The 57,671-nt window shown below is 71.8% G+C and carries 26 protein-coding genes and 2 pseudogenes (1 of these 28 running past the window's edge); 6 read left to right on the forward strand and 22 right to left on the reverse strand.

The annotated features are described in order from the left end of the window. A partial coding sequence (locus tag ACFY3U_RS22375; protein ID WP_387204881.1) for a hypothetical protein occupies positions 1-539 on the reverse strand: 539 nt, incomplete at its 3' end. Positions 540-802: 263 nt separating this feature from the next. On the opposite strand from ACFY3U_RS22375, the pseudogene ACFY3U_RS22380 reads away from it, so the two are divergent. Further along, a pseudogene (locus ACFY3U_RS22380) lies at positions 803-1,051 on the forward strand (helix-turn-helix transcriptional regulator); the annotation flags it as partial. A gap of 96 nt (positions 1,052-1,147) precedes the next feature. Here ACFY3U_RS22380 and ACFY3U_RS22385 read toward each other — a convergent pair. The 6 genes from ACFY3U_RS22385 to ACFY3U_RS22410 all read right to left on the reverse strand — a co-directional run bounded on the left by ACFY3U_RS22385 (position 1,148) and on the right by ACFY3U_RS22410 (position 23,397). Continuing rightward, the gene (locus tag ACFY3U_RS22385; RefSeq protein WP_387204884.1) at positions 1,148-2,506 is read right to left on the reverse strand and encodes an EsaB/YukD family protein; all 1,359 of its coding nucleotides are present in this window, start codon (positions 2,504-2,506) and stop codon (positions 1,148-1,150) included. 7 nt (positions 2,507-2,513) lie between these two features. Beyond that, on the reverse strand, positions 2,514-6,530 hold the full coding sequence (eccCa, locus tag ACFY3U_RS22390) for a type VII secretion protein EccCa (protein ID WP_387204887.1): 4,017 nt from the start codon (positions 6,528-6,530) through the stop codon (positions 2,514-2,516). Positions 6,531-6,538: 8 nt separating this feature from the next. Next, positions 6,539-9,295, reverse strand: a complete 2,757-nt coding sequence (locus ACFY3U_RS22395; RefSeq protein ID WP_387204890.1) for a right-handed parallel beta-helix repeat-containing protein — start codon at positions 9,293-9,295, stop codon at positions 6,539-6,541. Beyond that, the gene (locus ACFY3U_RS22400) at positions 9,285-10,097 is read right to left on the reverse strand and encodes a hypothetical protein (RefSeq protein ID WP_387204893.1); all 813 of its coding nucleotides are present in this window, start codon (positions 10,095-10,097) and stop codon (positions 9,285-9,287) included. Before ACFY3U_RS22400 ends, ACFY3U_RS22395 begins: the two co-directional genes overlap by 11 nt. A gap of 232 nt (positions 10,098-10,329) precedes the next feature. Beyond that, on the reverse strand, positions 10,330-22,902 hold the full coding sequence (locus ACFY3U_RS22405) for a hypothetical protein (RefSeq protein ID WP_387204896.1): 12,573 nt from the start codon (positions 22,900-22,902) through the stop codon (positions 10,330-10,332). A 3-nt stretch (positions 22,903-22,905) separates the two neighbouring features. Then, a complete protein-coding gene (locus tag ACFY3U_RS22410) occupies positions 22,906-23,397 on the reverse strand; it encodes a hypothetical protein (protein ID WP_387204899.1) in 492 nt (163 codons plus the stop codon). Positions 23,398-23,522: 125 nt separating this feature from the next. Here ACFY3U_RS22410 and ACFY3U_RS22415 point away from each other — a divergent pair, with 125 nt between their 5' ends. Next, entirely contained in the window at positions 23,523-24,263 is a 741-nt protein-coding gene (locus tag ACFY3U_RS22415; protein WP_387204902.1) for a hypothetical protein, read from the forward strand. A gap of 195 nt (positions 24,264-24,458) precedes the next feature. Here the strand turns inward: ACFY3U_RS22415 and ACFY3U_RS22420 are convergent, their stop codons facing one another. The 6 genes and pseudogenes from ACFY3U_RS22420 to ACFY3U_RS22445 form a co-directional block, all read right to left on the reverse strand. Beyond that, positions 24,459-26,315 carry a S8 family serine peptidase gene (locus ACFY3U_RS22420; RefSeq protein WP_387204905.1) on the reverse strand — a complete coding sequence of 619 codons (1,857 nt, stop codon included), beginning with the start codon at positions 26,313-26,315 and terminating at the stop codon, positions 24,459-24,461. A gap of 75 nt (positions 26,316-26,390) precedes the next feature. Then, positions 26,391-27,143 carry a zf-HC2 domain-containing protein gene (locus ACFY3U_RS22425; protein WP_387204908.1) on the reverse strand — a complete coding sequence of 251 codons (753 nt, stop codon included), beginning with the start codon at positions 27,141-27,143 and terminating at the stop codon, positions 26,391-26,393. A gap of 14 nt (positions 27,144-27,157) precedes the next feature. Then, positions 27,158-28,858 carry an RICIN domain-containing protein gene (locus ACFY3U_RS22430; protein ID WP_387204911.1) on the reverse strand — a complete coding sequence of 567 codons (1,701 nt, stop codon included), beginning with the start codon at positions 28,856-28,858 and terminating at the stop codon, positions 27,158-27,160. Positions 28,859-28,927: 69 nt separating this feature from the next. After that, positions 28,928-29,674 carry a sigma-70 family RNA polymerase sigma factor gene (locus ACFY3U_RS22435; protein ID WP_387204914.1) on the reverse strand — a complete coding sequence of 249 codons (747 nt, stop codon included), beginning with the start codon at positions 29,672-29,674 and terminating at the stop codon, positions 28,928-28,930. A gap of 141 nt (positions 29,675-29,815) precedes the next feature. Next, positions 29,816-30,838 (reverse strand): CPBP family intramembrane glutamic endopeptidase, encoded by a 1,023-nt coding sequence (locus tag ACFY3U_RS22440; RefSeq protein ID WP_387204917.1) that lies wholly within the window; start codon positions 30,836-30,838, stop codon positions 29,816-29,818. Between the two features lie 47 nt (positions 30,839-30,885). Then, positions 30,886-31,152 (reverse strand): annotated as a pseudogene (locus tag ACFY3U_RS22445) (serine hydrolase); the annotation flags it as partial. Positions 31,153-31,679: 527 nt separating this feature from the next. Between ACFY3U_RS22445 and ACFY3U_RS22450 the strand changes: the two are divergent. Beyond that, the gene (locus tag ACFY3U_RS22450) at positions 31,680-31,838 is read left to right on the forward strand and encodes an ATP-binding protein (RefSeq protein WP_387204920.1); all 159 of its coding nucleotides are present in this window, start codon (positions 31,680-31,682) and stop codon (positions 31,836-31,838) included. A gap of 225 nt (positions 31,839-32,063) precedes the next feature. On the opposite strand, the gene ACFY3U_RS22455 is transcribed toward ACFY3U_RS22450, so the two are convergent. Next, positions 32,064-32,447 (reverse strand): hypothetical protein, encoded by a 384-nt coding sequence (locus ACFY3U_RS22455; protein ID WP_387204923.1) that lies wholly within the window; start codon positions 32,445-32,447, stop codon positions 32,064-32,066. Between the two features lie 112 nt (positions 32,448-32,559). On the opposite strand from ACFY3U_RS22455, the gene ACFY3U_RS22460 reads away from it, so the two are divergent. After that, positions 32,560-34,335 (forward strand): CocE/NonD family hydrolase, encoded by a 1,776-nt coding sequence (locus ACFY3U_RS22460; RefSeq protein ID WP_387204926.1) that lies wholly within the window; start codon positions 32,560-32,562, stop codon positions 34,333-34,335. A 652-nt stretch (positions 34,336-34,987) separates the two neighbouring features. On the opposite strand, the gene ACFY3U_RS22465 is transcribed toward ACFY3U_RS22460, so the two are convergent. Both ACFY3U_RS22465 and ACFY3U_RS22470 read right to left on the reverse strand, forming a co-directional pair. Next, on the reverse strand, positions 34,988-35,395 hold the full coding sequence (locus tag ACFY3U_RS22465; RefSeq protein WP_387204929.1) for a RidA family protein: 408 nt from the start codon (positions 35,393-35,395) through the stop codon (positions 34,988-34,990). A gap of 102 nt (positions 35,396-35,497) precedes the next feature. Then, on the reverse strand, positions 35,498-36,094 hold the full coding sequence (locus ACFY3U_RS22470; RefSeq protein ID WP_387204932.1) for a TetR/AcrR family transcriptional regulator: 597 nt from the start codon (positions 36,092-36,094) through the stop codon (positions 35,498-35,500). A gap of 146 nt (positions 36,095-36,240) precedes the next feature. Between ACFY3U_RS22470 and ACFY3U_RS22475 the strand changes: the two genes are divergently transcribed. Then, on the forward strand, positions 36,241-36,999 hold the full coding sequence (locus ACFY3U_RS22475; protein ID WP_387204935.1) for an SDR family NAD(P)-dependent oxidoreductase: 759 nt from the start codon (positions 36,241-36,243) through the stop codon (positions 36,997-36,999). 110 nt (positions 37,000-37,109) lie between these two features. Then, a complete protein-coding gene (locus tag ACFY3U_RS22480) occupies positions 37,110-37,862 on the forward strand; it encodes an SDR family oxidoreductase (protein ID WP_387204938.1) in 753 nt (250 codons plus the stop codon). A gap of 347 nt (positions 37,863-38,209) precedes the next feature. Here the strand turns inward: ACFY3U_RS22480 and ACFY3U_RS22485 are convergent, their stop codons facing one another. The 6 genes from ACFY3U_RS22485 to ACFY3U_RS22510 form a co-directional block, all read right to left on the reverse strand. Continuing rightward, on the reverse strand, positions 38,210-38,959 hold the full coding sequence (locus ACFY3U_RS22485) for a GRP family sugar transporter (protein WP_387204940.1): 750 nt from the start codon (positions 38,957-38,959) through the stop codon (positions 38,210-38,212). Between the two features lie 153 nt (positions 38,960-39,112). Further along, positions 39,113-40,825, reverse strand: a complete 1,713-nt coding sequence (locus tag ACFY3U_RS22490; protein WP_387204943.1) for a beta-N-acetylhexosaminidase — start codon at positions 40,823-40,825, stop codon at positions 39,113-39,115. A 1-nt stretch (position 40,826) separates the two neighbouring features. Continuing rightward, positions 40,827-40,973, reverse strand: a complete 147-nt coding sequence (locus ACFY3U_RS22495) for a hypothetical protein (protein WP_387204946.1) — start codon at positions 40,971-40,973, stop codon at positions 40,827-40,829. 451 nt (positions 40,974-41,424) lie between these two features. Further along, positions 41,425-44,499, reverse strand: a complete 3,075-nt coding sequence (locus ACFY3U_RS22500) for an amino acid adenylation domain-containing protein (protein ID WP_387204949.1) — start codon at positions 44,497-44,499, stop codon at positions 41,425-41,427. Further along, positions 44,496-49,556: an SDR family NAD(P)-dependent oxidoreductase gene (locus tag ACFY3U_RS22505; RefSeq protein ID WP_387204952.1), complete on the reverse strand. Its 5,061-nt coding sequence runs from the start codon at positions 49,554-49,556 to the stop codon at positions 44,496-44,498. Before ACFY3U_RS22505 ends, ACFY3U_RS22500 begins: the two co-directional genes overlap by 4 nt. Beyond that, positions 49,549-57,671: the 3' portion of an amino acid adenylation domain-containing protein gene (locus ACFY3U_RS22510; protein ID WP_387204955.1), read on the reverse strand. The gene runs 142 nt beyond the window's last position; 8,123 of the gene's 8,265 nt are visible here — the last part of the coding sequence; the start codon falls outside the window, past its right edge — the gene reads right to left on this strand; its stop codon occupies positions 49,549-49,551. Before ACFY3U_RS22510 ends, ACFY3U_RS22505 begins: the two co-directional genes overlap by 8 nt.

The following is a 57,671-nucleotide window of genomic DNA, read 5'->3' on the forward strand; positions in this document are numbered from 1 at the left end:
TAGGTCCACGTGCTCTCACCGTTGCCGCCGTAAGAGATCGACACCGACTGACCATCAACAACACCGTGAACCGGCCGGTTGTCACCGTCAAACCGATCGAACACCGTCCCATCCGAGGTCGTCTGCCGCACCAGATCCCCATCGGCGTTCCGCACCAACGTCGAACCGTCGCTGTAGGTCCACGTGCTCTCACCGTTGCCGCCGTAAGAGATCGACACCGACTGACCATCAACAACACCGTGAACCGGCCGGTTGTCACCGTCAAACCGGTCGAATGTCGTCCCGTCGGAGGTGGTCTGCCGCACCATGTCCCCGTCGGCGCTCCGCACCAGCGTCGAACCGTCACCAAAGGCCCAGGTGCTCTCACCACCGGCGCCGTAAGAGATCGACACCGACTGACCATCAACAACACCGTGAACCGGCCGGTTGTCACCGTCGAACCGGTCGAACACCGTACCGTCGGTGAGCCGCTGGCGCACGACGCGACCCTCGCCGTTGTACTCGACAACGGTGCCGTCGGCGAGTTCCTGTATGGGCACGGCACGCTCCTCCAACTGGTCTTCGGGACAGCGCCCCGAGCGTACGAGCGGGCCGGGAGATCGGGACAAGACATCCGTTCGGGGACGTCCCACGAAATTCTTGCGGAGACCACGGTCGGCAGGCTGATCAGCCGGACGGTCCGGCACGGTCCGGTGCTGGTCAGTACGGAGTGGCCCGGGGCCGTTGGCCTGATGGGTCGATCCTCGCGAGTGGGCGCGGCTGCTTCAGTCGGCAGGCGGAGCAGGAGGCCGTCCGCGAGGCGATGCGGGTGACCGTGCAGGGCGGTTTCTACCTGTGCCGACGCCTCGCGGAGCGGTTGCCGGAGGGTTTGCCGGAGCCGCCGGCACAGGAGCCGGGTGGATTGGCGCCGCGCGAGGCGAGGACGCTGCGGTGGATCGCCCCGGCCTACATGCACTCGCAGATCGCGAGCCGGATGGGGCTGTCGCAGGCGACCGTCAACACCTACGCCGAGCGGATCCGCGCCAAGCTGAACGCCGGCAACGGGGAGGAGTTGACCCGCCGAGCCATCGAGCTGGGCCATCTCCTGCCCCGCCGACCGCTGAACGGGCCCGGGGGACGCCGCCAGCGGCCTCCCCCGGGCACCCGCTCAGAACAGCGTCCGGCCCATCATCATGAGGTGTCCGAAGGCGCCGAAGACACCGATCGTCAGCGGCGCGATCGCCATCGCGGCACCGGCCCCGACGACCTCGGAGCGGCTACGGCGGATCGGCGGTTTCGGCCCCGAGCCGGTGTGCTTCCGGCGCGGCGGGATCAGCACGCTCATGCCGACACCGACCAGCACCACCGCGAGCGCGATGCCCACGAGCAGCGACGAGGCGCCGGCACCGCCCATCGACTTCGTCCCTGCGGCCAGCAGGCCGACGACACCGGCGGCGGTCGCGACGGACAGCATCCACAGCTCGGCGGTGAAGGCGGCGCCCCTGCTGCGCGTGAAGAGGGCCAGGCAGCAGATGCCCGCCAGCACGACGGCGAACGTACGCCCGGAGAGCGCCAGCACCGGCAGGGCGATGCAGAGCGCCACGACCGGCCCGCCCATGACGACCGCGGTGACCTGGGCGGAGCGGTCGACGAGCCCGGTGGTGGCCTCGGCGAACGCCTGCCGGCCGCGGGGAAGCTTCTGACCCCACGCGGTGACGGTGGCGGCGAGCCTGCGCGACATGGCCAGCATGCCGATCGCGACGGCGGCGACGACGGCGCTGGCCTCGACGGCGTCCGCCTCCAGGCCGGCGGTGAGCGCCACCACGCCGGCGCCGGCGGCGAGGGACAGCTCGACGGCGATGAGGAGCGCGTCGCCGAACATGGCGATGGCCATCAGCATCGCGGTGTTGGCGCCGACGGCGGCGCCGGACCACGCGGAGAAGCGGAGGCCCTCGGCGACGAGGGCGCCGGCGGCGGCCATCGCCGGCACAGCGGTCAGCGCCATCAGCTGGATGAGCACCGGTGGGGTGGTCGACTCCTTCTGGCGTACTCCCCACGCCGCCCCGAGCAACGCGAGGCCGCCGACGGTGAGGCCGATCGCCGCCCCGGTGTCGGCGTGGTGGCGGAAGCCGACCAGCACCGCCGCCGCCAGCAGGAGCAGCAGGCCGACGCCGGTGACGACCGGGCCGGGGTGCACCGAGCGCAGCCGCAGCTCCTCGGTCTCCTCGGCGACGATCTCGTCGATCTCCTTGACGATGGGCGCGTCGACCGGGCCGTCGGCCAGATCGTAGAGGTAGAGGACGTCGCCGTCGACGACGCCGGCCTGGAGCAGGCTGGTGTCGAGGGCGAACGGGCCGGTGTCCGGCCGGGACAGCGTCCATACGGGCGGGAGCTGGTCGTTGCCGTCCTGGCCGCACACCATGGCCAGCCGTTGGGTGAACTCGCCGAGCGGGCTCAGCGACGGGAGGGCGACGTCGGTGCTGCGGTAGGTGCCCACCACAGTGACGCGGGTCTGTTCGTTGGCCATGACGGGTCTACCCCTGAGTGGTCTCGGTGAGGGCGATCTGGATGAGGCGGTTGGGCTGGCCACGGCGGACGAGCACACCCCGACCCGGGGGCCGCTGCGCCGCGCGTTCGTCGCCGAGCACGACCCCTTCCTTGGGGTCGCCCGAGAGGATGAGGCCGCCACAGCCCATGTCCCGGATGCGGCTGGTGAGCGTGTCGGACATGCCGGTGCGCACCATGCCGGCGACCCGACGGGCGAGGACCATGTGCAGGCCGACCTCGCGGGCCTGCGGGACGAACGGCAGCAGCGGCGCGAGGACGCTCTGCGGGCCGACGACCAGGTCGTAGTCGTCGACGACCAGGTAGATCTCGGTGCCCTCCCACCAGTCGCGTGCCTTCAATTGGGCGGGGGTGATGCCGGGCGGAGGTAGCCGCTCCTTGAGTTTCTCCACGACCTGCTGCACGTACGCCTGGGCCGTGCCCGCGTCGCCGGCGTACGCCCCGAGATGTTCCTCCGGCACGGCGCCCATGAGCGCGTGCCGGTAGTCGACGAGCACGACGCGCACGTCGTACGGCGAGGTCCGCTCGACGAGCCCGGTGAGCCAGGTGCGCAGCAGGGAGCTCTTGCCCGAACTGGCGTCGCCGTAGACGAGGAAGTGCGGGTCGCTGCCGGTGAGGTCGAGCCCGACCGTGGAGAGGTCGTGCTCGGCGAGGCCGATCGGCACCGCCTGGTCGGGCAGCTGCGGCAGTTCGCTCACCAGCACCCGCTGCGGCAGCAGACGCACCGGCGGAGCGGCCGGCCCGGTCCAGTGCTCGGCCACCTTGGCGAGCACCTCTTCCTGGGCCTCGCGCAGGCCGTCGGCGGAGTCGTTGCCGTCGAGTCGCGGCAGGACGAGTTGGAAGAAGACGCCGGGCGCGCTGACGCCCCGGCCGGCCGTGTTGGACGGGATCCGCGCGGCGAGCCGGCGGTTGACGTCGGACTCGGTGGGATCGTTGAGCCGCAGCTCGATGCGGGTGCCGATGCTGTCCCGCAGGGCTGGCCGGATGTCGTTCCACCGCCCGGAGGTCAGGACGAGGTGTACACCGGCGCCGAGCCCGCGGGAGGCGATCTCGGTGACGTATGCCTCCGCGTTCTCGAACTCGGCCCGCAGCGCCCCCCAGTTGTCGATCATCAGGAAGACGTCGGCGGCCCGTACCCCGGTGGGGAGCAGCCCCGCCTGGCGGCGCTCGCGCAGCTCGGCGATGGACTCGACGCCCAGTTCGCGCATCTGCCGCTCGCGCCGCACGATCAGCGTGCGGATCTCGGCGAACATGCGATTGACCAGTTCGGGGTCGTTACGCCCGGCCACGCCGCCGACGTGCGGCGCGGAAGCGTACGGGTGCAGCGTGCCGCCGCCGAAGTCGATGCAGTAGAACTGCATCTCGTCGGGGGTGTGGGTGAGCATCCCGGACATCATCACGGTGCGGAGGAAGGTGCTGCGGCCGGTGCGCGGGGCGCCGACCGCGGCAAGGTGTCCGTGCAGACCGGCGAAGTCCATCACCAGGGTCTCCTGGTCCTGCTTGAGCGGCAGGTCGATGAGACCGATCGGGAGGGCGAGTCGACCGGAGAGCGGCCACAGCCGGGCGGCGTAACCGCGGCCGGTCTTGGGCGCCGGTCGGCCGACGAGGTGGTCGAGGGCCAGTGCGGCGGGCAGCGGTGGCAGCCACACCTGGTGCGCGGGACTGGCGATCGAGCGCAGTCGATCGGCGACGATCTGCAGTTCGGTGGGGCCGGGGCGGGCGGCCAGCTCGGCGAGCTCGTCGCTCTCGCGATCGACGACGACGGCGTCGGAGCGCAGGTCGAACGCCGCGATGGTGGTGTCGCCCGCGCCCATTCCGGCCAGGCGCTCCTCGGGGCTGACGTAGGGGGCGGAGACGTGGGCCACCCGGAACCGCTGGTAGATCGACTCGTCCACCTTGAGGTAGGCGGAGCCGGGAATGGACGGCAGCTTGTAGGCGTCCGTCGTGCCGATCACCGTCCGGCTCTCGGCCGCGGAGAACGTGCGCAGGCAGATCCGGTACGACAGGTGCGAGTCGAGACCCCGTAGCCTGCCCTCCTCGAGCCGCTGGGTGGCCATGAGCAGATGCATGCCCAGGGACCGGCCCACCCGGCCGATCTGGACGAACAGCTCGGCGAACTCGGGGCGCCCGGAGAGCAGTTCGCTGAACTCGTCGACGACGATGAGCAGCGTGGGCAGCGGTTCGAGGGGTTCACCGTCGGCGCCGACGGCGCCGGCCGCGCGGCGGATCTGATACTCGCGTACCGTGTCGATGTTTCCCGCGTCCCGCAGGATGCGCTGGCGGCGCTGCTGCTCTCCCATGAGCGCGGCCAGGACGCGGTCGATCATCGCCGCGTCGTCGACGAGGTTGGTGATCAGTCCCGAGACGTGCGGGAGGTCTCGGAGCGGCGCGAACGCGGCACCGCCCTTGAAGTCGATCAGGACAAACGAGAGCAGCTCCGGCGAGTGCGTCAGCGCCAGGCCGGTGACGAGCGTCCGTAGCAGCTCCGACTTGCCGGAGCCGGTCGCACCCACGATGAGCCCGTGCGGTCCGGAGCCGCCCTGGCCGGACTCCTTGATGTCCAGCATGACGGTCTGGCCGTCGCCGTCGGTGCCGATCGGGGCGCGCAGCATACGCGGGTCCCCCGCTCTGACCCAGCGGCTGGTCACGTCGGCGCGGCCGGGGTCGCTGCCCAGGACCATCTCACTGAGGGAGCGGGTACGCGTCAGCACCTGCTCCCGCTCGTCGGTGAGCCGGAGCGGGGCGAGGTTGCGGGCGATGAGTTCGGCGAGCTGCGGCGTCACCTCGTCGGGGCGGCACCGGTGTGCGGGGGTGACCACCGCCGCGAGGTTGCCCTCGCTGACGACGTGCCCCTCCTGGTCGAAGCGGATGCGCAGGTCGACGCGGCTCGGCTCGTCCTGCTCGCGCTGGCTGAGGAAGACCAGCGTGATGCCGAGCTGGTGACCGGCGGCCTGCAGCAGCGCCTTCATCAGCTCGGAGCGGCCCCAGTCGGAGAAAGGCGCGAACCCGGTGAAGAGCACGACCAGGCGGCGCAGCTTGGCGTCGTCGGAGCGCTCGCCGCTGAGCATGTTGCGCCGGCTGATCAGCTGCTCGTTGCGTTTGGCCAGCTCACCGGCGAGGAACGCGCCGAGCACCTCGGGATCCTCGGCGACCAGCGACATGGTGCCGCTCTCGCCTCGCGCGTCGGGCTCGAACGTGTGCGGGAGCCACTTGGTCCACTCCCACTGCTCGGCCCCGGAGGTCTCCACCGCGATGGTGACGTCGTCCGGGGCGTGCAGCACGCCGATCTGGGCGAGCATGGCCCGGGCGAGGGTGTCCGTCTGTGCGGGGCTGCCCACGACGCTGAGGACGCCGGCGCGACCCACGTCGATGATCATTGGCTGCGCCTCGACGTGGCCCATCCGGTCGATGAGCCGGTGTGCGGCCTGCAGCGAGTCCCAGTCGTAGTCGCCCAGCGGGTCCATGTTGGGGTCCAGCCCCAGCGGGGTGGCGAGCCGGACCGCACCGTGACCGATGCGTACGCGCAGAAAATCCTCGTCGCTCTGCCGCCGCTCCCACACCCGGTGCCGGTTGGTGCTGATCGACCACAGCCGGTGCGGGTCGGGGTCGGCGAGCATCGTGACCGTGCGCTGCGCGGTCGCGACCTCGCGCGCCTCGTCGCGGGCGAACGCGAGGTGGCGGCGGTAGCGGGTGCGTGCCTTCCGGGCCTGCCTGCCACTGGTGCTGCGCTGTGACATCCGCATGCCGACGACGGCACCGGTGGAGGTCAGGAAGAACAACACACCGATGATGATCAGAGCGGGCTTGCCGAACGTCACCATGTAGGCGGCCATGCCGACGCTGGACAGCAGCGGAAGCAGCAGGGTCCAGGCGTTGTTCGCCGGGTTCTCCTTGGGCGGCTCCGGCGGGTTCGGCAGCGTGACCTGCTGCGAGGGGAGCTGGGGCAACAGCATCCGGGCGGGGCGGTGGAACGCCAGGCGGCTCATCGGGCTCCTCAGCCTCGAACGTCGAAGGCGATGTCGGTCAGGTCGGCGGCTTCCAGGGTGCTCAGCTGCTCGTCGCTCGGATCGTCCAGCTCGGCGACCCGCCCGGCGTGGTTCTCCGTCATCTCCTGGAACACCTTGCGGGCGAAACGGCCGTTGCCGAAGCCCTCGCCGCGGTTGACGGTGACGAAGTAGCGGGCCAGGCTCTCGCGGGCCGCGTCGGACAGCCGGTAGTCGTGGTCGCTCGCCTGCTTGTCGACGATTCGCACCAACTCGGTCTCGTCGTAGTCGTCGAAGGTGAGGGTGCGGGAGAAGCGCGACGACAGACCGGGATTGGCGCCGATGAAGCGGTTCATCTGGTCGGGATAGCCGGCGACGATCACCACGACCTCCTCCCGGTGGTCCTCCATCAACTTCACGAGCGTCGCGATGGCCTCGTTGCCGAAGTCGTTGCCCTGCCCCTCGGGCACGAGGGCGTAAGCCTCGTCGATGAACAGCACGCCGCCGAGCGCGCGCTGGAAGGCGGCCTGCGTCTTCGGTGCGGTGTGTCCGACGTACTCGCCGACCAGCATGCCGCGGTCGACCTCGACGAGGTGGCCGCTGGAGAGCATGCCGAGGGCCACCAGCAGTTGGCCGTAGAGGCGGGCGACTGTCGTCTTGCCCGTGCCGGGGTTACCGGCGAAGACCAGGTGGCGTGACATGGGCGGTGGTGCCAGCCCGGCTTCGCGGCGGCGCTTCACGAGGTGCATCAGCTTGACCATCGTGCCCACGTCCCGCTTGACGCCGGTCAGACCGATCAGCTCGTCCAGCTGGTCGAGCAGCGGCTGCAGCGCATCCTCCGGCGTCTCGGTCGGCGGTTCCCCGCCGGTCCCGCCCTTCGTCGCCGCAGTGCGGGCGACCGCCGGCACCGCCTCCGCTGTCGCCGGCCACACCGGGGTCCCCACCCGCTCGCTGTGACAGGCCTCGAAGACCGGCGCGGCGTCGTCCGCCAGGCTGACGTCCTCGTCGGCGTCCCGAACGGCGCAGCGGCGCAGCACGGGGTCGGCCGCCGCGCCGACGTGGATCGCCGGGTAGCCGGTACGCGAGATGGTGACGTCCTCGGCCTCACCGTGCGCGCTCGCGGCGAAGTAGAGGCCGTTCTTCCGGACGTCGGTGATCGACACCCGGCGCAGCACGGGACGGGCGCCCGTCCACACCGCGAGCCCGCTGCCCCCGATCGTGTCGATCTCGCAGTCGTCGAGCACCGGCTCGGCGTCGGCGTCCAGGAAGACGCCTGCCGCCCCACAGCGGGCCACCGTCGACCTGAGCAGGGTCGGCGCCGAGCCGGCCGAGATCTCCACGCCGGTGTGGGCGATGTCGCGGACGGTGCAGTCGGCGAGCAGAGCCCGGTGCGGGGTGTCCACGCGCAGGCCGGTGCCGCAGTTGGTGATCGTCACCGCGCGCAGGACGGCGTCGGCCGCGTCGTCGACCTGCACGCCGACGAGTTCGGCGTGGTCGATGCCCGTGTCGCTCGCGTAGAGCATCGCGCGACCGGAGGCGCGGATGCCGAGCTCGGCGGTCCCGGCCACGGCGACGCCCAGCAGGGTCACCGCCGCCGTGCCGGTGAGATGCACCGCGGTGAAGCCGCAGTCGCGCACCTGCGCGTCGCGCAGCTGCAGGTGGCTGTCGCCGACCGCGAAGACACCGTTGGCCTTCGAACCGGTCAGCGACCCCCCACGCCAGCGCACCTGAGCGCGGTCGCGCAGCGCCACGCCGGTCTGGGCGCTGTTGGTGACGCGCGCCGAGCGGACCACCAGCCGGCTGTCCTGCACGGCCAGCACGCCCGCGCTGCCCGCCTGGTCGAGGGCGCTGTCGTCGAGCAGCGTCGCCGACTCACCGCCGGTCATGATGCCCGCGGCCCCGGTGCGGCTGATCTCGCACCGGCGCACCACGACGCCCCCGGTCGGGCCCGGTTCGGCGGGCACCAGGTCATCGGGGCGGCCGGGGCGCAGCGCGGGCCACCAGTCGGCGCCGAGGCCGCCGCTGCCGAGGACGCGTACGCCGTCGCCGCCGACGTCGTGGATGTGGCTGTCGAGCAGGCGCAGCGCGGCGCTCTCGCGTACCTCCACACCCGCGTCCCCGGTCGCGCCGATGTCGCAGCGTTCGAGCACGGCCGTGGCGGTGTCGCCGACGCGTACGCCGACTCCCCGCACGTCGTGCAGCACGGCGCCGGAGAGCGCCAGGTGCGACGAGCCACCCGCCGCCACCGCGACCCCGGAGATCTTCGTGACGCGCAGGTCGTCGGCCGTCAGTCGGGCACCGTCGGCCACGCTGAGCGCGCACGGTCCGGTCTCCTCGACGGCGCAGCCGGTGAGCGTGACGTCGGCCCGGCCGCCGACCTGGACGAACCCGGCGCTGACCCGGCTGGACACCAGCTCGAGGTGGCCGGCCGAGACCACGACGGCGGCGGCTCCGGTCCCGCTGCCGCGCACCGTGATGCCGCGCAGCGTGACCGAACCGCCGCGGACCTGCACGGCGGGGCCCTCCGGCGCGACCAGTTCGACCACGCCGGATTCGTCCTCGGCGACGATCGTCGCCTCGTGGTCCAGGACCAGGCACTCCCGGTAGGTGCCGGGAGAGACCGCGACGACCGTGCCGGGCCGGGCGGCGCGGACCGCCGCGCCTATCGTCTTGTGCCGGCTCCACACCCGGGTGGAGACCCGCTCGACCCGGCCGGTCGGTGGGGTCCGGGCGGCTGCGGGAGCGGCGGCGAACGACTCAGCTGGCACAGTTCACCCGCACCTGACCGAACACGACCCGGGCTCCGCCCGAACCGGCGGCGTTCGAGGCGTCCAGCGTCACGGCGAGCTGGTTCTGGTGCACGGGGTAGCTGCCCGCCTCGAACCACCGGCCGGCATTCGCCTGCTGGTTGACCGTGAAGCTCGCGAACGGGGCGCCGGACGGCCCCGCGGTCACCGCGTACGTGGCCTTGTCGACAAGCTTCGAACCGGTCTTCGGCAGATAGACGCTGACGGCGCAGGAGTTGATGGCCTTGCCCGTGGTGAACCACCAGGTCGCCGACTGGCCGGTGACCGGGCGGCCGTCCTTCCTGCCGGGCTGCGGCAGCGTCACGGAGGTGCCGTGGCAGCCGTCCTGCGACCAGCCGCCCGCACCGATCGTCTGCCACTGCCCGGTACGCCCACGGGCCTCGAACCCACGGTCTCCGGCGGCCTCGCAGTCCCAGCCGGTCACCGCCTCGAAGGTGCCCGTCGGCCGGACGCTCGGCGCCACCGCGGTGCCCTTCGCCGCGGCCTTCTGCGCCGACGTCATCGGCCGGACGAGGTTCCAGAACACGCCCACGACGACCGCGCCGACCGCCACCAACGCGGTCACGGTGATCAGGGTGGGCAGGCGTACGGTCGTCCGTTCACTCGCCGGGCGTTGAGCGGCGTGCTCGACGAACGCGCGGACGAACTCGCGCCGCTGGCTCACCTCGGCCGACGCCCGGTGCTCGGGGGCCGGTGGGGCCGCCACCGTGGGCCGGCGCACCGGCTGCTCGGCGACGGCGTCGGTGCTCACCGGTTCGGTCATGCGACCGGCTGCCCGAGCGGCCCGGACGCGGCGCCGAGACCCGACCCGGGTGGCCTCGCATCGCCCAGGGCCTGGAGGTCCCCACGCAGCGCCCGGTAAAGCTGAGCGTCGTCGGTCGTGTGGTGCATGCTCTCGTTCCCCTCGCGCGCCGGCCCGGTGAACCGGACATGGCGCATCATCGCGCGGGCTGCGGGGACGCGGCCAACCCCCGCGAACGGGGGACACGCGTCGGTCAGCAGGCGAAGACCAGGTGGGCGAACGCGGCCAGCACACCCAGGTCTGCGTTCTCGCGTTCGGCCAGCCGCAGCAGGGTCAGCATCAGCGGGCTTTTCGTACCCACCAGCAGGCCCTTCGCCGCTTTCAGGACGTCTGCGGGCGACACCCGCCCGCCGCTAAGCACCGTCTGGGCGTACCTGAGGACCTCGGCGAGGGCCACGTCGGAGCGGGCCGGGCTGGCCAGGACGCCGTGCAGCTGCGGCAGAGCGCCCCGGACGGCGTCACCAGCCGCCTCGAACAGGCCGAGCAGCGACAGGTCGCGTGCCGCCGCGATCGGCTCGGACCGGAACGCCGCGACGGCATCCCCGTGGCCAGCGAATTCGAGGGTTGCCACGGCGTCCCGGGCCGGGTCGCGCTCCGCCTCACCTCGCCGCACGCTGGACAGGCCGCCCGCCGTCACGTCCGACTCCGTGGCGCTCGCCGTCCCGGCAGGACCGTCCCGCCACCGCTCGGGCAGCGGACTGAGCCAGTGCACCGCCGATTGCCCCGGCTCGACCGGCAGCCGGCCGATCAGGTCGAGACCGGCCCGCGCGACCGCCGCGGGGACCGCGACCCCAGGCTCGCCGACCACGATCAGGGCGCCCGCGCTCTCGGCACCCGACCTGACCCGTCGGGCGATCTCCGGATCGGGTGACCCGGCCGGCCGCGCCCACAGGCCCCACGGCAGATCCTCCAGGCTCCAGCCCTCGGGCAGCTCGAACTGGCCGGGTGAGTCGCCTCGCCGCAGCCCGTACGGCGTCTCCGGCTCCCGGCCCGGCGGGGTCACGAGCCAGTGGTCCGCCCAGCGTCGCAGGGTCGGCGTGCCGTCCGCGGCGACCAGCGCCGCCCGTCGAGCCTGCCGCTCGTCACCGGGCCGCTCGGGGTACGCCACGGTGACGCCGTAGCGGTCACCGAGCGTGCTCAGATCCGACGCCGACGCCAATGGGGCGTGCACGACAATGGCGGCGCGCTGCGCTGGATCGGGCACCCGGTCGGTGACCTCGGTGAGGAAGCGGGCGAGATCCACGCCGGGCGACACGATGACGCGCTGCTTCCCGGCGATCGGCAGGAAGCTCTGCGCGATCGTCGTCATCACGTCCGTCAATGGGGTGCCCGGCTCATTCAGCAGGAGACCCGAGGCGACCGGCGCGAATCCACTCGGCAGCGCCGCCCCCGCGTCGAGCAGCGCGGCACGCAGGGCAGCGGGGCCGAGCACGTCCAGGTTCGGCGCCTCGATCGTCGTCCGCTGCGAGAGAAGGCGCAGGCCGGTGTCGACCGCCTTCGCCTCCGCCGCCGTCGCGGCACCGCGGAACAGACGGTCGTAACGGGTCAGCCAGCCGTGCGCGAAGGCGATCGACAGGTCCTTGACCACCGTCGGCGGCAGCGCGTCGCGGGTGGCCAGCAGATCCTCGAAGGCTCGCTCGGCGCGACGGAGTTCGGCGCCGACCTGCTCGTGGTGCAGCAGCCGCGCGGGCACCGACCCGGGCAGCCCGGCCACCCGCTCCGCCAGCTCGGCGACGGCTGCCGCGATGGCGATCTGCGTGTCGTTCCCCCGCTGGGCGCGGGCCCGTGCCGCCGCGTCCGCCTCGTGCAGCACCGCCTCGACCTCGCCGGCGATGCGGGCCCGGACGTCGGCGGGTACGTCCCGCCCGTCGCGGTGCAGGCCGGCGCTGACCCCGACCCGAACGGCATTGAGGACCGGCAGCGCCGCCTGTTCGTACGCGGTCGGCGGCGCCGCCAGGCGTCCGGTCACCCGGTCACCGGTCGCGGCGGCCTCGGCGCGGGCGGCGTACTCGCGAAGCCGGGCGTCATCGAAGTGTCGGGCGATGTCGCGGGCGAGCTCGGCGGCAAGGCTGTCCCAGTGCGCGGCCCGGCGCGCCGAGAACGGGTCCAGCTGCTCGCGCACTTCCTTGCGCAGCCGCGCGGTGGCGTCGGTGAAGAACGACTCCCGAGCGAGCGCGTAGGCCGAATCGGGTGGTACCGGCCGGCCGTTGTCCTCGGCCGCCGCCCGGTGGTTCGCCACGAATGCGGCGATCGCCTGGTCGTGCCGGTGCGCCTGCAGGTACACGAACGCTTCCTGGCGGATGGTGGTACGCAGGTGCGCGTACTGGTGCCGCCACTCCGCCTCGGCCCGGAGGAACGTCGGATCGAAGCCGCGTGCGCCCGCATCGATCGCGGGGGCGAACACCTCCCCGAACCATCGCCGACCGATGGTGACGTAGTCCGCCCGGAATCCGTCGAGGATGCCGGGGGCCAGGCCGTCGAGCGTCGCCGTGCCCGTGCGCTCGGTCTCGGCCCTGGCCTCGGCGAGCGCCGCGTCGAAGTCGCGAACCAGGTCGGGTCGGTGCCGCTGCGCCAGCAACGCGGTATCGAGGCGTTCGGCGTACCGCACCCGCAGGGAGTTCGCGTCCCGGTGCCACTGCTTCGCCCGCTCGGCGTCGCTCAGCGCCGCGATCTTGTCGACCGGCCTGCGCAGCGCGTCCAGCTTTTCCTGGAAGGCCTGCCGCTGTAGCTCCTCCAGGCCGGGGAAACGCATGTTGTACAGGGCGCGCTCCTCGGCGGCGAACTGCTGGCCGAGGACCCGCAGGGACACCTCCGAGTGGGTCTGGTCCGGCGCGGCTGCCAGACCCGGCTTGACCAACGAATAGAAGCTCCACGCCGCATTTTGCGCCTGCTGCCAGGCCTTGCCCGCCGCGAACAGGTCGGCTCGGACGTTGCCGAACTGCCGCTGCGCGTACGCCTGCCACACCGCTTCGCGGCCACCGTCCTCGGCGAAGCGCGCGTCGTCGCCTTGATAGTGGATGGCGTCGTGGTGGCGCAGCACCTCCGCGGTGAACGTGCGGCGCATACGGTCCAGCACGGACGCAGGCAGCGTCAAGCCGTGGTCAAAGTCGACCACCTGGACCGCCCGGGTGACAACATCGTCGGCCAGCTCGGCCGCCTCGATCTCCTGGCCGAGCCGGACCGGGTCGCCGACCCACCGCTCGCCCAGCAGGTCGCGGATCGCCGGCGGGACCGCCCTCACGTCCCGCACCGTGTCCAGCGTGGCCAGGAACTCCGCATCGACAACTGCCGGCACGTCGGCGACGTCGGACGGTTGGTCCGTGACGGCCCCTGCGATGATTCCCGGTAGGGCGGCGGCCGCCGCGGCGACGATACCCTGCCAGGCCGCCGCCGGCTGGTTGTGCCAGCCGTCGGCGATGCGCTCGGCGTATCTGGCCAGGACGTCGCCCGGATCGAGGGAGACCCCGGGATTCGCCGTGCGGAACTCGGCGACCGCGGCCCGCAGACGGCTGTCCGCGTCGAGCCCCGCAGCGTGCAGGTCCCGTTCCGCCGCGGTGGCCGCGAGGACGCGGTCGTCGAGGTTCTCGAGGGCAAGCTGCTGGGGCGTCGACGCCGTGGCACCGCGCGCGGGCGGACGGCCGGCCGGGGCGGCGGGAGTGACGGTGGGCGGGGCGTCGATCGGGTCGCGGGACAACGGCGCCGCCATGGGCAGCCCGTCGCCCGACCCCTCCGGCCGGACGCTCTCCACCCCACGAGCCGGGGCGGGCGCAGCGCCCGCCGACGGACCGTTCAACGCAGCAAACCGCTCCCTGAGGACCTCGGCCTGCTCCTTCGGGTCGACCAGCGTACGGTCGTTGCCGGCCAGCTCGCGGAGCGTTGGCGCCGCGGGCGGATCGCCGGCCGGGGCGGCGCGAGTGACGGTGGGCGGGGCGTCGATCGGGTCGCGGGACAACGGCGCCGCCATGAGCAGCCCGTCGCCCGGCCCCTCCGGCTGGAGGCTCTCGGGCCGGTTCTGCTTCTCGGGCAAAGGCGTCACGTCTTCCGCCTTGCTTCGCGCGGAGAGGTCGTTCATGACGGTGCCGAAGGTGCGCCTGTTGGCCTTGGCCGCTACGGCCGCCTGCTCGTCAGCGTGCCGTCGTGCGGTGACGGCGGATTGTTTTTCGCTGATCTCAGCCTTTACCTTTTCCATGCCTCCCTTGTCGTCCTTGCGGTACGCCTCCGCGTACCTGCGGCGGGCACTGGCGACGAAGTCGTCGGCGAGGCCTGCGTCGTCCGGAACAATGAGGGCCGCGAACTTATCGGAGAACTTCACCGTCTCCAGCTCGTCACGGAAGGCGGACCGGGCAATGTCGCGCAGCTCTTCATCGTCGCCGGCCATGTCCTTCGTACGTGCCTCGTTCGGCTCCAGGCCGTGGCGCTCGGACATTTCCTCGACGAGCGTCTTGCGCGCACCGACGAGAGTCGCGTTGGGCAGGGTACCGCGCCAGCGGTCCTCGATGTCCCTTAGCAGCTGCGCGGTGGCAGCGTCGTCGAGGCCCGCGTCCTTGGCCAGCTTCCTGCCAAAGGCCCGCAACGAGCTATTGCTCGGTACCTCGGGATGCCTCACGGGCGCCTCTGGCGTGGGCAGCCCCTCCACCGCCTTATCGAGCTTATCGAGGTCCTGTTCTATCGCCTTGCGTTCCAGGTCACTCAACTCGTCGGCGCGGCGCATGCGCTCCGACTTATCGAGCTTATCGAGGTCCCGTTGCATCGCCTGGCGTTCCAGGTCCGTGAACTCGTCGGCGCGGCCCATGCGCTCCGAGACGGTCGGCTCCGCCTTCGGACCCGGCGACCGCTTGAGCGGGCGACCCGCGTGCAGCTCGGGCAGCACCTCTTCGCGGAACGCCTTGCGGCCGTCGGCCTGAGCCAGCTCCTCCGGGGTCTGGGCGGGGGCCTGTTCCGGCTGACCGGGCTTGGCCCTCACCGTCACGGCGTCCAGCTTCCGCATCGCTTCGAGCCGTTTGGCCAACTCGTATTCGTCGTTCTTTAGCCTCCACTCGGCGCGCTCCGCCGCCTTGGCACGCGCAACGCCCAATGGCTGCAGGATCTCCGTGATCCGGGCGTCGTCCCACTGCCGGTAGGCGAGCTTCAGCCGCTCTTGTACCGCGTCGTCGAAGGTCAGTCCGAGGGCCTCGAAGTCGTCCTTATGATTGCTAATTCGCGAGCCGATGATGTCGTTCACCTCGCCCAACTGTTCCAGCTCGTCGCGGTAGGCCCGCATAGCGTCGCGGCCGCTGCGCCCACCGCCAAGGGCAGGGGCGACGAGGGCCGCCGCGCGGTCCGGGTCCATGCCGGCCTGTTTGGCGGTGTTCTCCAGCAGCGTCCGCTTCGCCTCGTGCAGCGAGAGCGTCCCGTGGTACGACTCTCGGACCTCGGCGCGTATCTGAAGCATCTCCTCGAAACGGAGCCCGCCCTGGACGCTGAGGTCGGATCCCCAGCGCAGCATCTTGTCGAGCGGTTCCTCGTTCCGCGGCGGCGCCGCGGGTGAGTGCGAGGATAGTTGGTCCTCCGGGACAAGTCGGAGACCCGCAAGTTCCTTCTTAAAGGCCGCGACCTCACTCTGGTAGAGCTCCCATTCCTTCTCGGAGGCCACGATATCGTCGTGCCGCTGCCGCGCCGGCGGCTCGACCCGGGTCCGCTTCGCCGCGCTCCCGTCGTTCTCGACGTAGCCACGCCGCTTGATATCGGCGAGCGGCCCGTCCCGGAAGATCTCCTCGAACTCCGCCTTCGCGGCCCGCTCGAACTTCGCCTTCGCGGCCCGCTCAGCGGCTTCGGATGCCGCGACCACCTCCGGGTCTGGGATCCCCTCCCGGACGCGCTCGGGCCGACGCGCCAGCGCCTCATCTGTGGCCGCCCCGCGGGCGGCCTCACGATCGGCTACGGCACGGTCGAGCTCGCCCTCGATCCTCTCCGCAGTCGCGTCGTCATCGGTGCGCTTTGCCTGAATCAGCCTCTCGCGGATGCTCTTCGTAGACCGGACGCCAGCGGCCTCGGCGGCCTCGATGCGGCCGTCCACCTGCAATTCGATCAAGCGATTACGGAGCGCGCGGTTCTCGATCTCGACACCGAACTCCCAGCGGGCGGCCCACGATCTCGCGTCGTTCGATGAGGCGGCTCGCCCCGCCAGGCGGCCGGCCAAGTCCTTGTCCATTCCCGCGCGCACACCGATATCCGTCATCACATCCCGCGTGACGGCCGCCTTCCCGCCCAGCCGCGCAACGTCACGGGTGTACAGGTCCAGCAGCTCGTCGATCTCCCGCTGGGGCAGCCCGGCTGCGGCGCCGAATCTATTGATCAGCTTCTCGGCCTGAATGACGGCCGCCGGCCTAGGAGGCTCAACCGGCGCCTGGGGCAACTCCAGCTCCAGCTCGCTCGGTGGCGGTGCTGACGGCTCCTTCAACGCTTCGAACCGCCGCTCAAGCGTCTCGACCGACACATCCTTCGCCGCCGACGCCTCGACACGCGCGGCGTAGTCCCGCAGTTTGTCGTCCGTGAAGTAGCCGGGGATCCTGCGCTCGATCTTCTCCGCAAACCTCTCCAAGTGCTCTATGAACTCCGGCGAGGACGTGGTCGACCAGCTTTTCACTACCGAGCGCGCCTCGGCGGCGACGTCGGTCCGGAACATCTTGCGGGCGAGCTTATATACCGAGTCCGGTAGGTTTTCCCTGCCGTTCTCCCGCATTGCCGCCCGATGACTCTCCCCCGCGGCGATCAGCGCATCGTCGTGCTTGTGCGTCTGGGTATTGACGACAAGATCCTGCCTGCGCTGCCCGTCGCGCACCTCCTTAGCGAGGAACGAATCAAGCTCGGCCAGGTTCGCGTCGAGCGCCGTCTGCCACGCCTGCCGGTCGAACGACCGCTGGCCCCCATCGGACATGTGTGCCTGCCCGGTCAGGCCGTCGAAGTCTCCGAGCACCCTCGTTCGGAAGGCGTCGCCGGCGGTGGCGCCGAGCAGGCTGTCGAATTTTCCGCGTTCGAGCGCGTTCCGTACTGCCATGTCAACTTGCCGGACCACCTGGGCGCGTTCGGCGGCGAAATGCGCGTCGGCACCCAACGGCACCGGCCGGATCTCGACCCTCCGCGGCAGGTCGGCCCGGACCGCCGCGCCGACCTGCTGCCCCAGTTCCCGTTCGACAGGCGACCTGACCACCGCCGAATGGAGGCCGGCGGCGATGTGGTGCGCCACGTGCAGCTGGTCCGCCACATTCATCGACGATGGCAGGCCGGTCGGGCGAGACAGATCCAAACGTTCCGTCAGTTGCCTCTGCAGGTCTTGTTTCAACACCCTGTTGAGGGTCTGCAGGGCGTCAACGTCATCTATCGTCCGGCCCAGGAGCTGCTGGCTGGTGATCCGGTCGATTCTCGTCTCGAACTTCTGGCCCAGCATGTGAACGGTCGCCCAGGATTCGAGCGAGTCGACCATGCCGGCGTACCGAGCCGACCACTCGGGGTTGTCCAACAGGTCGATCTTCTTGCCCGGCACATAGTCACGACGGACAAACTCCGCCTCGACCGCGTGTTTGAAGGCCGTACCCGCGGCCTGCGCGGACTCCCGCCAGCCGGGTACGTCCGATGCCAGTCTTCCGAGGAACGCGTCGATATCGCGGTCGGCCTGCATCCGCAGTTGTTCGACGTGATGGCTGCGTAGGGTAGCCGACCAGACCTCGGAATCCAGGGTGTCGATATTCCTCGCGTGCTCATCGGCCCAGGCGCGCCGATCGAAGTCCCACTCCAGTCGATGCAGGGTGTCGAACTTCTGCATGAGATCAGACCGCAGGCCGGCGGCCGCCACGGCGGCTTTTTCGCCGAAGGGGGTGTACTTCACTGATTGCAGCACCCGCTGCGTCTCGGTCTGCAGGTCCGCCTCGACCGCTGCGCGTTCCTCGGCGAAACCGGCACCCGGGCGCACCGGCGCCGGTTCCATCTCGACAACGGCCCGCCTCATGTCCTGCCACGTCTGCGTGACCAGGTTCCGGTTCGACTCACCGAGCTTCATCGCGGCCAGCTTGGCCGGGATCACCTGGTCGAGGTGCTTACCGACGTCGGCCATGAGCAGGACCTGGTCGTCCAGATCAATCGACGGTGGCAGCGTCTTGTTGTTGGCTGGCCCGACACCGCGATGGCCCGCCCCAGGATCATTCGCCAAGCGGTCGGGCACGAGCCGACTGTGCAGCGCATGGGTCACCTCTCGCTTCACCATGTCACCGACCTGCCGGAGCTCCGCGACCTCCATTCCGGCCACGCGCGATTCCGCAAGCCGGGCGACGGCGTTGTCGACGACGGAGGGGGCGCGGGTCGCGAGCATCTGGACCGTGATTCGGGATTCGAGCGACCTCTTCAGGGCCGAGTATTCCTGCCGCCATTGGTTCGCGAGAGTCTCGCCGAAGATCTTCCCGGACGCCACGTCATCGACAAGTTGACCCTCGAACGAATCCTTGATCCTGCTCCGGGCCGCCTCCGCAATGGGGCGCGAGGTGTCGTCCAGTTCGAGTTTGCCCAACGCCGCGCTGATAGCACCATCAAGCTGCTCGGTGAGCGCATGACGGAAGTCTGTTGCCTGCCACTTCTTCCAGGCTGTGTTGAAGATGTTCTCGTCGAACCGCTCCCACTCCAACCAAGTGCGGCCATCGGACATCGGACTGAACAGGTGCGGGTCGTGGATCGCCAGGTACTCGACGCGAAAATCGGCGGCGATGTCATCGACCTGCGTCCGCTCCAAGCTCGTCCCCGCCCGGCGCGCGTCGGCCCCTTCGAGCCTGTTGAATTCGTGCCCCGCCCTGCCCAGGTGCTTGTCGAGATCGAGCTCCCACTCGGCCCTTGCGTCTCGCTGAGACCGGAATTCCTCCACCACCCTGACCCACGCGGCTTCTTTGTGGGCCGGAGTCCGGCCGGCGAAGCGATTGCTGTCAAAGATAACCCCGTGCGCTCGTTCGAGGTCCGCGAGGATTTTGTCGTTGCCGCGCGCCACGCTACCGCCGCTAAGGCTGCTTGCGAGGTCTTCTTCATCGGACAGGGGGCCGTGGCGGTCAAGGCGCAGGCCGTTGTACGCATCTTGCACCCGTGCCGACCGACCTATCTGGGTCAGCTCTCTGGTGAGCGCATCGTCCAGCTTGTCGAGTGTGGTCACCTTCGACGATTTCGGACCCGTAGCCGGTTTTAATATCTTGTCTATCGACAGATCCAGCCAGCCCGATTTCTGCGCGAGGTCATCGAATTTCCTGATCAGGTCGTCCAGGAGAACATCGTCAAACTGCTCCCCCACCCGCGCGCCGCCCCATCGTTCGCGGAACCGTTCGATCACACGGTACGCCACCGCGAGCCGAGCCGGCTCGTTCGCCCAGCCGATGCCGGAGCCTTTGTCCAGGCGAGACAGGGCGTGGTGGGCGGTACTGATATCGCTTTCGGACCGCGTCATACTTACCATGACCTGATCAAGGTGCCTTGGCAGGTTAGCGACCAGCTCATTGGCGCGGAGGTGCATGGCAAGCTTCGCGGAACCGCCGGCATGCGTCTTGGCGAAGCGGTCGTCGATCGTTTTCCTCAGCGTGCCTTCGAGGTTCTCCAGTAGTGATGTGCGCAGCGCCTCATTGTCCCCGCGGTGGACATCCCGCTCGACCTTCGCCGGGCCGAAGAGTTCTTTCCGATCTGGTCTCGTGAGCAGGGGGTGCGCGTCGATCTTCTTTGTCGCCTTCACCTTCACGCTGTCCAGGAGGACATCCACGTGAGCATGCGCATCAAGGCGCCAGGCCAACCGGGACTTCAGGCGGTCGTACTCTTTCTGGAAGCGGCGGGCATCGGCAGGGTTGTCCCAAACTTTGGCGCCCTGCGACTTGAAGAGCTGTCTCGCGTCAGCGATGAACGCATCCCGGGTGTCCATATAGCGCTCGTAGCCCGGAATCCAGAGTTTCTCCACAGCCAGGGCATCGAAGTCGGCAGCGGCGCGCCGCTCGAACTCGAGTCTACCGGCGTACCATCCCCGCAGTCTCCGGATCTTGGCATCGACGTCTTTCACGTGGCCGCGTCGGAGACGCGCCCCTGTATCCGCGGCGGCCAGCATCTCGTCTTCGGGCCGCCGCACCGGCGGCTCGACCGGGGTCGGCCCGGTGGGCGTTCTGGCCTCGGGCCGGGCGAACGCCGCCTGCGAGGCCCGCCCGGCGTCGGCGTCGGAGGCCGCGACCGCTTCATGGTCTCCGCTCCTCTGCCGCCCGGGTCCGCCGGCCGACTCCACCGGACGGCCCGACCCGACAGAATCCCCCGCCCCATGCACCCCGGCAGACGCAGCACCCGGCGACCGTTCCAACCCCTCGGTCTGCTGCACAACCCTGACCTGCTTACCGCCGACCGGCGCCTTCGCCGCCGACCCCGCGGGCGACGCACCATCGGCCCGCCCCACGGGCCCGGCAAGGGGATCCACCGAGTTGGCCGGGCCCGTGGCGCCGGGCCCCTCCACCCGACGAGCCGCACCGGCACCCGCCGACGGGCCCCCCGACGCCTCAGGCCGCGGCCCACCGTCCAACGGCGCCTTCGCCGCCGACGCCGACACGGGCGGCGACACACCATCGGCCCGTGCCGCCGACACCGACACGGGCGGCGACACACCATCGGCCCGTGCCGCCGACACCGATACGGGCGGCGACACACCATCGGCCCGCCCCACGGGCACGGCAGCCGAATCCGCCGAACGGGCCGACCCCGCTACGCCACGACCCTCCACCCCACGAGCCGCAATGGCACCCGCCGACGCCTCAGACTGCGGCTGAGGCATCTTGGCCTGCCCACCCTCCGCAGGCGGGAGATGGGTGCCGGTGGGCAGATCCGGCTTCCCGCCCATCACGGGCGGCAGGATCCGGCCGTGCGGCACGGCCGCAGATGTCGCCGTGGGCTGCTTCCCGACACCCGACCCCGTCGACCCATCGTAGATGGACGAGGCGGGCGTGGAGGGGGTGCTGGATCCGGACGACGAGATGCCGGAGTCGGACTTCGGGCTGGCCGGCACGTTACCGGCGGGGTGCGGCGACCCCGGCGACGGGGTGCCCACCTCGGGTTTCGCCACGGCGCTCGGCACATGCCCACCGGTCGGCATGGCGGCTGGTTCGGGGGCCAGCACCCCGGTGGGGGCGTGGCCCTGGCCCTGGCCGACCGGACGGCCCGACGGATGTGGGGCAACGGCGACCTCGGGCCCCCCGGCCATCGTCTTCGGCAGCTGGTGACCGACCATGTCACGCTGGCCGTCGACGAAGTCGGCGCCGCCCCGCGGGGACGGCATGGGGCTGGGCGTTGCCGGCTGTTTGGCGCCGAGGACCCCTGTCGGCTGGTTGACGGCGCCGGAGTCGAGATTGGCGACGCCGGAGTCGAGGTTGGCGACGCGAGAGTGGGGAGCGGCGACGCCGGAGTGGGGAGCGGCGACGCGGGAGTGGGGAGCGGCGACGCCGGACCCGGAGTCGAGATTGGCGACGCCGGAGTCGAGATTGGCGACCGGGTGATCGAGTGGCCGGCGGGCCATGGCGCCGCCGGTAAAGGCGCCCTCACGCCCCAAGGTGCCGCTAACACCGGGGTCGCCCCGGCCCACGATGGGGCCAGCGTCGAGCTTGGCCCGTCCATCACTGGCCGACACAGGTGGCCGGTTGGTCACGTCGCCGCCGGTCGGGGCGGCCCCAACCGCGAAAGGGCCGTCCCCACTCGGTCGCAACGGCGCGACGTGTGGGCCGCCCACGGTGGACTGCGGCGCCGGCGTCACAGGGCTGGTGACGTCCCTGCCGATGGGCGGGGCGTGCTGCGGAGTGAGTTGCTCGACGGAACGGCCAGCGTTGCCCATCGACCCTTCGCCGGAATGGACCCGCTGGTCCACCAGTCCTCTGGTGGGGCCGCCTTGACTCAAACCCGGGATGGGCGGTGGGGACAGGTCGGTGGCGCTGACCGCTGCGTCCCGGAAGGGTGTGGGGGTGACGTCGACAGTGTTGTTCCGGCGGATCATGTCTCCGTCCACGCGCGCGTCACCGTCCACGCGCGCGTCTTCGGTGAGGCCTCGGGTGATGCCGCCGCCCTTGGGGGTCGGCAGGGGCGTAGGGTTTCCGCGGGGCCCGGCCTTTGCTTTCGTCCTTGGGTACGGGACGAGCTCTTTGGGACGGTACATGGAGAAGAGGCCGCTGAAGCCAGCGGCGAGCATAACGTCGAGCACGATCGGCACTGCCGGAAGTTCGATTTTCAGACCCATCGCCTTTTGGACACCCGCCCAGGTCCCGAGGTCCACCACGGCCTGCCACGTGCCATAGAAGACGAAGTTGACCACAAAGTCGGCGAGCGCCGTGGCGATCCTGATCGAGAGCGTGGTCATGGCCATGATCATGCCCGCGAGCAGGTCGGCGAGGATGGCCAGCGCCTTGAAGAGCACCGCGCCCAGGCCCATGGTGAACAGATCGACGATGGACAGCACGATCTCGACGATCCAGGCAGCCTTCTCCTTGTCGATCTGCTTCTGGACCTCGTCGGCGTAGTTCTCGAGGACCTTCGCGAACTCGTACGCGCCGTCGCGCACCTGTCGCAGCTTAACTACGAGCAATGACGTCGCGAGCGTTGCGAAGGTGGTGGCCGTTCCACGCCAGGTCGTTGAATCGTACGCGTTGGTGACGTCGTCGCCCAGGACCGTCAGCCGGTCGGCCTGTTCCCGCCATTCCTCGGCGAGCTCGCGTAGCAACGCGGGATCGGCATGGCCGTTATATGAAGCCACGGCTCAGCTTTCCTCAGGCTTGTGCCAGGGGTAGGGGTTGTCATCGTAGTCGACCTTGATCGGGTCGAGCTTGGTGTCCACACTCGGGGACGGGGGCTCGTCGCCGCTGCTCTCCTCCGCCTGCGACAACTGACTACAGAATGATTCCCACACGTCGATGACGGACCACTCGGCGTTGTCGTAGTTCGAGGCCGCGTGGAGGACGCCGGCACGGAGCTGGTCCAGCAGGCCAAGTTTATCGACGGTCTCGCCGTCGTCGCTCGGCACCCCGAAGAGTCGCTCCTGGATGCCCGTGAGTCGAACGTTGAAGGCGTCGGCGGCCTCGGAGCTGTCGCCGATCCAACCGAGCTTGAGGTCCTCCCAGGTCTTGCCGATGGTTCCCCAGTGCTCGGCAATGGTCGTCGAGATGAGCTCGATACCCTTGGCGGCGAGGTGCATCGAGTGCGGAGACACGTCGATATTTGTCGACAGGGAGTTGTAGTCGACCTCGGCCATCGCGTCACCCCTGCTGCCTCTAGTCCATCCTGTCACCGAGACGTTAGCCAGGACCAGGGCGGGTCTTCCAGCCCCCATTTCGGGGACGTTGTCGCCGTCCACCCTGGACATCGAGAGTCTCGGGCATGGAGATGGATAGGGATGACATCGGCAAGGCCGTGGGCGTCACCGACGCAGTGCCCGTCGAACTCGACCAGACCTGGAAAGAGGGCCGCGACGTCGACGGCGACGTCAGCAGCACCGACGGCGACGACTCCTCGCTGGTCTTTACGCCCCCGGAGGGGGACGGTAAGAACGGCTACGTCGACGCGGACGGCAACCCCGTCGACAAAGACGGTCGGGACATCCCGCAGTCCGACGGCAAGGGCGGTTGGGTCGACAGCGACGGCACGCCCGTCACCAAGGACGGCGCGCCGTTGCCGGCTGCCGACGGCTCGATTCCCGAGCCGACAGGCAACAGTTGGATGGTCAGCACCGGCAGCATTCGTGAGGCCGAGGACACGATTCTCGGCCGGACGAAAACTGAGATCGGCGTTTTCGAGGAGTTCCGTGACAGTGTCATGAGCAGGGCCAGCTGGATCTTCTACGCCGAAAGCTACGAGCATACCGTGGTGCACCAGTTTGGGAGCAAAAATCCGAGGCCGGGCAACGACCCCCGGGCGTACCAGAACGACGAGATCACATACGAACCGAGCGTCGTGGACCCGCACCCGGAACAGACCGAGCAGCTGCAGTACTACCAGTACCAGATGCTGCAGTCCATGGGTGGGGCGCTGGAGCTGGTGGGCCAGTACGTCGCCAAGCTGAACAACTCGGCCCAGCTGTACGCCTCGGCCGACATCGCCTCCGCGCCGCCCACCACCTGAGGCTCGGCGACGCGGTGTCGGCTCCTGGCGCGGATTTCCCGAGCAGCTCGTGCACCCGGACCGGGTTCCACCCGGCCTACGGCACGCTCGCCATACGTATGGGCTCTCGACCACGACCATCGTCAGGTACGCGAGGCGCATTCGCCGCATGGGACGGCCCGGGCGAGGCGCCCGGGCCGTTCCTGCGCCGTCGGGTCAGTCGCTGCTCCGCGTCGACTTGGCGCCCACCGAGGACTTCGGATCAGCGGCGCCCCGGTCGGCCGTCTCGTCGGGCGGTGGCGCGCTGACGGGTTCGCCGGCGGAGGTGACCGGCGTCCGTACGGCAGGCGACGGCGTGGCCAAGGGTTTCTCCGGAGTCCCGGTGCTCGACGTCGCCCGCTCGTGGTTAAGCCTGACCGACGGTGGCCGGACCGCCGCCGCGGGGGGCGGCGGAGGATCGTCGTGGGGCGGCTCGGCCGGCGCCTGCGTCTCCTCCGGTGCGGTGTCGGCATCGTCGCTCAGCAGCCGGCGGATGCGGAAGACCAGCAGCACCGCCGCGGCCAGCGCGACCAACGCGACGATCACCAGCAACGTGGTGCGCCCGCCGCCGGAGCCCGGTTCGATCGAGGCGAGTTGTTTCGCCCGCTCGCCGGCGGGGGTGGCCTCCTCGGGCAACACCGTCGTCACCGACGCGGCCGGGTTGATCAGTCCGTAGCCGAAGCTGCCGTCCGGCACGTCGCCGTCGGTCATCTTGTCGGAGGTCACCTCGATCCGGTGCGCGACCTGCTCCGCTGTCAGATCCGGGTATGCCGAGCGCACCAGCGCCGCGGTGCCGGCGACGAACGCGACGGCGTACTGGGTGCCGCTGCCAGTCCAGTTGCCGGTGCCGGTGATGCCGACGCTGCTGACGTTCACCCCGGGGGCGACCACGTCGATGCCACCCCTGCGGTAGTCCGCCGCGGCCTGGCTGTCCACGCCGATGCCGGCGACGCGTAGGGTGCCCTCGCCGATCTCCGCCTCGGGGTTGACGGGCTGGGAGCCGAGTGACGCCCCCAGCACCACGAGGACGTTGCGCTGTGTCGCGGCGGCGATGGCGTCGGTGACCACCTTCTGGGTGGTGTCGACGTACGAGCCGAGCGCGACGACCGTCGCACCGGCGCTCACCGCGGCGGTGATGCCCGAGGCGGCATCCTGGGCCGACACCTTCGTGCCGGTGCCCGCGATCCGCACCGGCATGACGGTGGCGTCCGGGGCGACACCAGCGATGCCAACGGTGCCGCCCTGCGCGACGATCAGGCCCGCCATCGCGGTGCCGGTGCCGAGACAGTCGGTGTCACCCCGACCGTTGCCGCTGGTGAGATCCGAGCCGACCGCGACGTGGCCCTTGAGCTGCGGCAGACTCCCGTCGACACCGGAGTCGACGACGGCGACGAGCTGCCCCTTGCCCTTGCCCTGCGGCCACGCCTTGTCGGCGGCCAGTCGCAGACCGGCCCAGTTGGACGAACCGCTGGACGCTGCGGCGGTGGCGCACTTCCCACCGCCGCTGTCGCCGCCCTTGGGTCCGCCGGGCTTGGGCGAAGCGGTGCCGGAAGCGCCGGGGCTGCCGGGTTGGCCACCCGGGGAACCGCCGCTGGAGCCGCTGCCCGGCGCCGGCGCGGGCGAGGGCCCGACCGCCGCGGGCGAGGGCTTGACCGCTGCGGGCGAGGGCTTGACCGGCCCGTTCGGGGCCTTGTCAGGCAGAATTCCGTATTTCACCTCGGCGCCGACTGCGTCCCAGGGCAGCACCAGCAGCCAACCGGCGTTGAGCTTGGCTCCGTCGATGAGCGTGGCGCCGTCGGGTTGGGGGCGCCCCACGTTCAGGTTGAAGATCTCCACCGATCGGGCTCGGTCGCCGAGGACGCGCCCGGCGATCTCGGTGAGGTTCTCCTTCGCCCCGCCCTGGGACGAGGCGACGGGGTAGTACTTGACGTACCGATCGTCGGCCTGCGCAGCTGCCGCGCCGAAGCCGAGCACGCCAACCGCCACGGTCAACGCCAGGACGACCCGCGCTGCCACCCGCGTGATCAGGGACATTTTCCACTCACCCTTGTCGATGGAATGCTCCCCCGTCCGCCGAGAGCGGAGGCGGGATGATATGTCGGATCGAGATCAGTTCGATCTGCTCGGCTCGCCGGCCGGGCTCGTCAGGTGGAGCGAGACCACCGTGCCGGCGGATTCGCGCCGGACATTGACGTAGGACAGCTCGGCGACGGTCACGCCCGTGAGGTCGCCCGTGACGTCCTGCACGCCGGGCCGCCCGCGCCAGGCCACCACCCGGTGCGCCGCGCCGTCGGTCGTCACCGCGGACAGGACGTACGTCTTGCCCTCCACGAGCCCGACGAGGGTGGCGCGCACCCGCGTGCCACCCTCGTCGAGTCCGGTCAGGAACACCGAGATGGTGACGCCTGACCTGTCGTCCCTCGTCGAGGCGTTCGCCACCTCCGTGGTGATCGAGCGGCCGCGGGTGGCGGGCTCGCGCAGGAGCGCGCTGAGACCCAGACCGCCGACGACCAGAACGATGGCCAGCAGGGCGCTGAGACGGACGAGACGTCTGCGCCTGCCGCGCGTACGGGAACCGGCCGGCCCGGTCCGGTCGCCGCGTGCGGAGGGACGGCTGCCGCGCCGCGGCGCCGGGCGTGTCCCCGGCGCCGCGGGCGCGGTGGCGCTCCCGGACCGCGCAGCCATGGCTGCCATCTCCAACAGAGCGACGGTGTCGACGACGGCGTCGCCCCTTTCCCGGCAGGGCGCGCACTCCTGCAGGTGCCGGTGGACGGCGTCACTCTCCGCCGGGCTCAGCTCGCCCAGGAAGTGCAACCCGAGGGTGGCATCCTCGACGTGAGCGTCGCCGGTGCGGTCGGTCATCACGGGCCTCATGACTACTTGGTGAGCATCCAACGCTGATCACGGGCGCGGTCCTGCCTCGCGTACTGCTCGACCAGGTAACCGTTCCAGGTGCCGTCGGGGTTCGGCGGCCCCAGGTCGTCGCCGAGCAGGTCCATGACCTTGCCGGAGTTGCGGTTCTTGAGGTAGATCTGGCCCTCGCCGGCGTCGATGAGCTGCCACTCGCCGTTCGCCTTGACGGCCGGCGTCTTCACGACGACCAGCTTCGCGTAGTTGTCCTTCGACGCGTTCTCGACGGCGAGCTTCTTGCCGTTGAAGGCGTTCGTGATGGTGACGTACCCGCCGCCGGCGTCGGCGATCTTCCAGTACATGTCCGCGGTACGGAGATTCACCCACAGGTTCACCCGGGTGTTGTCGGCCGCGCCGGCGACATCTTTGCCGGGCATGTTGAGGAACGATCCGGCCCACACGTTGTACAACAGGTACTTCGCGCCCGGGTCGAACTGCACGCCCTTGGGCCTGCTCGAGGGGGGCGCGGACGGTGCCGGAGAGGACTTCGATGGCGCCGGTATGGGCGGCACCACCACCGACGGCGTGCGCGTGCGCGTGGGTGCGGGCGTGGGCGTTGACGGGGACGTGGGCGGAGGCGACTTCGGGCCGGTCGGCTTGGCCGCCTGGCGGTCCAGTCGGGAGTCCTTCTCGTACAGCGCGGCGTTCCGCGCGACCTCGTGAGCGAGCTGCGGCACGCTGGTGCGCGGCAGGCCGTTGGCCAGGCGGATGACGTCGGGACCCCACTGGTAGGCGCCCAGAGCCAGCGTGTACGGGTCGGCGCCGCTCAGTCCGGTGAACTGGTCGGTCATGTCGCACATGGCGATGCTCAGCGCGGGGATGGCGTCGACCGGGTCCCACATCGACGAGTCTTGACGTGGCTGGTACCGATCCCACAGGTCCGGGGTGAACTGCGCGATGCCGGCCGCGCCCGACGACGAGCGCCGGTTGGCGTCGAAGCCGGACAACACCCGAAGTTGCGCGGCGATACGGGCCGGCGTCATCGTCGGACAGATCTTGCCGGCGGCGTTGATCGTGCTCACGAGGTTGTCGGGGACCTTCGGCCCGGCGGTCTCCGGACCGCCGGGCGCCGCCGCCTCGGCGTTCGGGCGGAACTGCGGCTGATCGGCGTACCAGTTCGCATACGCCTTCACCTTGTCGACGTACGCCTCGGCGGAGCTGGGCACGCCCTTGGCAGCCTTGACCGCGTCCACACCCACCTGGCCGGCGGCGACCGCTGCGGCCCACAGGTCGCCCTTGACGCCGGCGGAGCGCAGCGTGCCGACGTATTCGCAGGTTCGATGCGCCAGGGCGAGGATGTTCGCCCGCCGGTCGGTGCGCTGGGCGTCATCCCAGGGCTGCCACTTGCGCCAGGTGTCGTCGTCCATACCGGCGACGCCGCGACTGCCGGCGGTCCCGCCGAAGGCGGTGGCGGCCATCACCTGCGCGGCGACCTTCGGCGGTGTGAGCGACGGGCAGGAGAGCGCCGCGGACACGACGGACGCGACATCCTCGTCCGACACCGCCGCGCCCTTGAGCTTGTCGCCGGTCGCGATCGCGGGCACCACCTCGAAGGCGAGGGCGGCACAGACCACGATGGTGAGGGACAGCGCCACCACCTCGGCGCGTCCGCGGGTGGTCGATAGGAACCGTCGCCACGCCGGGCGTGACGTCACTCTTCCAGTCATGTTTCCACTTCTCGAATCACTCGGTGAGCGCCCACGGGGTCGTACGCGAACGGGACGTACGGATGAGGGCTACGGTTCACGCCGTCCGGTCTTCTTCTGCGGCCCGTTCTCGGCGCGGAGGTGGAAGCTACGGCCGGCCAGACTTTCGCGCAGCTCGCGCAGTGCGTGGAACGTCCGGGACTTCGCCGCGCCTACCGGGACGTCGAGGATCTCAGCGACCTCCGACTCCGGTCGGTCCTTGAAGTAGACCTCGACGACTGTCCGACGCAGCCGTTCGGGTAGCGCGTCCAGCGCCGCCCGCGCCTCGTGCCGGTCGAGCATTCGCTCGGCCGGGTCCTCCGCTCGCGCGTGCGTGTCAATGTGCTCGGCGGAGAGTTCCTGGGGTCGGGCCTCGACCTTTCGCACCTGGTCGATGAAGATGCGCCTGGCCATCGTGAAGATGTAGGCACGGCTCCAGCGACCGTCCGCGTGTCGCGCCACCGGGTCACGCCAAGCCCGTAGCAGGGTTTCCTGCACGATGTCCTCAGCGCGGTGGACGTCCCCGCCGGTGAGCCGGGTGAGGAGGTTCAACAGGACCGGGCCGTGTGTCTGCTGAAGGAACCGCAACGCCTCCCCATGGTCCTCGGCGCCGCCCCCTGCGACGGCCGCCGATTGCCCCGGATCCGGGACGTCCGGGTCCGAGCAGGCGTGATCGTGGCCACCGGACATGAGAGCGAAGGCGTTGACCACCCGGACCTGGTGCCGATCTGCTGGCGTCATGTCACCCTCTGCGGCCTGTCGTGGGGTGACGGCAGCGGAAAGATCATGTTTCTCCATGGTGGATTCAGCTGAGAATGGCCTCGTGCTCGGCCGATGGCCTCGCCATCTTGCGTACCGGGTGTCCCATCGGCCAGTTCGCCTCGACGTACACCGGCACATCGTTGACGACCAACCACTGCAGGATCGGCAGGACGAGCCCTAGCCCGCCCGCAGGATCCGGGCCCGCCGCTCGCGCAGCCAGACCAGCGCCACCATGGCAATGTTGACGGCTGCGAGGATCAGCAGCGACGCATCTCCGGTATCGGTGGACCGGTCGATCGCGTAGGGCTCGCCGTCGGCCAGCACCGTGTTGACGATGCCGAACAGGACGTTGTTGGCGACGTGGAAGGCGACCGGCGCCTCGATGCCGCGGCTGATGATCGCCATCAGGCCGGTGCAGAGACCGATGAAGGTGAAGTAGCCGAAGAACCAGGGGTCACTCGACCCGTGGAGCGTGGCGAAGCCCAGGCTGGACACGACGAGCCCGACGGCCAGGGCCGGCCGGACCGCACGCACCCAGGACGCGGCGGCGGGCAGCAGGGCGCTGCGCCACCACAGCTCCTCGCCGGCGGACTGCAGCGGCGTGGTCAGTACGGTGACCACCAGCAGGGCGATCGTCGTGCCACTGACACCGAACCCGACCCAGGGCGTCGAGTCCCGCGCGACCAACGCCGTCACACCGATCCCGGCACCCACCAGCAGCGCGGCTCCGACCAGGTAGGTGACCAGGCGGCGGCCGTCGAAGGCCCGGGGTGAGCTGATCAGGCTGCGCCACGGCACCCCGGCGATCCGCGCCAGCAACAGGAGCGCCACGACGCCCGACGCGCCGATGCTGAGGTTGATGCCCAGGGACTTCAACGGTGTCATGGTGGGGGACATGGGGTCGTCGCTGCCCTCGATGACGCCCACGAGCTGCCAGGACAGCACCTGGAGGATCAGCATCACCAGCGGCGGCACAGCGAGGATCAGCAGGGGCTTCCACCAGGCCATACGCAGGTGGGCTCCGAACGGGCGGGAAGGGTCGACGGCGGGCGGCGAATCTGCTGGTGTCAACAGTCGCGGGATTCCTGCGTCGGTGGGGATCGGGTGACCCGTCGTCTTCTGGGAGCCGTCGGATCGTGAGGCGTTCATCGCGAAAATGCCTTTCGTTGAAGCTGATGGACAGCCCGCTACGCCGCTCATCGCGCCCGCCGGGCAGTGGCATCACGTCAGCGGCGCACCGTGACGCCCTTCTCGAACTTCTCCGGTCCGCCAAGCCGACGCAGCATCAGGTTGCGGGCGGTGTTGTCGCCGTACCGCACGGCGGGGTCCGCAATCGCGCACAGCGTCATGCCCTCGGCGATGTGCTGCTCCGTGACCGGGGAGCAGGTCACCACGTCATCCGCCGGGCACCGCACCACCTGGTCCAGCTCGGCATCCGTGGTCTCGTCCAACATCCCCGCGGCCACCAGGCGCTGCGTCGCAGCGGTCATGCTCGCTCTCCCTGTCGATGCGTCGGACCCGGCGCCGGACTGTGCCGATTGGTCAGGGCTAGACCCTGGCAGCGACCCGGCATGCGGTCGAAGACAGAAGTCGAGGTGTTCATGCCGATCGGGCATCGTTCTACGCGTCTGCGACTTCCACTAGACACCCGGCCGTAGCGGCACACTCAAGCCGTAGGAGTGTGATCTGAGCGACGGCCGGAGCTGATCCGCAGCGTCCGCTGCCTGCGGTCCCGCACCTCACTGGTGTCCCGTCAGGATGTCCGGGACCGACTGGCCCCCCGCATCGGCACGACGATGGCGCCGGTCGGATACGCCTCACTGATCATTCTGGCAATCGGCATCCCCGTCGGCCTGCTCTCCGGTCTTCCCGCCCAGTCCTTTCGGGCCCGCCGAAAGCTCACCAAGCAGAAAGGCCAGTCCAACGGCGCATCGCACCTGAGATCGATGTTCCAGGTACCGGGACAGACGTCGGCCGCCCGAGGACGATGTGCAGCGATAAAGGTCGATGAATCGGCCCAACGGGGCCGCCGAGGCGACCGGTGTTCCCTGGCGAGGAAGGCCCGCCCCAATCCACCGGTGGCAGCGGCCTGGGCCTGTCCATCGTCCGGCGCCTCGCCGAAGCCCACGGCGGCACCGTCAGCGCGGCGAGCGAGATCGGTGTCGGCAGCACCTTCACCCTCAGCCTCCCGACAGCGTGACCGGCCGCACCCACGCCCTGACATGACGGCTCGACCCGTAGTCGAAGCGATGTCCTGCAACTCACCCGGGCGTGAGGGCCCGGCGCGGCTCGGCCGCCCGGCGGACGGGACTGACCACAGCAGTGACGGAGCCATCGGCGATGGCACGTGCAGTTTCGGGCCGTCGGGTGCGGTTCGTTCCTCACCCTCGCCGGCGCGATCATCTGCTGGCGCCGACTCCAACGCTCAAAGAGTCGGGGTCTCTTTGTCGGTCGCGACCAGTACCACCGCGTCACCTGTAGTCGTGATGCGGTGGCACTGACAGCAGGCCGCGATCGCTGCTGTCATGGGGGACATGGCCACCGCACCCATCATCGACCGGCTCGATGTCACCCATGGCGCCTTCCACGAGCGGCTTCTCCCCCGGGCCTCACGGTCCGTGAGTCCGCCGCACCGATCGGCCGACTTGGTCGGCGCACCGACGACGTCGACCCGGTGCTCGACCTCCTCGACCTGGCCGGCCGCAGGCGGCCCAGCTCTGCAGCCCTGAGAAACGGGCGCGACCACCGTGCTCACCAACCACCGGCCGAGGAGGCGGGGCAGCGCGCCGACCGCTTCGGACTGATGCACCACTGCTCCATCCGCCGTGAAAGCACCATGGCCACGCTGACCCACGTCCAGCGACACCCGACTCGCCGGGTCGTCAGTACCTGAGAGACCGTACGAACCTGAGGAGCCGCCCATGTACAAGCCCGACCTTCCTGACCCGCCCGCTGACCCGGAAGCGCCGCGCACGTCCCGACTCACCGTTCCCCGCCTAGTGGCTGCCGGCGCCGCGGTGTCCCTGCTCGTCGGCCTCGGTGCCTGGTCGCAGTCGTCCTCGGCGGCGCCGGCGGTCGCGACCGCCGAGGATGCGGTCACCCACGCCGAGAATGAGCGGGTGGCCAAGGGTGCCCGGTGGACGCAACACTACTTCCCCTCCTCAGACGGGTCGGACGTCGAGTTGCACGCCGACGTCCTGCTGCCCGAGAACCTGCCCGAGGGCGAGAAGGTACCGGTGATCCTGTCGGTCGGCTCCTACTTCGGGCACTCCGGCCAGATGGACGACGAGAAGCACCCGCACACCGGCCCCTCGAATCGCTTCTACGACTTCATCGAGGGCACCGACCTGTTCTCCCGCGGCTACGCGTTCGTCATGGTCGACCAACGCGGCTTCGGCGGCTCCACGGGATGCCTCGACTTCCAGGGCCCCGGCGAGCAGGCCGACGTCAAGGCGGCGATCGACTGGGCCGCCACCCAGCCCTGGTCCACCGGCGCCGTCGGCATGTACGGCAAGTCCTACGACGCCATCACCGGCCTGATCGGCAACAACCTCGACCAAGACGCCCTGAAGGCGGTCGTGGCCCAGGAGCCCATCTGGGACCTGTATCGCAACATGCGCTCCAACGGCGTACCCCGCACGACCCTCGGCAACGTGGCCACCAGCTACAACCGGATCGCCAGCCTGCCCCCGCTGCCCGACGACGACGAGCGCTACCAGGCCAACGCCGAGTACGAGAAGAAGCACCCCTGCGTGGCCGTCAACGCGATCCAGTACCTGACCGCCGCCTACGAGTCCGAGTACTGGCAGACCCGCGACTTCGCCCGGCGGGCCAAGGGTAGCGACACCCCGCTGTTCTTCACCCAGGGCTTCACCGAGTGGAACACCGAGCCCGAGGGGATGGAGGAGTACCTCTCCAACCACAAGGGCCCGCAGCGGGGCTGGCTCGGCCCGTGGGACCACAAGCGGGGCAACGAACGTGCCGCCGACGGTCGGCTCGAGATGGGCCGCGACGGCTGGTTCGCCGAGGTCATCTCCTTCTACGACCAGTACCTGCGCGGCGTCCAGCCGACGCTCGCCTACCCCGCGTACGCCGTCCAGGACAACACCGGCCGGTGGCGTGCCCAGGACACCTGGCCAGTCGTGGGCAGCTCGCCCACCCTCGCGCTGGCCGGCGGCCGATACCTCGACGACAGCGCCGAGGCCGATCCTAAGGTCGATACCGGCAACAGCTTCTACCGCTGGTCACAGCCGGTGCGCCAGGCGACCCGGGTGACCGGCACCCCCCGCCTGTCCCTCACCGCCCGGGGCCACGGCAACCTGATGGTCCGGCTCTACGACGTCGCTCCCAACGGCACCGGGGTCTTCTTCAACGAGCAGGTGGCAGTGGTGAACGGCGGCAAGCTCGCCTTCGACCTGAAGTCGAACGACTGGACCCTCGCCGCCGGCCACCGCCTCGCCGTGCAGATCGGCACCATCCAGGCCCCCGGGCTGTTCAGCGACTGGACCGACGCACCCTCCAACCAGAGGATCACCGTCGAGAACGTCCGGCTCAACCTCGACCTGGACAACCCGCGCGACGACCGCCCGACGGCCGGCGAACGGGCCGTGTTCCTCGACACCCACACCGCTCTCTCCACCACCGAGAGGATGCCCATCGGCAAGCCCAGCTTCACCGTCCCCGCACCCCTTCACTGAGGCGGCTCTCGCACAGACTTCGATGAAGTCACGACGCCTGGCCGGTGACATGCAGATGTCGGCTCACCAGGCCGGCCGATGAATCGGGATGAGGATGGTGACCGTCGGTCTGCCGGTGGGCCAGACCAACCCGGCGACCCACCCCTCCATCCTCACTGTCTGCCGTCGACCCGCCCTGCGGGGAGCGGGCCGCCGTCCGGCCCGCCACGTCGAGATGGCCGTAACGCACGGTCGAACGCTGGCGGGTTGGGCGGTGGTCTGCTCGGCTTGCCCGGGTCGTCGGCTGGCGGATGGCCCACGCAGCCACCCAGCGACCGCAACGCGCCGACGTGGTTGCCACCATCTCGCAGCACGAGCGCCCCCGCCTGAGGCGCAGCACCCGCAACCCCCTCGACCGCCGCCAGCTCGCCAACCCGGCCGGCGTGCGCTCCTCGACGCCGCGCGGGCTCGTGGCGCGCGGCCCGGCCGGCTGCCGGCCCACCACCCACCGGTCAACGCCTCATCGGCAGAGGCAACGCTGTGCGAACTCGCGTAGCCGCACCCGACGATCGGCGCCCGCCAGCCGAGGTGCCGTTCGTCGGTGGTGTCCTGCGGCGACGCCGGCCCGGTCGGCGGTCGGGATGGCGCCGCTGCGAACCGGGTGCCGTCGCGCTCAGTCCATGACGGCGGTGGCCTCGACCTCGACGAGATAGTCGGGGCCGGCGAGGGCGCTGACGCCCAGCCCGGTGAAGGGCGGAACCGGAATGATCCCGAGCTTCGTGGCGGCCCGGGTGATGCCGTCGAGCAACGGGGTCATCTTGTCCGGTGTCCAGTCGACGATGTACACGGTCAGGCGTACCACGTCATCGAATGAGCCACCGACCCCGGCCAGGGCTGTCGCGACGTTGAGGTAGCACTGCTCGACCTGCGCGGTGAGGTTTCCGACGCCGACCGTGCCGCCGTGCGCGTCGACGGCCACCTGGCCGGCGATGAAGACCTGCTTCGCGCCGGTCGCGACCGCGACGTGACGGTACAGATCGACCGCCGGTAGGCCTTCGGGATTGACGAACGAAACGGCCATGGTGAACTCCTTCTGGATGAGGCCGCCGATCAGCGACGCTATCGGTGCAGGTGCGGCTCTCGGGGCTGGTCGACGGTGGGTGTCGCCTGAGCGGGATCCACGTCAGGTGGTGGGTCGTTGCAGCGCGTCCATGACGAGATCGAGCAGGTGGCTGCTGCGGGTCTCGAAGTTCTCGTCCGGGCTGATGCGCCAGAGGAAGCCGACCAGCAGTAGGAGGTCGTCGGCGGTCACGTCGGCGCGGACGTCGCCGGCCTGTTGGCAGGCGCGCAGCAATGTACCCATGGCGTCGACGACCGGGTCGTACCCCTCGGTGGCGAGCTGTTCTCTGGTGGAGCTGTGCAGGGCGCCGGCCAGGCCGTGCTTGATCCTGCCGTAGCTGCCCAGCTCGTCCAGCCATCGCCGGAGCGCTGCGAGCGGAGGGTTGCCGGTGGCCAGCCGGGGTGCGGCGTCGATGAGGTCCTGGACGTCGCGACGGTGTACTGCCAGAACGAGCGCCTCGCGGTTGGGGAAGTTGCGGTACAGGGTGCCCTGACCGATGCCGGCGAGCTTGGCGATCGACTGCATCGAGGCGTCCGGGTCCTGCTCCAGGGCGGTACGCGCGGTGTCGAGTATTCGGGTCCTGTTGCGTTCGGCATCGGTCCGCCGGATCGGTCCCTGCCGCGCACCGGGTTGCGACCGGTCATCGGTGCTGCGATCCATGTCACTCCTGTTCGCTGGCGAAGTGGACAGGTGTCCGCTAACGTCGGGGGCATGCGGACACCTGTCCGCTTACAGATCCATCTTAGCCACGGCAGCCGTCCCCAAGGAGTGGTGGGGCTGCGTGTGTGCGCGAGAGGAGACACGACATGCAGGACAAGCAGGACAAGGTGGCCGTCGTCACCGGTGGCACCTCGGGAATCGGCTACGCCATCGCCCAGGAGCTGATCGCCCGCGGCATGCGGGGCGTCATCACCGGCCGCGACCAGGGGCGTGTCGACACGGCGGTCGCCGAGCTCGGCCCGCGAGCCTCGGGCGTACGCGCTGACGTAGCCAGCTCCCCCGACATGGACGCGCTCTACGGCCACGTCGCCGAACACCACGGTCGCCTCGACGCCGTCTTCGCCAACGCGGCCAGCGGCCACCACTCCGTCCTCGGGGCGATCACCGAGGAAGAATTCGACCGGACCTTTTCGGTCAACGTCAAGGGCGTGTTCCACAGCGTGCAGAAGGCGCTGCCGCTGATGCGCCCCGGCGGGAGCATCACGATCATCGGCTCGACCGCGTCGATCCACCCGCCGTACGGGATGGGCCTGTACGGCGGGGCGAAGGCCGCGGTCCGCAACTTCCTGCGGTCCTGGATCCAGGACACCAAGGGTTCCGGCATCCGGATGAACGTGCTCAGTCCCGGTGCGGTTGACACCGAGTCACTGCGTGACGCCCTGGCCAAGGCGTTCGGGGCCGACGGTGTCGCCGCGCAACTGGAGACCATGGGTGCCGGCAGCCCGATTGGACGTATCGCCGCCCCACGCGAGATCGCCACGGTCGCGGCGTTCCTCGCCAGCGACGACGCCAGTTTCATCCACGGCGTCGAGCTGTTCGTTGACGGCGGCATGGCCCAGGTCTGACCCGGGGGCAGGTCCGAGTCGGCCAAGGAGGCCCTGGACCGCTGCCCCCGTCCCGAGCCGCGCAGGGCCGGCCCCGCGGCCGGCACAGCAACCCGAGGAGAACCACAACCATGACAGGCACCGAGAAGACAGGTACCCGGAACAAGGTCATCGCCATCACCGGCGCCAGCAGCGGGATCGGCCGGGCCACCGCACTGGCCCTGGCCGCCGGTGGGGCGGCGGTCGTCCTCGGCGCCCGGCGGAGCGACCGCGTCGAGCAGCTCGCCGATGAGATCCGTGAACGCGGCGGCCAGGCCGTCGCCCTGGCGACCGACGTGCGGCGGCGCGACGACCTCATCCGCATGGTCGGCACCGCGGTCACCGCATTCGGCCAGCTGGACGTTCTGGTCAACAACGCCGGCATCGGCCCGATCTCGCCGCTGGACGACCTGCGCGTCGACGAGTGGGACGACATGATCGACGTCAACCTACGCGGTGTACTCCACGGCATCGCCGCCGCGCTGCCGGTCTTCCGCCGCCAGGGGTACGGACACCTGGTGACGGTGGCGTCCACCGCCGCGTACCGCACCGTCCCGGGGCAGGCGGTGTACTCCGCGACGAAGACGGCCGTGCGTACGGTCTGCGAAGGGCTGCGGCAGGAGGTCGGCGACACGATACGCGTCACCGTCGTCTCCCCGGGCTTCGTACACACCGACTTCGTCAACGCGGTCGCCGACCCCGACACCCGCGCCGCACTGTTGGCCAGCCGCGACGCCATGGCGCTGGATCCCGCAGCGATCGCGGACGCGATCGCCTACGCGGTCACCCAGCCGGACCAGGTCGACATCAACGAGATCGTGGTAAGACCCACCGCACAGCGGTGACGGCAGTGGACTAGAAGAGGGCGGTGGGATATGGACGTCCCACCGCCCGAAGACCACGCGCCGGGACCGGTTGTCGGCATCAGGATCGGTGCTTGCCGAGGAGGGTGCGGGGGATCTGGCGGCGGCCGGCGCGCCGGCGCAGCCACGACTCCGGGACGCGTGGGACTTGTCCAGCAGTGGGGAGAAGTGTTCCTCCGGTGGGTACGGAATCCGACGTGCGGAAATGCGAAATCGCAGGTCGGAGTGGGTGCGCTCGGATGCCGTTCAGGGCCGTTGCACGCTGTTCAACGCCGTTCAGTGCACCCGTCTCGCCTTCGGCTCGCCCATGCCTCCAGCGCAACGAGCAGTCATGCGGCGGCGAGTGCCGCACCGGCTACGGCCAGGGCGATGGCGACCCGATGCCGGCGGCCGACGTGCTCACCTAGCAGCACGGCGGCGAGGATCGCCGTCACCGCGGGTGTCGCGGATGAGATGACTGCCGCGGTCGTGACGTCAGTCCGGGCGAGCGCGGCGAGCAGCAGCAGGTTCGAGCCCCCGTCCAGTACGCCGGAGAGCAGGCTGAGACGGAAGGAGAGGCGGTCGCCTCCGGCGGGTCGACGCAGGGCCAGCCACCAGAGGATCGCGACGATGAGCACTCCCGACCGCGCGAGCACCAGCGCTCCCAGGCCCTGCCGCGATGGCACCTGCGCCATCAGGAAGACGAATGCGCCGAATCCGAGCCCGGCCACCACAGCCGGCACCACTGCCTGAACGTGGATCTTGCTGCGGCCGCGGTGGTCGCTGTCGCGGGCCAGCAGCGCAACGGCCACGACGCACAGCACGCCACCTACCCAGGCCTGCGGGCGGGGTACGTCACCGAGGGTGAGGCTGCCCAGTGCAACGGTCAGCGTGGTGACGCAGGTCGTCAGGGGTACGACGACACTCACCCGGCCGGCCGTCATCGCCCGCATGGACACCGGGAGGGCGGCGCCGCCGACGATCCCGGCGAGCAGTCCGACCCCGGCCGAGGCCCAGGACAGGCTGGGCCTGCCGCCGGACGCGATCAGCACCGCGATGGCTACCAGGCCCAGCGACACGGGAGCCTGGGTGAGCGTCACGACGCTTGGGGATGAGCGGCGGGCCGCGGTTCCCGACACCGCGTTGAAACCGGCGAGCGCCAGTGTCTCAGGCAGGCGAACGTCTGGCCGTTGAGCGCCACCATCAGCGGGCCGGCCGAGTAGCGGTGGCCAGCACCGGCGCGGGCAGCCGGCTCATCCCACGGGCCCGGTGGGACGGGGTCCGCCGTACGCGGTCTCGCCGGCAGCGGCCGCAGCGTTCAGGTATTCCACGACAGCGGTCACGGGTTCGCTACGTCGGTGGGCGCGCCGACCGGTCCCGCCCGCCTGCCACGGCCTCGGTCCGTCGAGGGGGCGGTATTCGACGCCTGCGGCGTCCAACCGTCGCAGATGGGCGGCCAACGCGTCGAGACGGGCGGTGCGGTCCTGGCCACCGCCTGTCCAGGCGACGTCGGCGAAGGAACATGTGCGCGGGTACATCATGTAGTCGACCTGGCGGGGTTCGCGGATGAACTCGGTCCACAGCTGGCACTGCACGCCGGCCACCCCTGCTCGTTCGCTGTCGCTCCAGGCCGCCGTCACCGGCTGCCAGGTCTGGACGTCGGCGAGAGTGACAGGGCCGCCGATGGCCAGCGGCTCGTTGGGGTCGTCGGCCTGGGCGTAGTCGAAGTAGGTCGGGATCACCGGCGCGAGGACGACGTCGTGGCCCGCGCTGGCGGCGCGTCGGGCGACTTCTTCGCCTCTCCAGGCCATCACCACCTGGTTCGCCCCGGCTGCGCTCGACGCGTCTGAGGTGGCGAACCCGTCGTCCCAGGTGACGAGCCGGTGGCCCCGGGCGGTGACAATCTGCTCGACGTCGGCGACGAACGCGGCGAAGACCTGCCGTGGGCCGGACAGGCCGCGCCTGGCCGCCTCGGCCAGGACGTCCGGGTCTCTGGCCCAGGCATCCAGGATGGACTCGTCGGCGCCGATGTGTAGCCACGGGGAGTCGAAGAGGTCCATGGTCTCGCCGAGCAGGCGCTCGAGGAAGTCGAGGGTGTCCCGGCCTGGGTGCAGCAGGGCGTCGTTGACTCCGAAGTTGGTCAGCACCTCGCGGGCGCCCGTCGCTGGCGAGCCGAGCTGCGGGTACGCGGCGAGCAGGGCCCCGCAGTGGCCGGGCAGTTCGATCTCCGGCACGACGGTGACCCCGCGCTGCCCTGCGAACCGCACGATCTCTCGCAGGTCGTCCTGGGTGTAGTAGCCGCCGTGGGGGGTGCCGTCGAAGACGTCCTCGTCGTCGAAGTGACTGATCTGCGTCTGGGTGCGCCATGACCCGACCTTGTGCAGACGCGGGAACGCCTTGCTTTCCACACGCCAGCCCTGATCATCGGTCAGGTGCAATTGGATGATGTTGATTTTGTGTGCGGCGAGCACATCGATGTGCCGGAGCAGCTCGTGTTTGGGTAGGAAGTGCCGGGCCACATCGATGAGGGCACCTCGCCAGCCGTACGCCGGGGTGTCGTTGATCTCGCACGCGGCGATCTCCCACGCCATGCCGGGAGGTGGGGTGCTGCGATAGCCGTCGACCGGTAGCAGCTGCCGGAGTGTGTGTACGGCGTTGACGATCCCGGCGACCCCGGCGGCCTCGAACCGCACGTGCTCGCCTTCGGCCGCCAATCGGTAGGACCCGGGGTCACCACCGGTGTCGGCGTCGATGACGCAGACCAGGCGAGCGCCGGATTCGGCGCCACCGGCAGCGCGCACCTCGAACGGCAGCAGCCGCAGCGCCGCGGTGACGGCGGTCAGATCCTCGGCGGGGGTGAGAACGGCCGCGCGAACGGAGTCGCCCAATCGCACGGTCCCGCCGAGCGGGGTCGTCCGGCGGGGCGCCGGCACGAGGGCGGCGAGTCGCTCGTGTGCGGTTCGCATGTCAGAAACCTCCGCGGCGGATCCGCCCGGCGTAGCGGGCTTCGAGGACGAGGTTGTGCTCGTGGCCGCCGGGGACGTTGGCGGAGCGGTAGACCGGCGGGGGGTCGCCGGCGTCGACGTACCGCCGGACGATCTCCGCGACCACCATCTGGACGAGGATCGCGGAGGTGACCGACGAGATCGCGCAGACCTGCGTGCCCTCGCCTGCGGCGAGGAGGGTGTCGCCGGGGGGGTGCGGCGTTGTCCAGGACGACGTCGGCGAGCATCCTGGCGGGCGGCGTAGCAGCGGGTCGTGACACCTGGTTGCGGGCAGTCACCGCCACCGGGTGGCCGGCGGCGAACTGACCGCCCCGCTGCCGGCCGCTTCGCGGCGTCGTTGGCTGGGCAGGTCCCCTCCGACCGACGATCGCCGCGGACAACTCGGAAGGGTTGACCCCGCACCGCAGGCCCGCGTCATAGCCCCCCGACCGAACAGGGCCGCCCGGAGCGCCGGCACACCAGTAGACCGTTACCGACAGTTGTGGCATGGATCGGAAATCATCTCGCCGAAACCCTCCACCGCTGAACCCCGTCTGCGACAGGCCCGGCCGACGACGCGGTCACTCGCCGGCGGCCTCCCGGCGCTGCCGGGCCAGCTCCTGAGCGAGGCTGCGCACCGTTGGGAAGTCGAACAGCGACTCCGGGTCGATCGTGATACCCAGCTCCTCCTGGACGCGGGCGACCAGCCGCAGGCCGCGCAGCGAGTCGCCGCCGATGTCGAAGAAGTCCGCCTCCGGGTTCACCTCGGCCACGCCCAGCACCGCGCGGCAGTGCCGCAGCAGCACTGCCTCGTAGTCGTCGTCCCCCGCCGCGCCGGTCGCCTCCGGGGCGGCCTGCGGCGCGGGCAGAGCGAGCACGTCGGTCTTCCCGCTGGGGGTCAGTGGCATCTCGTCCAGCACGACCAGCGCGTCCGGGACCATGTAGCCCGGCAGGAACCGGCGCAGGTGCCGACCCAGATCCTCGGCGTCGACCGTGACACCGGCGGGCGCGGTCACGTACGCGGCGAGCTGCCGGGCCTCGTGAACGGTGACCGCCGCGGCGTGCACGTCGTCGTGGCGCAGCAGCACCTGCTCGATCTCGCCGGGCTCGATCCGGTAGCCGCGCAGCTTGATCTGGCGGTCGGAACGGCCCAGGATCTCCAGCTCGCCGTCCGCCCAGATCCGGGCCAGATCGCCCGTTCGGTACACCCGCCCGTCCGCGACGAAGGGGTCGGGAAGGAAGCGCTGCGCCGTCAGCTCGGGATTGCGCCAGTATCCCTCCGCCACCCCGACGCCGCCGATGTACAGCTCGCCGACGACTCCCACCGGCACCGGCTGCTGGTGCTGGTCGAGCACGTAGAGGCGGGTGTTCGCGATCGGCCGCCCGACCCGTACCCGGGTGGTGTCCGGGTCGATCCGGCTCACGCTGGAGTAGACGGTCGTCTCCGTCGGGCCGTACATGTTCCACACGGACTCGCCGCGCGCCGTCAACGGCGTGACCAGGTCGGCGGGGAACGCCTCACCGCAGCTGTACAACCGGATGCGCGGCGAGCCCTGCCAGCCGCTGTCGATGAGCACCCGGAAGCGCGACGGGGTCGCCTGGAGGGCGGTCACCTTGTGCGCGGCGACGTAGCGGTCCAGCTCCCGGCCGTCCATCCCGACCCGGGTGCCGCCGATCAGCACGGTCGCGCCGGCGAGGAGCGGCACCAGCAGCTCGGCCAGGGAGGTGTCGAACGACAGCGTGGTCAGCGCCAGGAACCGGTCCGCCGGGGTCAGGCCGGGCCAGCGCGTGGCCAGGCTGGAGACCAGGTTGGCCAGCGCGCCGTGGCTCACCGCGACTCCCTTCGGGACGCCGGTGCTGCCGGAGGTGTAGATCACGTACGCGAGGTCGGCGGCGGCCACCGGCGGGAGCGCGACCGGCTCCGCCGGGCCGGGCGACAGCAGCGGGACGCCGAGCTGCTCCGCCACGGCGGCGGCGCCCTCGTCGGCGACGACCAGCCGCAGCTCCGCGTGGTTCGCGACGTAGCCGAGCCGCTCGGCGGGGTACGCCGGGTCCAGCGGCACGAACGCCGCACCGGCCTTGGCGATGCCCAGCAGCGTCACCACCAGCTCCGCGGACCGGTGGTGGCAGACGCCGACCCGGTCGCCGGGGCGTACCCCGGACCGAACAAGCCGGTGGGCCAGCGCGGTCGCCCGCTCCTCGAGCTCCCGGTAGGTCAAGGTCGTCTCGTCGTCGGACACGGCTGGGTGCTCGGGCCGCTCGCTCAGCGTGGCCGCCAGCAGGCCGGGCAGGAGCACCGCCACCGCGCCCGGGTCGTCGGTGTCGTTCCACTCCCGCACGAGCCGGTCCTGCTCCTGCCCGGGCAGGGCCGTCAGCTCGCTGAGCGCGCTCGTGCCGCCCGCGCGGAGCCGGTCGAGGACCAGCCGGAAGAAGGCGAGCAGGGCCTCCGGCTCCCCCTCGGCGAACTGCCGGTCGTCGACGATCGCCTGCACGGTCAGCGTCGTGTCGACCCGCACGACCAGGGTCACCTGATAGTTGGTCCGGGTCTCGTACCGGACGTCGTCGACCCGGACGGTCCCGTCGCGCAGCAGGGCGGCGGTGTCGTCCGGATAGTTCTCGAACACCACGACGGTGTCGAAGAGCGCGACGCTGCCGCTGAACCCGCTGTGTCGACGGATGTCGGTCAGGGGCGTGTGCACGTGGTCCAGCGCCCGCTGTCGGCCCGCGGCGAACTCGGCGAGGGTCGCTTCGGTGCGCAGCCGCACGGGGATCGTGTTGATGAATGTCCCGACCAAGCGGTACGCGTCGGGGAAGTCGACCGGACGCGCTGAGGCGGTCACCCCGAACACCACGTCGTCCCGGCCGCTGTAGCGGGCCAGGGTGAGACCCCAGGCGGCCTCGACGAGGCAACCGACCGTGGTGCGGGCCGCCGATGCCGCCGCCCGCAGTGCGCCCACCTGCTCGGCCGGCAGGGTGAATCCGACCGCACGGAACTCGCCCGAGGGCCGGGCCCCGGGCCGGACCTCCGGCAGGGTGAGCGCGGCCGGCTCGGCGTACCCGGCGAGGTACTCGGCCCAGAACGCCGACGCGGGCGCGGGGTCGAGGCCGCGCAGCCACGTGACGTAGCGGCGGGCCGGGGCGGTCGGGGGCACCGCCGGCAGTTCCCGCCCGCCGACGGCCTGCACCAGCTCGGCCAGGAGCAGCGACGCCGACCAGCCGTCCAGCAGCAGGTGGTGGTAGCTCCAGACGACCAGGTGCTCGTCGGGCAGCCGCAGCACCGCCACCCGCATCAGCGGCGGTCGGGTGAGGTCGAACCGGTAGGTGCGCAGTCGATCGGTGTGTGCCGCCACGGCGTCGGCGCGCTCCTGCGGACCGGCGTCCCGCAGGTCCACCACCTCGACCGGCAGCTCGGCGGACTCGAGCACCACCTGGTGTGGCGCGGCGATCCGTTCCCAGGCGAACCCGCTGCGCAGGGCCGCGTGCCGGTGGGCCAGCTCCTGCCAGGCCCGCTCGAACGCCGCCAGGTCCAGCTCGCCCCGGACCCGGAACGTGGTGAGCTCCACGTAAAGGCCCTCGCCACCGGCGCTGACGCTGTGGAAGAGCATGCCCTCTTGCGTCGGCGACAGGGGGAACGCATCCTGGATCTTGCTGCTCATCGCTGCGACTCCTCGCCGGTTGCGAACATCGTGGTCAGGTAGGCGAGCTGGGCGTCGTCCAGCTCGGCGGCGGAGAACGGCGCGGCGACGATCGCCTCGTCGGCACCTGGGACCTCGTCCGGGGCCGTGGCCTGTCCGGCGGCGTCGCCGACCGGGGTCGCGCCGCCGGTCTGCCGCAGCCGCTGCGCCAGCTCGGCGACGGTGGGGCCGGCGAAGACGTCGCTGGGGGCGAGTTCCAGCCCCGCCTTCCGGGCCTCGGCGGCGAGCTGCACGATCAGCAGCGAGTCGCCGCCGAGTTCGTAGATCGAGTCGTGCACGCCCACCCGTCGTACCCCGAGCAGGTCGGCCCAGAGCTGGGCGAGCTGCCTTTCGAGATCGTCGCGGGGCGCGGTGTAGGGGCGCTCCAGTTCGGGCCGCTCGTGCGTGGCGGCGGGCCGCTGTCGCCGTACGGAGGGCGGGGTGGCCCGGGGCGAGCAGACCACGTGCGGCAGGTACGGGTGGGCAAGGACCCGGTGCAGGACGGCGAGGCCCGCCTCGGTGTCGATGCCCTCCTCCGCCACCGGCGGCTCCTCCGGCGTGCCGCCCGCGACCATCGGCCGCACCGCGAAGCCCGTGGCCACCACCACGGGCGCGCCGGTGGGGTCGGCGACGACCACGTCGAACACGTCCGGCGCGACGCGGGTGAAGTGCGCGAACAGCTCACCGGGCAGGTCGGCGTACTGGACGAGGCGGCGGCAGGCGACGGGCACCCGGTCCCCGCCCGCGTGGACGGCCGCCGCCCCGAGCGCCACGTCGAGCAGCGCCGGGTGCAGCGGGTGCGCATCGAGGTCGGCCCGGTACCGGTCGGCCAGCCGTAGCTGGACCAGCCCTTCGTCGGCGCCCCGCCACGCGGCCTGGACGCAGTCCCAGCGCGGGCCCCAGGTCACCGTGCCGGACGGGGCGTGCGGCACGTCGACCGCCGCGCAGCGGGCGGCCACCGCGTCGAGGTCCAGCGCCGGCCCGGGCCCGTCGATCGCCGCCGAAACGGTGCCGGCGGCCCGGACCCGCCCGTCGGGCGTGACGATCTGCCAGCCGTCGCCGGCGCGGCGCACCGACACCGGGCCGACGGCGGGGCTGAGGAAGGCCGCGTCCCGCAGCTCGACCGGCCCGGGGCCGGAGTCCAGCCGGTACGCCTCGGCGGCCAGTTCCAGCAGGGCCACCGCCGGCAGCACCGGCGCCCCGGCGACCCGGTGCTCGTCGGCGAGCCAGGCCATCGCACCGTCACGCCGGACGCCGAGCAGCCGAGCGGCGCCGTCGTCGCGCCGGGTCGACAGCAGCGGGTGCGCCAGCGGTGCGCCCACGGCCATGCCGACCTGCGACCAGCGGTCCCAGCCGATGGAGGTGACGCCGGGGTGGGCGTGGGCGAACGCGTCGAGGAACGCGTTCGCGGCGACGTAGTCGACCTGCCCGGGGGCGCCGACCAAGGCCAGCACCGAGGAGAACAGCACGAAGAAGTCCGGTCGCATCGGCGCCACCAGCCGGTGCAGGTGGACAGTCCCGTCGACCTTCGGGGCGAGCACGGTGGCGATCTCGTCCGGCCGGCGCAGCGCCAGCACCCCGCCGCCCGGCACGCCCGCGGCGTGGACCACGCCGTGGACGTCGCCGTGCCGGCGGCGTACGCCGTCGAGCGCCTCGGCCAGCGCGTCCGGGTCGGCCACGTCGACCTGCACCACGTCCACGGTGGCCGGCAGCGTGCGTGTCCAGGCCGTGTCGCGGTGTGGCCCGGCGTTCCGGGTGAGCAGCACCAGGGTGCCCGCCCCGCGCGCGGCGAAGGACTCGGCGACGGCGCGGCCGAGGCCGCCCAGCCCGCCGGTGACGAGGTAGGTGCCGCCGGGGCGCAGCCCGCCGTCGGTGGCCGGCAACCGGGCCGGCTCGTGACCCGGCAGCCAGCGGGCGCCCGCGCGCAGCACGACCAAGGGCTCGTCGGCGTCGGCGAGCGCCTCCGCGAGGAGCCCGTCGGCGACCGCCGGGTCGGCCGGGTCCACGTCGACGCAGCGGGCCGTCAGGTGCGGGTACTCCAGCGGCGCGACCCGCACCGGGCCGAGGACCGCCGCGCCGACCGGGTGGCGGGGTCGCTCCGCCCCCACGGGCTGGGCGCACGCGGTGACGAAGATCAGCCGCAGCGGCGCGTCGGGCCACCTGTCGACCAGGGCCCGGACGAGGTCGACCGGGTCGGCGACGGCCTCGTGAGTGCCGCCGTCCACGGCCCGGGCGTGCAGCACCAACGCCGGGCGTTCCAGCCCGTCGAGCGCCTGCGGGTACGACTCACCGGGCGCGACCGGGTACACGGTCGCGCCGGCTGCCCGCAGCCGGTCGGCGAACGCGACGGCCAGGCCACCGTGGTCGGCGACGACGAGGACCGGCCCGGCCGGGGCCACGGCCGGCCGCTCGGCGGCCGGCGAACGCCACCAGGTCGGCGCGAGCAGGTCGGCGCCGGGGGCGGGCCGGCCGCCGGGAGCCGGGGGCCGGCCGCCGGCGGGAGTCAGCCAGTGGCGCTCGCGGGCGAAGCGGTACGTCGGCAGGGGCACCCGGCGTCGGCCCGCGCGCCGGCCCACCGCCGCCCACCTCACGGTCAGCCCGCCGGCCCACAGGTCGGCCAGCCCGGTCAACCAGCTCGGTGGCTCGGCCTCGCCGTCGCCCGGACCGGTCAGGCCGGACACCAGCAGCCGCCCGGACGACTCGGGCAGCCGACGGACGAAGCCGGTGAGCGCCCGTCCCGCGCCGATCTCCAGCACCGGGCCGGTCCACCGGCGCAGGGCCAGCGCCGCCGCGTCGGCGAACCGCACGGGCTCGCGGATTCCCCGTACCCAGTGCTCGGGGCCGGCATCGGTCAGCGACTCGCCGGTCACGGTGGAGACGACGGTGATCGTGGGGGCGGCCGTGGGCACCCGCTCGGCCTCGGCGCGGAACGCCGCCAGGACCGGCTCCGTGTCCCGGGTGTGGAACGCGTGTCGGGTGTCCAGTGGCCGGGCGGCCACCCCCCGGGCGGCGAGCAGGTCGCGCAGCTCCGCCAGCGCCTGCGTGGGCCCGCCGACCACGCACCGGTCGGGCGCGTTGACGGCGGCGACGGCGACGGACGGGGCGAGCAGGGGCCGCAGTTCCTCCTCGGGTAGCGGCACCGCCAGCATCCCGCCCGGCGGGAGCTGCGCCATGAGCTGACCCCGGCGGACCACCAGCCGGGCCGCGTCGGCCGGGGCGAGCGCACCGGCCAGGGCAGCGGCGACATACTCGCCGACGCTGTGGCCGACGAGGCCGGCGGGGGTGACGCCCGTCGCCATCCACCAGCGGGCCAGCGCGTACTCCAGGGCGAAGAGCGCCGGCTGGGCGAGATCGGTGCGAGCCAGCAGCGCCGGGTCCGCCGCCGGGTCGAGCAGCACGGTCCGCAGCGGCGTCGGGTCCGTCCACGGACGCGTCCACTCCAGGGCGGCGTCCAGCTCGGCCTGGAACACGGGCTCGGACCGGTACGCCGACGCGGCCATCCCCGGGTGCCCCGACCCTTGCCCGGGAAAGCAGAAGATGATCCCGCCGCCGGTGGTCGGGACCGGTTGCGCCGCCGCGCGCAGCAGGTCGGCGGCCTGGCCGGTGCTGCCGGCCACGACCGCCCGTCGGCACTCGCCCGGCTCCCGCCCCACCTGCAACGTGTACGCGGCGTCGGCGAGGGAAGCCTGGCCCGGCAGGGCCTCGGCGAGATCGCCGCACATGTCCCGCAGGCCGGTCTCGGTGCGGGCGGAGACCGGGAGCAGGTGCCAGCCGGTGGACGGGGCGGTCACGACCGGCGGGGCCTGGCGCAGCACCAGGTGGGCGTTGGTGCCGCCGATGCCGAAGGAGCTGACCCCGGCGACGCGCGGGCCGGGCCACGGGCGCACCTCGGTGACCACCTCGAACGGCCCCAGGTCAGCGCGCGGCCGGCGCACGTTCACCGTGGGCACCAGCGTGCCGTGCTGCACGCACAGCACGGTCTTGATGAGGCCGGCCATGCCGGCGCAGGTGTCCAGGTGCCCGACATTCGACTTCACCGAACCCAGCGCGCAGCCGGAGCTGTCGCCGAAGACCCGGCGCAGGGCCGCCACCTCGATCTGGTCGCCCAGCGTGGTTCCCGTGCCGTGAGCCTCCACGTAGGACACCTCGTTCGGGTCGACCCCGGCGACCGCCTGCGCGGCGGCGACCACCCGGGCCTGTCCCTCCCCGCTGGGGGCGGTGAACCCGACCTTGCGGCTGCCGTCGTTGTTGACGGCGGTGCCCAGGATCACCGCGCGGACGTGGTCGCCCGCCTCGATCGCGTCGGCGAGCCGCTTGAGCACCACGACGCCGACGCCGCTACCGAAGACCGTGCCGGCGGCGTCCACGTCGAACGGGCGACACCGCCCGTCGGGCGACAGGATGCCACCCTCCGTGTAGCGGTAACCGCGCGCGACGTCGAGCCCCACCGACACGGCGCCGACCAGCGCGGCGTCGCACTCCCCCGCCAGCAGGGCCTCGCTGGCCAGGTGAGCCGCGACCAGCGCCGACGAGCAGGCGGACTGCACGTTCATGCTGGGCCCGGTGAAGCCCAGCTTGTAGGACACCCGGGTGGCCAGGTAGTCCTTCTCGCTGTTCGCCAGCCACTGCACGCCCGACAGGTCACCGAGTTGGTCCGCCATCGGCAGCAGCCGGTGGGTCAGGTAGGAGTTGAAGCCGCAGCTCGCGTAGACGCCGACGGCACCGCCGCCCCGCGCCGGGTACCCGGCGTCCTCCAGCGCGGTCACCGCGCACTCCAGGAAGATCCGGTGCTGCGGGTCCATGACGTCGGCCTCGCGCGGCGGGACGTTGAAGTACCCGGCGTCGAACAGGTCGGCGTCGTCGAGCACCCCGCCGGCCCGCACCAGCCCCGCATCGGCGGGTTCCTCGGCGGGCCGGTCGGCCAGCGAGACGCTCTCGACGCCGGCGAGCAGGTTGCGCCAGAACTGGCCCGCGTCGGCGGCCCCCGGGAACCGGCAGGCCAGCCCGACCACGGCCACGGCGTCGTCGACGTCAGACATCATCTGCTCCTTCCGCACGGCGGGCGGCCCGCCGTCGCGCCCGGTGGTCGCGGCGCTGCTGCGGCAGGGCCCGCGGGTCGGCCCCGTCGGCGGCGGGTCCGCCGTCGAGCAGCGCGGCCAGGTCGGCCAGCGTGGGACGGTCGAACAACTGCACCACGCTGACCTCCCGCCCGAACTCCTCGCCGATGCGGCGCTGGGCGTGGACGAGGTGGAGGGAGTTCGCCCCGAGCTCGAAGAAGTTGCGCGTCGGGTCGACCGTCTCGGTCTCCAACAGCTCCTGCCAGATCCGGGTGAGCCGGGACAGCGTGTCGCCGGTGGAGGCGGCGGTCACGGCCACGGCGGCCGGGGCGGCGGGCTGCGCCCCGGCCCCGGTGTCGGCGCGGGCGGCCAGGGCCTGCCGGTCGACCTTGCCGTTGGCGCTGAGCGGCAGCGCGTCGACGAGGTGGATGCGCCGAGGGACCATGTACTCCGGCAGCCGCTCGGCCAGCGCGGCCCGCAGGCTCCCCGCCAGCCCCGCGACCCCGGCGGGGTCGACGCCCCCGAGCAGGCTGTAGAGCAGTGCCTGGTCGGGCTCCAGCGCCAGCGCCTCGCGCAGCGGCGGGAAGTGCACGTCGCCGATGCCGCACAGTGCCGCGCCGACCTCCGGGGCCCGTTGGCGCAGCAGTTGCGCCATGGACCCCGCCTCCAGCAGGCAGAACCGGTCGGCGTACGCCGCGTAGCCGGCGCCGAGGGCCGACGGCTTCGACACCAGGAAGAGCGCGAAACTGGACGAGGCGAACAGCGGCTGGTTGCCGGCGTCGTACAGCGCCGCCTCCAGTGTGGCGTCGGTGAGCTGGGTCAGGGTGTGTGCCGACGGATCGTGGTAATAGAGGCCGCCGGCCAGCCCTTCGACGCCCTCGCCGTGGACGGACAGGTAGACCTGCACCGGGAACCGGCCGCCGGCCGAGGCGTAGGCAGCCCTCGGCAGGCCGTCGACGAGCTGCTGGCCCAACACGGCGAGAAGGTCACCGACCGTGCCGACGGTGAGTCGGCCGGGGGTGAACGTGTTCGCGCTGCGCCAGCGTCGCACCTGGCCGCTCAGCGTCCCGGCGTCGCCGGGGGCGGGCAGCGGTACCCGCCGGTTCTCGGCCAGGTCGCGGCGGACCGCTGGGCGGCGGAGCCGCTCGTCCAGCTCCGCCAGCCGTCGGGGATCCGGCGGCGCGACCGGCGCGGCCGGGGCGCTCGGCCGGTCGGCCACCACGAACGCGACCAACTGCTGGGCGCTGCCCTGCCCGTGCACGACGACCGAGGCCTCCCGCACGCCGCCCTGCCGTACCAGCGTGGCTTCGATCTCGCCCAGCTCGATCCGCATGCCGCGGACCTTCACCTGCGAGTCGCGCCGGCCGAGGAACTCCACGACGCCGTCGCCGAGGAACCGGGCCCGGTCGCCGGTGCGGTAGAGCCGTTCGCCGGTGTCCGGGTGCGTCAGGTAGGCGGCCTCCGTCAGCTCCGGCGCCCGCCGGTAGCCCAGCGCGACGCCGACGCCGCCGATGTAGAGGTCGCCCGGCACCCACAGCGGTCGCGGCCGTAGCTGCTCGTCCAGCACGTGCAGGCTCTGGTTGGGCAGGGGCCGGCCGTACGGGATGCTCGGCCAGCCCGGGTCGACCCGGCCGACGGGATAGGCCACCGACCAGATGGACGCCTCGGTCGCGCCGCCCATGCTCACCACCGTCGCCCCCGGGCAGCAGCTCCGGATCGCGTCCGGCATCCCCACCGGGATCCAGTCGCCGCTGAGCCAGATCAGCCGCAGCGACGCCAGCGCGGGGTCAACCGCGTCACCGGTGTACGCCAGGAGCATCTCCATCAGCGCCGGCACCGAATTCCACACCGTCACCCCGTGCCGCTGGATCAGGTCCCGCCAGCGGGCCGGGTCGCGGGTGGCGTCGCCGGCCGGCAGCACCACCGTGCCGCCGGCCGCCAGGGTGCCGAACACGTCGTAGACGGAGAGGTCGAAACCGAGCCCGGAGATGCCGAACACCCGGTCGTGCGGGCCGACCGCGAACCGGTCGTTGAGGTGGTCGATGGTGTTGCGGGCGCCCCGGTGGCTGATCATCACGCCCTTGGGCTCCCCGGTCGAGCCGGAGGTGTAGATGACGTACGCCAGCGCGTCGGGGTCGCCCGGCACCGGGGCGGGCGTCGTCGCCGGGTCCGGTGCGAAGCGGATCGCCGGCACGTCGGCCGGCATCCCGTCGGCGCGCTCGGAGGCCTCGGTCACCAGGACCGCGCGGGCCCCGGCGTGGCGCAGCACGTGCGCGACGCGGGCCGTCGGCAGGCCGTCGTCCAGCGGCAGGTACGCCGCCCCGGCGCGCAGGACGCCGAGCACGGCCGCGACCTGCTCCCAACCCCGGCCCAGGAGCACGCCGACGACGTCACCAGGGACGATGCCACGGCCCTGGAGCGTGGCCCCGACCGCGTCGGCGGCCCGGTCCAGCTCGCCGTAGGTCACCGTGCCGGTCGCCGAGACCACCGCCGTCGCGTCCGGCCGCTGCCGCGCCTGGGCGGCGAACGGCTCGTGCAGCAGGCCCTGCGGGACCGGCGCGGCCGTGTCGTTCGTGGCGGCGAGCACCGCCAGGTCCGCCGCCGGGGTGGTCACCGGGCGGGGCTCGGACCAGGCGTCGCCGTCGTCCGCCAGCCGCCGCAGCAGGTCGGTGTACGCGGCGAACATCGCGTCGACCATCCCGTCGGGGAAGATCGCGTCGATGGAGTCCCAGGTCAGCCGCAGCGCGCCGGCGTCCTCGCCGACCTGGTGGTCGAGCCACACCTGCGGGGTCTGAGTGATCGTGTAGACGACCTCGGCCCCCAGCCCGGCCAGCAGCGCCCGTTGGTCGGACGCGCCCGCGCCCAACTCGCTGGTGAAGACCACGGGCATCCGCGCGGCGGCCATCCCACGCCGCTGACCCAGCTCCCGCACGACCTGCACGCCGCTCAGGGTGCGGTGGTCCAGATCGTCCCAGAGCTGGCGCTGCACCCGCTCGGCCCGATGCGCGAACGCGCCAGTGGTGGCGGCGTCGACCGCCAGCAGGCTGAGCGCGGTGAAGTCCCCCACCAGCGACGGCAGGTCCGGGTGGTCCCCGTTGCGGTTGAACAGGGTCAGGTTGAGGGTGAACCGGTCCTGCTCCGCCCAGGTGCCCAGCACCTGGGCGTACGCGGTGAGCAGCAACGCCGACGGGGTGACCCGACGCTGCGCGGCGCGGGCCTGCAACGCCGACCACCGGCCGGCGTCCAGCCACGCCTCCCGCCGCACGAAGCGGGTGGGGATGTCGGGCCGTGGCCGCACCGGCAGCTCCGGCGCGGCCGGCAGCTCGTCCAGCCGACCCCGCCAGTACGCCTGGTCAGCCTCGTGGCGGGGAGCATGGCGCAGGGACTGCTCGTTGAGCACGTAGTCGCGGAAGGACAGCTCCATCGGCTTCGCCGTGAAGGTCCCCTGGTAGCCGGTCAGCAGCTCGCGCAGCAGGATCTGCACGCTGCCGCCGTCGGCGATCAGCGTGTCGATGCTCAGGTGCAGCCGGGTGCGGGTGGGCTTCAGCCGGGTGGCGCGCAGCTCGAACAGCGGCCACACGTCGGCGGGCAACACCTGGTGGGACATGCGGTCCCGCAACCGGGCCAGCACCGCCTCCCGCTCCTCGGCGGGCACGCCGACCAGGTCGGTGACGCCGATGACGTACTCCGGCACCGTAGCCAGGACGTGCTGCCGCCCGTCGGCCTCCACGACCGCGCGCAGCATGTCGTGCCGGTCGATGAGGCCCCGCCACGCGGCCGTGAGCCGGTCCAGGTCCACGTCGGGGACCTCCAGCTCCACGTACAGGTGGCAGGAGACGTCCCCGCCGTCGAGCTGGCCGCCGCGGCCGATCCAGTACGCCCGCTGCACGTCGGTGAGGGGGAACGGCTCGTACCGGTGGGCAGGGTCGGCCACCAGTGCCGCCACCGGGGCGGACTCGTCGGTGCCGTCACCCGCCGACACCGCGCGGGCCAGGTCCGCCACGGTGGGTCGCTCGAAGAGCATCCGCAACGGCAGGTCCACCGCGAAGTCCCGGCGGAGCCGGGTGACCAGTTGGGTGGCCAGGAGGGAGTGGCCGCCGAGCTGGAAGAAGTCGTCGGTGACGCCGACCCGGTCCAGCTCCAGCAGCTCCTGCCAGACCGCGGCGATCCGCCGCTCGGTGTCGGTGCTCGGCGCGACGTAGGGCCGGCCCAGATCGGGCCGGTCACCGCCGAGCGCGGGCAACGCGGCCCGGTCCAGTTTGCCATTGGCAGTGGTGGGCAACCGGTCCACCAGCAGCACCCGGGTGGGCACCAGGTACGGCGGCAGGGCGCCGGCGAGGCGTTCGCGGACCGCGTCGGCGGTCACGACACGACCGGGTTCGGGCACCACGTAGCCGACTAGGGTGGAGCCGGACACCGCCGCGGCGCTGTAAGCCACCCCGGGCACCCCGGCCAGCGCCACCTCCACCTCGCCCAGCTCCACCCGGAAGCCGCGCAGCTTGACCTGGTGGTCCCGCCGGCCCAGGAACTCCAGCCGGCCGTCGCGGCGGAACCGGGCCAGGTCGCCGGTGCGGTACATCCGCCCGCCGTCGCGCCACGGGTCGGGCAGGAACCGCTCCGCCGTCAGCGCGGGCCGGTCCAGGTATCCGGCGGCCACCCCGGCGCCGCCGAGATGGAGTTCCCCCGCAACGCCCACCGGCACCCGAGCACCGCGCTCGTCCAGCACGTACGCCACGGTGTTGGCCAGCGGCCGGCCGATGGTGACGACGTCGTCGCCGACCACCTCGCAGGTCGACCAGACGGTGGTCTCCGTCGGGCCGTACATGTTGCGGAGACGCGCGCCGGTGACCTCCCGCACCTGCCGCACCAGCGCCAGGTCGAGGGCCTCCCCGCCGAGCAGCAGTTCCCGCAGCCGGGCCAGGTGCGCCGCGCCGGGCTCGGCGAGCAGCATCCGCGCCTGCGACGGCGTGCACTGGAGGTGGGTCACCCCGTGTGCGGCGACGAGGTCGGTCAGCGGCAGCTCGTTGGCGGCGACAGCGCCGGCGGTACGGCGCAGCTCGTCCAGGGCGGGCAGGCTGGCCAGCACCGCGTCGGGGTCCACCCCGAAGTCGATCAGGCAGGCCACCTCGTCCACCCCGACCGCGGCCAGCCGCTCCACCAGGGAACGGCACTGTTCGACGGTGCCCAGCAGCGCGTCCCCGCCGAAGTACCGGGCGCAGGCGTGGTCCAGCAGCGCCTCGGCGTCGTCCTCGGTGAAGTCCGCCGAGCGGATGTCCAGCCCCAGCCCCCGGGCGAGGTTCTCGATCAGGCCGAGGGAGGAGCGCAGGTAGTCGCGGAACGGCTGCCACGCGGCCGCCCGCACCGCCTCCGCGTCGGTGCCGACGAACGTGTGCACCATCAGTGTGACGTGTCCGTCACCCGGATGCCCGGCCTCCCGCCAGGCCGCCCGGTACAGCGCGATCTTCTCGCCCAGCTCCGGCACGGACTGGCCGAGCAGATGGGTGAGCAACCGCGCGCCGAGGCGGCCCGCCGTACGGAAGGTCTGCGGGTTGCCCGAGGAAGTGAACCAGACGGGCAGTTCGGGCTGGACCGGGCGGGGCAGGACGGCGACGGGCACCTCGCGGTCCCCCGGGCCGGCGAAGGCGACGCGCTCGCCCCGCCAGAGCCTGCGGACCTCGTCCAAGGCACGCACGGTGACGTCCTGCCGCTCGGTGTAGGCGTCCTTGGCCAGGACGAAGTCGTCGACGTGCCAGCCGGTGGCGAAGGAGACGCCCACCCGCCCGCCGGACAGGTTGTCCACCACCGACCACTCCTCGGCGACGCGCACGGGGTGGTGCAGCGGCAGGACGACGCTGCCGGCGCGGAGGCCGACCCGGGTGGTGCTGACCGCCAGCGCCGCGGCCAGCACCGACGGGGCCGGGAACGGGCCGCCGAAGGAGTGGAAGTGCCGCTCGGGCAGCCACACCGCCTCGAAGCCGTGCTCGTCGGCGAAGCGCGCGCCCTCCCGGAGCAGCCGGTACTGCTGGTCGCCGGGTTCGGTCGCGGCGCTGGCGAAGTAGAACAGGCTGAACGTCGGCGCCGACCGCTGGGCGGGCACGTCGGAGGTCAGCACCACCCGGTGTCCCCGGCTGAGCGTCCAGAGCAGCTCCAGCACGGAGATGTCGAACGACACGCTGGTCAGCGCGAGCCAGGTGACCGGCTCGGTACCGGCCAGCTCCCGGTCCATCGCCACCAAGAAATTCGTCAGGTTGCCCTGGGTGACGACGACGCCCTTGGGGATGCCCGTCGACCCGGAGGTGTAGATGACGTAGGCCGGCAGAGCCGGGTCCGGGGCGACGGCCGGGGCGGGCACCGGCCGCGCCGCCGGGTCGGCGGCGGCGTCGATGTGCAGCAGCGGGCTGCCGGCCGGGGCCGCGTCGCGGGTGTGCCGGTGGACCAGCACCAGCTTCGCCCCGGCGTCGGCGGCGACGAGTTGCAGCCGGGCCTGCGGATAGGACGGGTCCAACGGCAGGTATGCGGCACCGACCCGGTGCGCGGCGAGCATCGCCGCCACCAGGTCCGGGGTACGCCGCAGGCACAGGCCGACCCGGTCACCGGGCACGACGCCCGCCACCCGCAGCCGGCCGGCCAGCTCCGCGACCCGCTCGTCGAGCTGCCGGTAGGTCAGCGTCCATCCCGTGCCGGTCAGCGCGACGGCGTCCGGCTTCGCCGCGACCTGACGGGCGAAGCCGGGCAGCGCGCCGTCCTCGGGATCCAGCGGCACGCTCGTGTCGTTGCCGGCGTCCAGCTCCGCCCGCGCCTCGTCGGGCAACGCCACCAGCAGGCCGAGCCGCTGCTGCGGGTCGGTGAGCGCCCGGTCGAGCACGGTGGCGAACATCCCCACCATCGCCTCGACGGTCGCCTCGTCGAAGAGGTCCCGGCTGTACTCGCACACCCCCGTGACCCGGTCGCCGTCCACGGCCAGGTCCACGGCGAGGTCGTACCGGCAGAGCCCGTTGTCCAGCTCCGCCACCTCCACGGCCACGCCGGGCAGGCTCAGCTCGCCCATCGGCACGTTCCGCATCCCGAACAGCACCTGGAACAGGGGCGCCTGGTTGAGGTGGCGCTCCGGCCGCAGCTCGCGCACCAGCCGCTCGAAGGGCAGCCCGTCGTGCGCCAGCGCGCCGAGCACCACCTCGCGGGCCCGGCCCAGCAGCTCGGCGAAGGTGGGGTCGCCGGAGACATCGCTGCGCAGCACCAGGCTGTTGACGAAGAGCCCGACCAGCGGCTCCAGTTCCGGCAGGGCACGCCCCGCCACCGGGCTGCCGACCACCACGTCCGGCTGCCCGGACCAGCGGTGCAGCACCGCGTTCCAGGCGGTCAGCAGCACCACGAACGGGGTCACGCCGGCCGAGCGGGCCAGCCGCTCCAGCCGCGCGGTCAGGTCGGCGTCCAGCGTGAAGTGCACCCGGCCGCCCCGATACGACGGCGTGGCGGGGCGGGGTCGGTCGGTCGCCAGGTCCAGCACCGGCGGGGCACCCGCCAGCCGCTCCCGCCAGTACGACAGGTCCTCCGCGCACGCGTCGTCGGTCAGCCGGGCGCGGTGCCAGGCCGCCCAGTCGGCGTACTGCACGGGCGGGGGCGGTGGTTGCGGGCTGCCGTCCCGGGCCGCCCGGTAGCCGGCGGCCAGCTCACCGAGGAGCACCGCCCGGGACCAGGCGTCGCCGACCATGTGGTGGTTGCTGACCACCAGCAGGGAGCGCTGCTCGTCGACGCGTACCAGCAGGGCCCGGAACAGTGGCCCGGAGGCCAGGTCCATCGGCCGGGCGGCCTCGGCCTCGGCGAGCGCGAGCGCCGCCGCCCGGTCGGCGGCCCGCGCCACGGCCAGCCGGAACGGACCGGCGGGAAGGACCCGTTGGACAGGTCCCTCCGCGATCACGGTGCGCAGCGCCTCGTGCCGGGCCACGATGCCGTCCAGCGCCCGCTCCAGGGCGGGCACGTCCAGCTCGCCGGTCAACCAGAGGCCGACGTACTCGTTGTAGCTGGCGGTGCCGGGCTGGAGCTGCTCGACGAACCACAGTCGCTCCTGCCCGAAGGAGAGCGGCACCGGCGCGTCCG

The organism is Micromonospora sp. NPDC000089, assembly GCF_042899365.1.
GTDB lineage: Bacteria > Actinomycetota > Actinomycetes > Mycobacteriales > Micromonosporaceae > Micromonospora.

Bases quoted from the DNA above. Each gene is read 5' to 3' on its own strand.
- ACFY3U_RS22385 (WP_387204884.1), bottom strand. From the start codon at position 2,506: ATGGCCAACGAACAGACCCGCGTCACTGTGGTGGGCACCTACCGCAGC.
- eccCa (WP_387204887.1), bottom strand. From the start codon at position 6,530: ATGAGCCGCCTGGCGTTCCACCGCCCCGCCCGGATGCTGTTGCCCCAG.
- ACFY3U_RS22400 (WP_387204893.1), bottom strand. From the start codon at position 10,097: ATGACCGAACCGGTGAGCACCGACGCCGTCGCCGAGCAGCCGGTGCGC.
- ACFY3U_RS22410 (WP_387204899.1), bottom strand. From the start codon at position 23,397: ATGGCCGAGGTCGACTACAACTCCCTGTCGACAAATATCGACGTGTCT.
- ACFY3U_RS22415 (WP_387204902.1), top strand. From the start codon at position 23,523: ATGGAGATGGATAGGGATGACATCGGCAAGGCCGTGGGCGTCACCGAC.
- ACFY3U_RS22420 (WP_387204905.1), bottom strand. From the start codon at position 26,315: ATGTCCCTGATCACGCGGGTGGCAGCGCGGGTCGTCCTGGCGTTGACC.
- ACFY3U_RS22425 (WP_387204908.1), bottom strand. From the start codon at position 27,143: ATGACCGACCGCACCGGCGACGCTCACGTCGAGGATGCCACCCTCGGG.
- ACFY3U_RS22430 (WP_387204911.1), bottom strand. From the start codon at position 28,858: ATGACTGGAAGAGTGACGTCACGCCCGGCGTGGCGACGGTTCCTATCG.
- ACFY3U_RS22435 (WP_387204914.1), bottom strand. From the start codon at position 29,674: ATGGAGAAACATGATCTTTCCGCTGCCGTCACCCCACGACAGGCCGCA.
- ACFY3U_RS22440 (WP_387204917.1), bottom strand. From the start codon at position 30,838: ATGAGCGGCGTAGCGGGCTGTCCATCAGCTTCAACGAAAGGCATTTTC.
- ACFY3U_RS22460 (WP_387204926.1), top strand. From the start codon at position 32,560: ATGTACAAGCCCGACCTTCCTGACCCGCCCGCTGACCCGGAAGCGCCG.
- ACFY3U_RS22465 (WP_387204929.1), bottom strand. From the start codon at position 35,395: ATGGCCGTTTCGTTCGTCAATCCCGAAGGCCTACCGGCGGTCGATCTG.
- ACFY3U_RS22470 (WP_387204932.1), bottom strand. From the start codon at position 36,094: ATGGATCGCAGCACCGATGACCGGTCGCAACCCGGTGCGCGGCAGGGA.
- ACFY3U_RS22475 (WP_387204935.1), top strand. From the start codon at position 36,241: ATGCAGGACAAGCAGGACAAGGTGGCCGTCGTCACCGGTGGCACCTCG.
- ACFY3U_RS22480 (WP_387204938.1), top strand. From the start codon at position 37,110: ATGACAGGCACCGAGAAGACAGGTACCCGGAACAAGGTCATCGCCATC.
- ACFY3U_RS22490 (WP_387204943.1), bottom strand. From the start codon at position 40,825: ATGCGAACCGCACACGAGCGACTCGCCGCCCTCGTGCCGGCGCCCCGC.
- ACFY3U_RS22495 (WP_387204946.1), bottom strand. From the start codon at position 40,973: ATGGTGGTCGCGGAGATCGTCCGGCGGTACGTCGACGCCGGCGACCCC.
- ACFY3U_RS22500 (WP_387204949.1), bottom strand. From the start codon at position 44,499: ATGAGCAGCAAGATCCAGGATGCGTTCCCCCTGTCGCCGACGCAAGAG.
- ACFY3U_RS22505 (WP_387204952.1), bottom strand. From the start codon at position 49,556: ATGTCTGACGTCGACGACGCCGTGGCCGTGGTCGGGCTGGCCTGCCGG.